The 57671-nt window shown below is 40.5% G+C and carries 53 protein-coding genes, 1 rRNA gene and 1 pseudogene (1 of these 55 running past the window's edge); 28 read left to right on the plus strand and 27 right to left on the minus strand.

All coding sequences use genetic code 11. The features are described 5' to 3' along the window. From rrf to trhA, 4 genes are all read left to right on the plus strand, one after another. A 5S ribosomal RNA gene (rrf, locus tag DX873_RS19235) occupies window positions 1-78 on the plus strand; the annotation flags it as partial. 136 nt (window positions 79-214) lie between these two features. Next, a complete protein-coding gene (locus DX873_RS14760; protein WP_181899521.1) occupies window positions 215-3343 on the plus strand; it encodes a TonB-dependent receptor in 3129 nt (1042 codons plus the stop codon). 70 nt (window positions 3344-3413) lie between these two features. Then, window positions 3414-4754 (plus strand): amidohydrolase family protein, encoded by a 1341-nt coding sequence (locus tag DX873_RS14765; protein ID WP_116185279.1) that lies wholly within the window; start codon window positions 3414-3416, stop codon window positions 4752-4754. A gap of 6 nt (window positions 4755-4760) precedes the next feature. Continuing rightward, window positions 4761-5399, plus strand: a complete 639-nt coding sequence (gene trhA / locus DX873_RS14770) for a PAQR family membrane homeostasis protein TrhA (protein WP_116185280.1) — start codon at window positions 4761-4763, stop codon at window positions 5397-5399. A gap of 63 nt (window positions 5400-5462) precedes the next feature. On the opposite strand, the gene DX873_RS14775 is transcribed toward trhA, so the two are convergent. Continuing rightward, the gene (locus DX873_RS14775; protein ID WP_116185281.1) at window positions 5463-6152 is read right to left on the minus strand and encodes a ZIP family metal transporter; all 690 of its coding nucleotides are present in this window, start codon (window positions 6150-6152) and stop codon (window positions 5463-5465) included. 56 nt (window positions 6153-6208) lie between these two features. Here DX873_RS14775 and DX873_RS14780 point away from each other — a divergent pair, with 56 nt between their 5' ends. Beyond that, complete coding sequence (locus tag DX873_RS14780; RefSeq protein WP_116185282.1) at window positions 6209-7375, plus strand: THUMP domain-containing class I SAM-dependent RNA methyltransferase; 1167 nt, start codon at window positions 6209-6211, stop codon at window positions 7373-7375. 156 nt (window positions 7376-7531) lie between these two features. Here DX873_RS14780 and DX873_RS14785 read toward each other — a convergent pair whose 3' ends face one another. The 4 genes from DX873_RS14785 to rlmD are packed head-to-tail and all read right to left on the minus strand — an operon-like array spanning window position 7532 to window position 10592. Continuing rightward, on the minus strand, window positions 7532-7873 hold the full coding sequence (locus DX873_RS14785; protein WP_116185283.1) for a VOC family protein: 342 nt from the start codon (window positions 7871-7873) through the stop codon (window positions 7532-7534). A 21-nt stretch (window positions 7874-7894) separates the two neighbouring features. Then, window positions 7895-8653 carry a DUF6048 family protein gene (locus DX873_RS14790; protein ID WP_116185284.1) on the minus strand — a complete coding sequence of 253 codons (759 nt, stop codon included), beginning with the start codon at window positions 8651-8653 and terminating at the stop codon, window positions 7895-7897. Further along, on the minus strand, window positions 8634-9152 hold the full coding sequence (locus DX873_RS14795; protein WP_116185285.1) for a DUF6452 family protein: 519 nt from the start codon (window positions 9150-9152) through the stop codon (window positions 8634-8636). The genes DX873_RS14790 and DX873_RS14795 overlap by 20 nt, the downstream gene beginning before the upstream one ends. A gap of 27 nt (window positions 9153-9179) precedes the next feature. Continuing rightward, the gene (gene rlmD, locus DX873_RS14800) at window positions 9180-10592 is read right to left on the minus strand and encodes a 23S rRNA (uracil(1939)-C(5))-methyltransferase RlmD (RefSeq protein WP_116185286.1); all 1413 of its coding nucleotides are present in this window, start codon (window positions 10590-10592) and stop codon (window positions 9180-9182) included. 234 nt (window positions 10593-10826) lie between these two features. Between rlmD and rocD the strand changes: the two genes are divergently transcribed. Further along, a complete protein-coding gene (gene rocD, locus DX873_RS14805) occupies window positions 10827-12071 on the plus strand; it encodes an ornithine--oxo-acid transaminase (protein ID WP_116185287.1) in 1245 nt (414 codons plus the stop codon). A 53-nt stretch (window positions 12072-12124) separates the two neighbouring features. On the opposite strand, the gene DX873_RS14810 is transcribed toward rocD, so the two are convergent. Together DX873_RS14810 and DX873_RS14815 are read right to left on the minus strand one after the other, a co-directional pair. Continuing rightward, window positions 12125-13456: a carboxypeptidase-like regulatory domain-containing protein gene (locus DX873_RS14810; protein ID WP_116185288.1), complete on the minus strand. Its 1332-nt coding sequence runs from the start codon at window positions 13454-13456 to the stop codon at window positions 12125-12127. 119 nt (window positions 13457-13575) lie between these two features. Beyond that, window positions 13576-16029, minus strand: a complete 2454-nt coding sequence (locus DX873_RS14815) for a M14 family metallopeptidase (RefSeq protein ID WP_116185289.1) — start codon at window positions 16027-16029, stop codon at window positions 13576-13578. Window positions 16030-16189: 160 nt separating this feature from the next. Between DX873_RS14815 and bshC the strand changes: the two genes are divergently transcribed. Continuing rightward, the gene (gene bshC, locus DX873_RS14820; RefSeq protein WP_116185290.1) at window positions 16190-17791 is read left to right on the plus strand and encodes a bacillithiol biosynthesis cysteine-adding enzyme BshC; all 1602 of its coding nucleotides are present in this window, start codon (window positions 16190-16192) and stop codon (window positions 17789-17791) included. A 190-nt stretch (window positions 17792-17981) separates the two neighbouring features. Here bshC and pgmB read toward each other — a convergent pair whose 3' ends face one another. Continuing rightward, window positions 17982-18644 carry a beta-phosphoglucomutase gene (gene pgmB, locus DX873_RS14825; protein WP_116185291.1) on the minus strand — a complete coding sequence of 221 codons (663 nt, stop codon included), beginning with the start codon at window positions 18642-18644 and terminating at the stop codon, window positions 17982-17984. 213 nt (window positions 18645-18857) lie between these two features. Here pgmB and guaA point away from each other — a divergent pair, with 213 nt between their 5' ends. Genes guaA through DX873_RS14845 form a run of 4 tightly spaced genes read left to right on the plus strand, consistent with a single transcriptional unit; the run spans window position 18858 to window position 23470 of the window. Then, the gene (gene guaA / locus DX873_RS14830; protein WP_116185292.1) at window positions 18858-20390 is read left to right on the plus strand and encodes a glutamine-hydrolyzing GMP synthase; all 1533 of its coding nucleotides are present in this window, start codon (window positions 18858-18860) and stop codon (window positions 20388-20390) included. Beyond that, window positions 20387-22564, plus strand: a complete 2178-nt coding sequence (locus tag DX873_RS14835; protein WP_116185471.1) for a LysM peptidoglycan-binding domain-containing protein — start codon at window positions 20387-20389, stop codon at window positions 22562-22564. Before guaA ends, DX873_RS14835 begins: the two co-directional genes overlap by 4 nt. Continuing rightward, window positions 22542-22946: an OsmC family protein gene (locus DX873_RS14840; RefSeq protein ID WP_116185293.1), complete on the plus strand. Its 405-nt coding sequence runs from the start codon at window positions 22542-22544 to the stop codon at window positions 22944-22946. Before DX873_RS14835 ends, DX873_RS14840 begins: the two co-directional genes overlap by 23 nt. After that, entirely contained in the window at window positions 22934-23470 is a 537-nt protein-coding gene (locus tag DX873_RS14845) for a DUF922 domain-containing protein (RefSeq protein ID WP_116185294.1), read from the plus strand. Before DX873_RS14840 ends, DX873_RS14845 begins: the two co-directional genes overlap by 13 nt. Window positions 23471-23483: 13 nt before the next feature. On the opposite strand, the gene DX873_RS14850 is transcribed toward DX873_RS14845, so the two are convergent. Together DX873_RS14850 and DX873_RS14855 are read right to left on the minus strand one after the other, a co-directional pair. After that, window positions 23484-23771 (minus strand): YdhR family protein, encoded by a 288-nt coding sequence (locus DX873_RS14850; protein WP_116185295.1) that lies wholly within the window; start codon window positions 23769-23771, stop codon window positions 23484-23486. A 15-nt stretch (window positions 23772-23786) separates the two neighbouring features. Next, a complete protein-coding gene (locus DX873_RS14855; protein WP_116185296.1) occupies window positions 23787-24650 on the minus strand; it encodes a hydroxypyruvate isomerase family protein in 864 nt (287 codons plus the stop codon). 45 nt (window positions 24651-24695) lie between these two features. Here DX873_RS14855 and DX873_RS14860 point away from each other — a divergent pair, with 45 nt between their 5' ends. From DX873_RS14860 to DX873_RS14880, 4 genes and pseudogenes are all read left to right on the plus strand, one after another. Next, window positions 24696-24932, plus strand: coding sequence for a DUF3820 family protein (locus DX873_RS14860; RefSeq protein WP_116185472.1), 237 nt, complete (start codon window positions 24696-24698; stop codon window positions 24930-24932). Between the two features lie 55 nt (window positions 24933-24987). After that, window positions 24988-26622 carry a CTP synthase gene (locus tag DX873_RS14865; RefSeq protein WP_116185297.1) on the plus strand — a complete coding sequence of 545 codons (1635 nt, stop codon included), beginning with the start codon at window positions 24988-24990 and terminating at the stop codon, window positions 26620-26622. A gap of 65 nt (window positions 26623-26687) precedes the next feature. Then, complete coding sequence (yidC, locus tag DX873_RS14870; RefSeq protein ID WP_116185298.1) at window positions 26688-28556, plus strand: membrane protein insertase YidC; 1869 nt, start codon at window positions 26688-26690, stop codon at window positions 28554-28556. Window positions 28557-28795: 239 nt separating this feature from the next. Beyond that, window positions 28796-29197, plus strand: a pseudogene (locus DX873_RS14880) (DUF6515 family protein); the annotation flags it as partial. A gap of 286 nt (window positions 29198-29483) precedes the next feature. Here DX873_RS14880 and DX873_RS14885 read toward each other — a convergent pair. Both DX873_RS14885 and DX873_RS14890 read right to left on the minus strand, forming a co-directional pair. Next, window positions 29484-32000: a fasciclin domain-containing protein gene (locus DX873_RS14885; protein WP_232520952.1), complete on the minus strand. Its 2517-nt coding sequence runs from the start codon at window positions 31998-32000 to the stop codon at window positions 29484-29486. A 68-nt stretch (window positions 32001-32068) separates the two neighbouring features. After that, window positions 32069-33955, minus strand: coding sequence for a fasciclin domain-containing protein (locus DX873_RS14890; protein WP_116185301.1), 1887 nt, complete (start codon window positions 33953-33955; stop codon window positions 32069-32071). A 449-nt stretch (window positions 33956-34404) separates the two neighbouring features. Between DX873_RS14890 and mnmA the strand changes: the two genes are divergently transcribed. Genes mnmA through DX873_RS14905 form a run of 3 tightly spaced genes read left to right on the plus strand, consistent with a single transcriptional unit; the run spans window position 34405 to window position 37059 of the window. Continuing rightward, window positions 34405-35595, plus strand: a complete 1191-nt coding sequence (gene mnmA / locus DX873_RS14895) for a tRNA 2-thiouridine(34) synthase MnmA (RefSeq protein WP_116185302.1) — start codon at window positions 34405-34407, stop codon at window positions 35593-35595. A gap of 1 nt (window position 35596) precedes the next feature. Continuing rightward, complete coding sequence (locus DX873_RS14900) at window positions 35597-36541, plus strand: NAD(P)H-dependent flavin oxidoreductase (RefSeq protein ID WP_116185303.1); 945 nt, start codon at window positions 35597-35599, stop codon at window positions 36539-36541. A gap of 47 nt (window positions 36542-36588) precedes the next feature. Further along, window positions 36589-37059, plus strand: coding sequence for a YfiM family lipoprotein (locus tag DX873_RS14905; protein WP_181899522.1), 471 nt, complete (start codon window positions 36589-36591; stop codon window positions 37057-37059). Between the two features lie 7 nt (window positions 37060-37066). On the opposite strand, the gene DX873_RS14910 is transcribed toward DX873_RS14905, so the two are convergent. From DX873_RS14910 to DX873_RS14935, 6 genes are read right to left on the minus strand one after another with little or no spacing between them, the layout of a single operon-like run. Further along, window positions 37067-38401: a DUF58 domain-containing protein gene (locus DX873_RS14910; RefSeq protein WP_232520953.1), complete on the minus strand. Its 1335-nt coding sequence runs from the start codon at window positions 38399-38401 to the stop codon at window positions 37067-37069. A 9-nt stretch (window positions 38402-38410) separates the two neighbouring features. Continuing rightward, window positions 38411-39409, minus strand: a complete 999-nt coding sequence (locus tag DX873_RS14915; protein ID WP_116185305.1) for an AAA family ATPase — start codon at window positions 39407-39409, stop codon at window positions 38411-38413. A 4-nt stretch (window positions 39410-39413) separates the two neighbouring features. Continuing rightward, entirely contained in the window at window positions 39414-40625 is a 1212-nt protein-coding gene (locus DX873_RS14920; RefSeq protein WP_116185306.1) for a DUF4350 domain-containing protein, read from the minus strand. A gap of 2 nt (window positions 40626-40627) precedes the next feature. Then, window positions 40628-41347: a DUF4129 domain-containing protein gene (locus tag DX873_RS14925; RefSeq protein WP_147296674.1), complete on the minus strand. Its 720-nt coding sequence runs from the start codon at window positions 41345-41347 to the stop codon at window positions 40628-40630. Further along, window positions 41344-42285, minus strand: coding sequence for a hypothetical protein (locus DX873_RS14930; protein WP_116185308.1), 942 nt, complete (start codon window positions 42283-42285; stop codon window positions 41344-41346). Before DX873_RS14930 ends, DX873_RS14925 begins: the two co-directional genes overlap by 4 nt. Then, the gene (locus tag DX873_RS14935) at window positions 42260-43234 is read right to left on the minus strand and encodes a stage II sporulation protein M (RefSeq protein ID WP_116185309.1); all 975 of its coding nucleotides are present in this window, start codon (window positions 43232-43234) and stop codon (window positions 42260-42262) included. Before DX873_RS14935 ends, DX873_RS14930 begins: the two co-directional genes overlap by 26 nt. Before the next feature lie 33 nt (window positions 43235-43267). On the opposite strand from DX873_RS14935, the gene DX873_RS14940 reads away from it, so the two are divergent. Then, window positions 43268-43993 (plus strand): RDD family protein, encoded by a 726-nt coding sequence (locus tag DX873_RS14940; RefSeq protein WP_116185310.1) that lies wholly within the window; start codon window positions 43268-43270, stop codon window positions 43991-43993. Between the two features lie 2 nt (window positions 43994-43995). Beyond that, window positions 43996-44607 carry a trimeric intracellular cation channel family protein gene (locus tag DX873_RS14945; RefSeq protein WP_116185311.1) on the plus strand — a complete coding sequence of 204 codons (612 nt, stop codon included), beginning with the start codon at window positions 43996-43998 and terminating at the stop codon, window positions 44605-44607. 18 nt (window positions 44608-44625) lie between these two features. On the opposite strand, the gene DX873_RS14950 is transcribed toward DX873_RS14945, so the two are convergent. Both DX873_RS14950 and DX873_RS14955 read right to left on the minus strand, forming a co-directional pair. Further along, complete coding sequence (locus tag DX873_RS14950) at window positions 44626-45318, minus strand: response regulator transcription factor (RefSeq protein WP_116185473.1); 693 nt, start codon at window positions 45316-45318, stop codon at window positions 44626-44628. Further along, window positions 45308-46588, minus strand: a complete 1281-nt coding sequence (locus DX873_RS14955; RefSeq protein WP_116185312.1) for a sensor histidine kinase — start codon at window positions 46586-46588, stop codon at window positions 45308-45310. Before DX873_RS14955 ends, DX873_RS14950 begins: the two co-directional genes overlap by 11 nt. A gap of 213 nt (window positions 46589-46801) precedes the next feature. Here DX873_RS14955 and DX873_RS14960 point away from each other — a divergent pair, with 213 nt between their 5' ends. Then, window positions 46802-47293: a DoxX family protein gene (locus DX873_RS14960; protein WP_181899524.1), complete on the plus strand. Its 492-nt coding sequence runs from the start codon at window positions 46802-46804 to the stop codon at window positions 47291-47293. Here DX873_RS14960 and DX873_RS14965 read toward each other — a convergent pair. Both DX873_RS14965 and DX873_RS14970 read right to left on the minus strand, forming a co-directional pair. Next, window positions 47262-47981 carry a dienelactone hydrolase family protein gene (locus tag DX873_RS14965; RefSeq protein WP_116185313.1) on the minus strand — a complete coding sequence of 240 codons (720 nt, stop codon included), beginning with the start codon at window positions 47979-47981 and terminating at the stop codon, window positions 47262-47264. The two genes, DX873_RS14960 and DX873_RS14965, sit on opposite strands and share 32 nt — an antisense overlap. Window positions 47982-47998: 17 nt before the next feature. After that, window positions 47999-48724 (minus strand): peptidylprolyl isomerase, encoded by a 726-nt coding sequence (locus DX873_RS14970; RefSeq protein ID WP_116185314.1) that lies wholly within the window; start codon window positions 48722-48724, stop codon window positions 47999-48001. Window positions 48725-48851: 127 nt separating this feature from the next. Between DX873_RS14970 and DX873_RS14975 the strand changes: the two genes are divergently transcribed. Beyond that, complete coding sequence (locus DX873_RS14975; RefSeq protein WP_313777749.1) at window positions 48852-49364, plus strand: NUDIX hydrolase; 513 nt, start codon at window positions 48852-48854, stop codon at window positions 49362-49364. Window positions 49365-49401: 37 nt separating this feature from the next. Next, window positions 49402-50214 carry a lysophospholipid acyltransferase family protein gene (locus DX873_RS14980; protein ID WP_116185316.1) on the plus strand — a complete coding sequence of 271 codons (813 nt, stop codon included), beginning with the start codon at window positions 49402-49404 and terminating at the stop codon, window positions 50212-50214. On the opposite strand, the gene DX873_RS14985 is transcribed toward DX873_RS14980, so the two are convergent. From DX873_RS14985 to DX873_RS14995, 3 genes are all read right to left on the minus strand, one after another. After that, entirely contained in the window at window positions 50211-50858 is a 648-nt protein-coding gene (locus DX873_RS14985) for a hypothetical protein (protein WP_116185317.1), read from the minus strand. The two genes, DX873_RS14980 and DX873_RS14985, sit on opposite strands and share 4 nt — an antisense overlap. Before the next feature lie 3 nt (window positions 50859-50861). Beyond that, entirely contained in the window at window positions 50862-51356 is a 495-nt protein-coding gene (locus tag DX873_RS14990) for an RNA polymerase sigma factor (protein ID WP_116185318.1), read from the minus strand. Between the two features lie 71 nt (window positions 51357-51427). Continuing rightward, entirely contained in the window at window positions 51428-52855 is a 1428-nt protein-coding gene (locus DX873_RS14995; protein WP_116185319.1) for an amidohydrolase, read from the minus strand. A gap of 101 nt (window positions 52856-52956) precedes the next feature. On the opposite strand from DX873_RS14995, the gene DX873_RS15000 reads away from it, so the two are divergent. After that, on the plus strand, window positions 52957-54258 hold the full coding sequence (locus DX873_RS15000) for an NAD(P)/FAD-dependent oxidoreductase (protein ID WP_116185320.1): 1302 nt from the start codon (window positions 52957-52959) through the stop codon (window positions 54256-54258). An 86-nt stretch (window positions 54259-54344) separates the two neighbouring features. Continuing rightward, window positions 54345-54863 carry a hypothetical protein gene (locus DX873_RS15005; protein WP_116185321.1) on the plus strand — a complete coding sequence of 173 codons (519 nt, stop codon included), beginning with the start codon at window positions 54345-54347 and terminating at the stop codon, window positions 54861-54863. Window positions 54864-54866: 3 nt separating this feature from the next. Here DX873_RS15005 and xerD read toward each other — a convergent pair whose 3' ends face one another. Beyond that, window positions 54867-55763 (minus strand): site-specific tyrosine recombinase XerD, encoded by an 897-nt coding sequence (gene xerD, locus DX873_RS15010; RefSeq protein WP_116185322.1) that lies wholly within the window; start codon window positions 55761-55763, stop codon window positions 54867-54869. 196 nt (window positions 55764-55959) lie between these two features. Here xerD and DX873_RS15015 point away from each other — a divergent pair, with 196 nt between their 5' ends. The 3 genes from DX873_RS15015 to aroQ all read left to right on the plus strand — a co-directional run bounded on the left by DX873_RS15015 (window position 55960) and on the right by aroQ (window position 57532). Further along, complete coding sequence (locus DX873_RS15015; RefSeq protein WP_116185323.1) at window positions 55960-56478, plus strand: hypothetical protein; 519 nt, start codon at window positions 55960-55962, stop codon at window positions 56476-56478. Between the two features lie 106 nt (window positions 56479-56584). Then, window positions 56585-57046 carry a hypothetical protein gene (locus DX873_RS15020; protein WP_116185324.1) on the plus strand — a complete coding sequence of 154 codons (462 nt, stop codon included), beginning with the start codon at window positions 56585-56587 and terminating at the stop codon, window positions 57044-57046. A 69-nt stretch (window positions 57047-57115) separates the two neighbouring features. Further along, window positions 57116-57532, plus strand: coding sequence for a type II 3-dehydroquinate dehydratase (aroQ, locus tag DX873_RS15025; RefSeq protein WP_116185325.1), 417 nt, complete (start codon window positions 57116-57118; stop codon window positions 57530-57532). On the opposite strand, the gene DX873_RS15030 is transcribed toward aroQ, so the two are convergent. Continuing rightward, window positions 57506-57671: the 3' portion of a DUF3817 domain-containing protein gene (locus DX873_RS15030; protein ID WP_116185326.1), read on the minus strand. It continues 134 nt past the right edge of the window; only the last 166 of its 300 coding nucleotides appear in the window; its start codon lies off the right edge, out of view; the stop codon is at window positions 57506-57508. The genes aroQ and DX873_RS15030 overlap by 27 nt on opposite strands.

The raw sequence follows: 57671 nt of genomic DNA on the forward strand, positions 1-57671 counted from the left end.
CATTCCGAACAGGGAAGTTAAGCCCGTTTGCGCCGATGGTACTGCCACACCAGGTGGGAGAGTAGGTCGCCGCCTTCTTTGAAGGCCCCTCATTTGAGGGGCCTTTTTTTATGCCATAAATTCTACGGAGAAAAAATCCAATTATTTACCTTTTTCTGTAAGACATCTTTATAAATACCGTCATAGATACTTTATGTTTACCGCAAAATCAACTATGAGGTTTTTCTTAGCACTATTTTGTTTTTTCTTCCATATCTATATTGGCAATGCTCAAATTACCACAGGTACCATTCAGGGAAAAGTAATGGATGATGCAATGCAGCCTATACCCTTTGCTACGGTTGTAATAAAAGATGTTGAGACAAATTATACCTATGGAACAACTACTCAGGAGAACGGGTTTTATGTTATTACTAATCTAGCGCCATCATCAACGTATAGAATTGAAGTATCATTCTTGGGTTTTCATACAGAAATCATTGAGAATATCTCGATAAAACTGGGTAGCACCACTAAGATGGACTTCGACTTAAAAGAGGAAAACCTTCAACTTGATGAAGTTGTAGTTACCTCAAATGGCAATGGAGTCAAGCGTGGGAATGAAGCTTTGTTGAACCAAGCTCAAATAGAGAGGACTCCAACAATTAACAGAAGTATTCAGGACCTTACCAAAAACCTGTCCGAAAACAACTTGAATTCCTTTGCAGGAGCAAGTAATAGATTCAATAATCTCAACATTGATGGAATTGCCAACAACGATGTTATCGGTTTTCAAGAACCAGCAAGTGGAGCATCCGGATCCTCTGCAAATGGAACCCCGGGAAGTTTATCCAGATCACAACCTATCGGTTTGGGAGCCATCAAACAGCTATCGGTAAAACTTGCCCCTTTTGATGTAAGCATAGGCAATTTTAATGGCGCGAACCTAAATATTGTAACTAAAAATGGTACAAATTCGTTCCAAGGAGAAGCATATGCGTATGGAAACAATCAAGCTTTGATTGGAAAATATGCCCAAGGCCAAGAGCAAAATAGATCAAGTTTTTATGACATTCAATTTGGTTTTGGACTGGGAGATGCATTGATAAAGGATAAACTGTTTTACTATGTAAACTTTGAGCAAGCACTTTCTAATAGCCCGGTTTTGAATGCACCTGGCAGTGAAACTTCAAACATTCCTCTGGATGATATTGTAAGGATTAGCGAGCATTTAATTCAGAATTACGATTACGACCCGGGTACTTTTACCAACGCTGATTTGGAAACATCCAGTACTAAATTATTTACTAGGTTGGATTTTAATATTTCCGATAAGCACAAACTTACAGTTCGCAATAACTACGTCAACAGTTTTGCGGACAACCTAGAATGGAACGCCAGTATTTTTAATTTTGGCAATCAAGGGTACCGCCATAACAGTATTGCAAATAGCTTGGCTTTAGAATTAAAATCAAACTTTAAGGACAACCTTGCCAATAACTTAACCTTGGGGTATAACACTGTTAAGGAAGATCGGGATTTTGACGGACGTGTATTTCCCCATATTCAAATTGCCTCAAATTCTACCAATCGCATCTTTGCAGGTTCTTATCGTGAAGCATCCGTGTACAGCACCGACTTCTCTACCCTACAGATTGCAGATAAGTTAACTTATGTAACTCCGAACCATGTATTTTCTTTTGGAGGTCTAGCGCAATTACACAACGTAGACTACGGGTTTTTATCAGCTTGGAATGGAAGGTGGGAATATAGATCTGTGGATGATTTCTTAAATGATAGACCACGAAGAGTCAGGGGTGTTTACAATATCAATAATAATGACTTTGATTTTGTTAGGAATAGACCTTCGGCCACGATTGGCGTTTTGGAGGCGGCCTTATACGTACAGGACAAATTTCGCCTAAACGATAATTTGTCAATTACCCTTGGTCTTCGTTTGGATGGACAATATCTAACCGAAGAATTGCCTATTTCGCAACAGGTGTCGGAAACACCTGAATTTGCAAGATTTGATAATACTATTACCAAAAAGCCACAACTTAATCCAAGAATTGGTTTTGATTACAACTTGAACAGCAACATAAGCTTAAGTGGTGGCACAGGATTGTTTTCTGGGAGATTGCCCTATTTATGGTTTGCGTACACTGAATACATTTCAGGTACTGAATACTTTAACATTGACCTAAGGCCGGAAGATGGTTTGGAATTGACCGAAAATTTAGTGGATCTTCGGGGACAACAACCCAATTTAACAGAAATAAATCTTATTGATATGGATTTTACCTTTCCTAGAGATTGGAAAACCAATATCGCGTTGGATGTACGTTTAGCCGATGATTTTCAAATTCATTTGGAAGGCACCTACACAGATGTGGTCAAAGGAATATTTTTTCAATCCATTAATAGAAGGGATGAACTGGGAAGATTTGATGGTCCGGACAACAGAAGGTATTATCTTCAAACAGGAGATGCGATCAAAGTAAACCCAAACTTTACCAATGTTTTTTTATTGACAAACACCAACAAAGGGTATCGCTATAATGCCTCACTGGGAGTTAGCAAGCGTTTTAAGAACCTGAGTTCGTATGTGGGATATACTTATGGCAAAAGCAAGGATGTTTCAAGTACGGTAAGAAGTTCTCCTGCGGCAAATTTTGAATGGAATCAGGCTATCTTTGGGAATGAACCGGGACTTTCCTTTTCCAATTTTGACTTAAGACATAAAATTGTAGCAACTCAGACCTACAACCTTAATTTTAGTGAAAATGACAATTTGCAAGTTTCATTTCTCTACAATGGACGATCAGGGAGCCCTTTTTCATTTATTTATCAAGGTGATTTGAATCGTGATGGCTCCTCAAGGAATGATCTTATTTATGTGCCAAGAAATCAAGATGAGATTTCTTTGGTAGATATTACAGATGGCAACGGAAATGTTGTGGTATCCGCTGATACGCAATGGCAACAATTAAACTCTTTTATTCAACGCAATGACTACCTCAATAGCAGACGAGGGAATTACGTGGAGCGCAATGGTGCCAAAACACCTTGGAACCACGAATTGGATGCAAAATTTGAATATAGCAAGCGGTTGGGCGATCAAAAAAGAATTACAATTTCACTGGATATGCTTAATGTTCTGAATTTTGTGAACAAGGATTGGGGCAGATTGGTCTTTGTGCCCAATGTGGTAAACTCCAGTTTTAGCATATTGAATTTTGTGGGTGTTGAAAATAACGTTCCGCAGTTTCAGTATAACATATCGGACGATGAGACTCCTTGGGTCGTGGACTTTCAAAATTCCAGATGGCGTGCACAAGTAGGACTTAAATTTAGTTTTTAGCACAAAATTAAATTCCGCTTCGGATGGAACCTTCTTTTCCATTCATGATATGTTTAGTACATTTAAGACTATGAAAAAGTCAACACTCTTGTGGATTGTGCTGCTAGCATTTTCCCATACTATTCTGGCCCAAGAAAATTCAGTAAAAGCACTCGTTGGAGGAACCTTGATCGATGGTTTCGGTTCTGACCCTATTAAAAATAGTGTCATTATAATTGAAGGAGAACGAATAAAGGCGGTAGGAACCGTGGAAACCCTTGAAGTTCCTGCAAATGCTGAAATCATTTCCACCGAGGGGATGAGTGTGCTCCCAGGTTTATGGGATATGCATGTTCATACCATGATCAACGGACATGCGAATTATAGCTATTGGGACAAAACATATCCTCCTCTATTTGAAGATGTGATCATGCCTTCGTCCGCTCATCAACTATTAATGGCGGGGGTTACCAGCGCAAGAGATCTTGGCGCTCCGTTAAAGGAAAGTATTTCTGTACGGGATAGAATCAATAATGGGGAGATTCCAGGGGCGACACTCTATGTTTCTGGGCCTTTTATACAACATAAACCTTATCCTGGAACCGAAGATTTTAGATGGGGTGTTACAAGTCCGGAGGACGGGAGAAAAAAGATTAGAAAACTGGCCAATGCTGGTGTGGATGTCATCAAACTGATTGACCATGATCAAATGACCATGGATGAATTGACCGTGGTTGTTGATGAGGCACATAAACATAACCTTAAGGTAGTGGCCCATGGACACAGACCGGAGGAAATACGAAGAGGATTAAAAGTAGGGGTAGATTGTTTTGAACATACCGGGCTGTCCTCTGCACCGCAATATCCTGATGACGTTATGGAAATGATAAAGGAACGCACTGCCCAGATGAACAAGGGCCCTTTATTTTGGTGCCCTACAGTAGAAGGACTTTATAATTATGAATATACTAGGGACAATCCTGAAAAATTGGATAGCGATTCATGGCATTTAGGTTTACCAGATAGCATAATAACCGATATAAAAAATAGCTTTAAACATCCGGATAGGTTACCATATTTTCAATTGACCCCTTCTCGGAAACCCACCTTACAGACTAAAATTCAGCAATTATTGGATGCTGGCGTAGTTTTGTTGATTGGCACAGATAGTGGAATTCCTATGAAATTTCATAGCCAGTCTACCTGGAACGAGCTGGATGTATGGGTCAATGAATTTGGGATAGACCCTATGTATGCCATTCGCTCGGCAACGTATTGGCCGGCTTTATGGACTGGCGTTGCAGATGAAGTGGGTACCATTACCCCTGGGAAATATGCTGATATTATTGCTGTGGATGGAGATGTTTTACGATATATCAGTTTGCTTCAGGATGTGGACATGGTCATAAAACATGGTAAACGCTACAAATAGGTTGACTTGACATTCAAATCTGAATCCATCTTATCGGAAGAAAAGTGGAATGCCTACTCCCATGCATTGGGGATAGTTTTGGCAGTTGCAGGTAGTGTTTTCTTTATAATCAACATATCTTCAGATATTCCTTTTTTATGGGGAAGTGTCTTGGTCTATTGCTTGTCACTGATACTGTTGTTTTCGGCTTCAACCATTTATCATTTTGTTGAAAACCCAAAGCTGAAGAAGAAGCTCCGTATTTTAGATCATATTAGTATTTACTACTTGATAGCAGGTACGTATACCCCCGTTTGTCTTACGGTTCTTATTGGTTCAAAAGGATGGTTGCTCTTTTACCTGGTTTGGGGCATAGCTCTATTTGGAACGATACTCAAACTTTTTTTTACTGGAAAATTTGAGGTGTTCTCCTTGGTACTTTATGGAGTAATGGGCTGGATTATCGTAATCGATTTGCCTTACTTACTTGAGAATATGTCATCCAAAGGACTGTTTTATCTTTCTTTAGGAGGTGCTTTTTATACCATCGGGATTCTATTTTATGCCATAAAACGCATACCCTACAACCATTTAATATGGCATTTTTTTGTTCTGGGTGGGGCCATTAGTCATTGGTTTTTGGTTTTCCGGGTAGTGTCCAATTAAACCTTGAACAAAAAAGAGCGGTGTATCTCGTGATACCTGCTTGATAATCGTTTGGGTGGAATTCTATATAAAATAGGCAACTCCTACACCAAGAAGAATTACAATAAGCTTTCTAAAATTAAAAGAATGTCCTTGGGAACTTTCAAACAAAATTATGGTGGAAATATGAAGAAACACTCCTATTGCAAGGGCATTTAAATAGTTTCCATACTCCGAAACCCAGGATGAATATGTAGCAACGTAGGTTCCTAGAGGAGTCATCAAAGAAAAAATAGATATAAAGAGTAGAATGGAAGCCATTCGCATTTTTGAATTCAACAAAAAGATACTAAGGATAATAGCCACGGGAACCTTATGAACAATGATTCCGTATAAAATAGGGCTGTTGCCCTCAATGGGAACTCCCTCTACCAATGCGTGGATTGACAGACTCAGGAACAAAAGGATGGGAAATTCATTCTTTTCCCCATCAATATGCATATGACCGTGTTCAGCCCCTTTTGAGAAGAACTCAAGAAAAATCTGGAGCAATATTCCCGCCAGAATAAACAGGGCCATGGTTTTTGGATTTTCACCTTCGTATACTTCAGGGAGAAGCTCAAAAAAGGTAAGAGCCAACAAAAAAGCGCCGCTAAAGGCCAGCAAGAGCCTAATGTTCTTGTTGAACTTTGGTTTTACGGCCCAAGCAAAGCCAAAACTGGCCCAAACTGCTAACACGGGAATAATAAAAACAACAGCGAACGGAATATTCATAAGTTGGGTTGAAGGGGCAAAAATAGCCTATTTTTGCCGAAACGGATTACGAAAAAATGGCAGGAAACTTTAGAATGCTGGCTAAGACTTTATATGGTTTTGAACCTATTTTGGCCAAAGAACTTAGAAACCTTGGAGCGGGGAATGTGGAAGAGGGTATCCGAAATGTCACTTTTGATGGTGACTTGGGTTTTTTATACAAAGCCAATCTATGTTTGAGAACCGCTTTAAAGGTATTGCGACCTATCGGAAAGTTCAAGGTTTTTGACCAGACGGATCTATACAAAAGGGTTTATGCGATTGATTGGCCCAGTTATTTTGATGTGGACAAGACTTTTGCCATTGATACCACGATTAATTCGGAGGTGTTCAATAATTCCATGTTTGTATCCCAAAAAGCGAAGGATGCTTTGGTGGACAAGTTCAGGGCAGCCTTGCGTAAGCGCCCCAACGTTAACTCTCAGAATCCCGATGTTCGAATCAACATCCACCTGCAGGGAAATACATGTACAATTTCTTTGGATAGTTCTGGAAATTCCTTGCACCAGAGAGGGTATCGTATAGCGACAAATATTGCCCCAATCAATGAAGTTTTGGCGGCCGGACTGCTTGTTATGAGTGGTTGGGATGGACAGCAGGATTTCTTGGACCCTATGTGTGGTAGCGGTACGTTCCTTATTGAAGCCGGTATGATTGCCTGCAATGTTCCGGCCAATATAAACCGGACGTCGTTTACATTTATGAACTGGAAAGATTATGATGAAGAATTACATGGAAAGATTGTTGAGGCCAGTTTGAACAAGACAAGGGAATTTCACCATAAGATTATAGGGTACGATAAGGCCCCTTCAGCAGTAAGAAAGGCTCAGGAAAATGTGGAAAACGCTAATCTTTCCGAATACATCACAATAGAGAGAAAAGACTTTTTTAGAACCGAGAAGCCTGTAGATGCTCCATTACATATGGTATTCAACCCACCATACGGGGAACGGTTACCGATTGCGGCAGAGGAATTTTATGGAAAGATCGGGGATACTTTAAAGCAAGGCTATCCAGACACCCAGGCCTGGATGATTACTTCAAATTTAGAGGCCCTTAAAAGTGTAGGTTTAAGACCATCACGAAAAATCAAGACCTTCAATGGAAGGCTTGAATCTAGATTGGTCCATTATGAAATGTATTCGGGGAGCAAAAAAGCTAAAAATAAGGAGGTAAGAAATTGATCTATAATTTTACGTTAAATTAAAATTTAGTTAACTTTACCGTAAGATTAAGTGTTGGCTTGTACTTGTTATAAGCTAATAATAGCTCAAAAGCAGCTTGGACTACTCAACTAACTCAACTTTTTAACGAAAAGGGCCTTTTTTTAAAGGCCTTTTTTATTTATCGGACCATACGGCCAGCTCATTTCCAGAGGGGTCTGTAAAGTGAAATCTTCGTCCACCAGGAAAGGAAAATATCTCTTTGGAAATTGTACCTCCTGCTTGAAGGATTTGTTCTTGCAAAACAGGCAAATCTTCATGGTAAAGTACAATCAGGGCGCCGTTGACAATAATCTCTTCACTTAGCTCAAATCCACCTTCCAGACCACTCTTGGAAAAAGCAGTATAAGTTGGGCCGTAATCCTTAAATTCCCAACCAAAAAGACTTGAATAAAAGTCTTTGATTTTATCTAGGTTGCTTGCCTTGAACTCCACATAGTTGATCAATGTATTTCCCATGAGTTTGATTTTTTGGTCCGATTACTCTGATTGCTCAGGTTTTTTCTTGTTTGATTTTTTATAGAAGGGAATCAAATACGAAATGGTGTAGTTGTAGCTCACCCCAAAATTGCTTCCATCGGTTACCTTATTGAATCCAGGTATCCATAGATTGGGAAAACGTTCATCCTCCTTGTTGGTTATCAGAAAGCCCAAACGGGCGCTCATACCAATATAAATATTGGCAAAAAGTTCTGCTTTAATTCCAACAACCATCTCAAGCCAAGAAGCATTAAGTCCGCTAAACTCCTCTCCAGTTTGTGCTCCAGCTAAGAACTCATCAGGATTAAAAAAACGATCACCGTTGTAAATGTTGTAGTTGTTCAGGGTCTGGCTAAAACTGGCAATGGCATATCTTCCTCCAAGCGTAATGGCATTGTTCATACCAAACCAGTTTTCGTACGTGTTCAAGTCCACTCCTGCTTTGATATAGCTTCCCGATGTTTTAAAATTGTACAGCAGGGTGCCACCAAGGTCTTCGGTCTGAGTTTTTTCTTCGTTTCCAATTTCCGCCGCCAAATACAATTTCTGGGTCAACCTATAGTCACCAACAAGTTCTAGACCGGTATAATCCTCATCAATAAAGGAAAATACCAAACGACTAATATCTGCACCGACCCTAAGCCCGTACTCTTGTTTATACTCCACCGTATCCTTAGGTTGAAGGTCGATGGGCTCACTTTGCGCACATACCAAAATGGGAAAGAGAGCGATAATGAGGCTAGTGAAATATCTTGACATGGATGTTATCGGTGTTTTCAATGGTTTGTTGAACAATTCTAATATCTTGAATCCAATTTTCACTGTTGTCGGGTAACGTCAAATTGAGGTTGTCATAGTTAATTACAAAACCGCAAGCTCTGGAGATAAACTCCTCTCTGGTTTCATAGGAAATGGTCAATACGTCTAAATTTCCCGTTTCATCACCAGTGGTTTCGTCGTCTGCAGAATCAGAAATAAACTCATAGGTGGTACTGTTGCCATCTATCCGCAAGGGAATGAGAAGAGAATCTGGTGAATTGGACCTATCGGCAAAAGAGGTACTGGAAAAAATACTGTCAATATCTACAGCTCTTATTCTGAGAGATGATACGGACTTAAATTCCGTGGTATCTTCTACATCGTAGAAACCAATTATTAATTGTGGAGTATCACCATCTACACAGATATCGTCTTTTTCGCATGAAGAGGCATAAATTAGTAGTAATAGGATGAGAAAGATAGGGAGCGTTTTCTTCATTTTGGTTTAAGCAAATTTCATCAAGAATTATACCCGTTTTTCCAAAAGTACAACATTTTCAACGTGATGGGTCTGGGGAAACATATCCACCGGCTGTACTTTAATAACTTGATAATCGTCTTTCATTAATGCAAGGTCTCTGGCCTGCGTGGCACTATTGCAACTTACATACACAATCCTTTTTGGAGCCACCTGTAAAAGTTGTTCCACAACCATTTTATGCATGCCATCCCGAGGGGGATCTGTAATAATCACATCTGGGTGTCCGTGTTCTTCTATGAAAGAATCATTGAACACGTTTTTCATATCCCCAACAAAAAATTCAGTATTCGATATGTTGTTCAGAAGCGCATTTGCCTTGGCGTCTTCAATTGCCTCCGGTACTGATTCCACACCGATGACTTTTTTTGCTTTTTTTGAAACAAATTGGGCAATGGTTCCGGTTCCGGTATAAAGGTCATAGACCAATTCATTCCCGGTAAGACCTGCAAATTCTCTGGTTACTTTGTAAAGTTCGTAAGCTTGTTCGGAGTTGGTCTGATAAAACGATTTAGCGTTGATCTTGAACCGAAGTCCCTCCATTTCCTCAAAAATATGATCCTGACCGGAGTGGCAAATGATTTCTTGATCGTAAATGGTGTCGTTTTGTTTTTGATTGATTACATAAAGTAGAGAAGTGATTTCAGGGAATTGTTCTTGAATATGGTTCAACAAAGGTTCTCTTTGCGGCTCATTGTCCTCAAAAAATTGAAACAGCACCATAATCTCACCTGTGGAAGCTGTTCTGATCATCAGAGTACGTAAAAGGCCCTCTTGTTTTCTGGGATTAAAAAAAGGAAGTCCATTTTCTGTAGCAAACTTTTTCACCTCTAGCCGAATCGCGTTGGACGGATTCTCTTGAAGATGACATTTTTCAATGTCCAATATCTTGTCCCACATGCCAGGAATATGAAATCCTAGCGCATTTCTGTCCTCAATCTCCGTGTCTGAATCAATTTCTTCTTGCGTTAACCACCTACTATCGGAAAAGGAGAACTCCATTTTGTTTCGGTAGAAATACTGCTTAGCAGAACCTTTGATAGGGCTGATTTCAGGTAATTCCAAATTACCGATGCGCCTAAGGTTGTTTTCTACTTCCTTTTGTTTAAAATAGAGTTGATGCTCGTACCCCATATGCTGCCATTTGCAGCCTCCACATACACCAAAATGGGAGCATTCTGGTGATGTCCTTTTGTCCGAAAGAACATGAAAATCGGTGGCAATGCCTTCAAAATACGCCCTTCTCTTTTTGGTGGTCAGCACATCAACTACATCTCCGGGTACGGCATTGGATAGAAAAATTACACGCCCGTCCGGGGCTTTTCCAATCGATTTTCCCTTGGCTCCGGCATCGGTTACCTCAACCTGTTCAAACTTTTGGCGCCTGTTCTTTTTACGCATGGGGCAAAAGTAACCTCTTTTTGGAATTTGCTATGACCTGTAATCATAAATTGCCGCCAAACTTTTAAAGAGTTGGAAATCTCTCCTAAAAAAAATGATTTGCTTTTCTTTAGTAATAATTTGTAATTTGCGCCCTCTACTAGGGATGATTTCTCTCCCACGCTGCTTTTTCGAGTCCTCGAAAGAATAAAGGTACAGAAGGAATGGTTATTTTATAATTTAAACACTTTTAAAATGGCTGTTTTAGAACATTTGACTTCGCATCAAGCGATAGATTTAGAAAAGAAACACGGAGCACACAATTATCACCCACTTCCTGTAGTATTGAGCAGGGGTGAAGGCGTATATGTGTGGGACGTGGAAGGTAAAAGATACTACGATTTTTTATCGGCGTATTCTGCGGTAAACCAAGGACATTGTCACCCAAAAATTGTTGGGGCAATGACCGATCAGGCAAAAACCCTGACACTGACTTCCCGAGCATTTTACAATGACATGCTAGGGAGGTTTGAGGAATATGTTACCTCTACTTTTGGGTTTGATAAGCTTCTTCCCATGAACACGGGAGCTGAAGCTGTGGAAACTGCAGTTAAGATTTGCAGGAGATGGGCGTATCAGAAAAAGGGAATTCCAGAAAATCAGGCTCAAATTATTGTATGTGAGAACAATTTTCATGGTAGAACCACTACAATTGTTTCTTTTTCCAATGACCCAGTGGCCCGAAAGGACTATGGACCCTATACAACAGGGTTTATTCAAATAGCATATGATAACCTTGCTGCTCTTGAGGAGGCTCTGGAAAATAATCCGAACGTTGCTGGATTTTTGGTCGAACCCATTCAGGGAGAAGCGGGGGTATATGTTCCCTCTGAAGGCTATCTGAAAGCGGCAAAAACCCTTTGTGAAAAGCACAATGTACTGTTTATTGCTGATGAGGTGCAAACTGGAATCGCAAGAACAGGAAAACTATTGGCGGTGGACCATGAAAATGTAACACCGGATATTTTAGTTTTAGGAAAGGCACTGTCAGGAGGGGTATACCCGGTTTCTGGTGTTTTGGCCAATGATGGTATCATGGATGTGATTACTCCTGGAAGCCATGGCAGTACTTTTGGAGGAAACCCCATAGCAGCTGCTGTAGGTATTGCTGCTTTGGAAGTGGTAAAAGAAGAACAACTTGCCCAAAATGCCGAAGAACTGGGTCAGATTTTTAGGGAGGAGCTTAATAAGTTCATACCTACCTGTGACTTGGTTGTAAAGGTTAGGGGAAAGGGACTTCTGAATGCTATTGTGATCAACGATTCTGAAGGTAGCTCCACGGCTTGGGATATTTGTATGGCCTTTAAGGAAAATGGCCTATTAGCCAAACCAACACATGGCAACATTATCCGTTTTGCACCACCTTTGGTGATGAGCAAAGAACAGTTGATGGACTGTATTTCCATTATCATCAAGACCTTACAGGAATTTGAAAAATAGAAAAAGCCCCTTATAAAGGGGCTTTTTTAATGGTTATAATTTTGCGAGAGCTTTTAAGGTGCAGCAGAACCGCCCTTGGACCTTGCTCTACGTAATTGCCGCTGTATTTTCTTAATAGCGGACTCAATTGACTTTTCAGGTTCTATGATATTGTATTCTCCCCAAAAGTCAGGGTCGGAGAAACCTATGGCCTCATCACTTAGAATAATTGATTTTTTCAATCGCTCCCTATTTTTTGGAAGTTGACCTGTAACATTCTTCTCCCAGTCGGTAACGGCCATTTCGGCGGTCATGCTGTAAACCGAGTTGAATAATTTATCTTCCCAATCTACCTTGAATTCAAGCAACACGTTGCTGTAGCCATAAAACCATTTTCCATTTTTTTCCCTATAGTCCACTCTGTATGCCACTTCTGTGGGCCATACATCAACCTTAGCTGGTTTTTTGCGGACAAAAAGTCTGGCCGCCTTTACTTTATCGGTAATGTTAAGCGTATAAATGGCACTGGTAAGAGTTTTGTTTTCTACATCAATGAAGAGCTCTCCAGCATACATAGGCTCAGAAACCGTTTCCAATTGGTCAAATCTGATTACATATATGAGCTTATCATTAATTCTGGTTGAGCGGTCGAAAGTAAACTTATAATCCGCGAGGCTTCCTTCAGTAAAAATATACTCGGGATACTTCATGATATCTACATAAAGTGTATTGAAAGGGCCTCCTTGAAGTTTCAATGCAACCGTATCCAACTTACTATAGTCTGTACTTTTTCGAGCTTTATAGAGCTCCACGGCATCTTTACGGAAAGATCCGTAGGGTGATTTGTAGATATTGACGACAGCTTCGGACAAGGAAACGTTCTTTCTTCTCTTTTTTATGGTTTCCCTATAGAAGGCGGTCATTAAGGTCGGGTCATCAAAATAATTGTCACCCTTTCTTGCCAAAGTTTCCCGCACCAAGGCAGTGGCATCTTTTGGCGCATTGATATCGACCTCGGACAGTTGTGTAACCGAGACCACAAGGGATATTTTGTTTTTGTCAGGTTTTAGCTGAGATAACGCAATAGTTTTACTCTTGTATCCTAAAAACGAAACAAGCACGGTTCCATCTGAAATATTTTGGGGAACCTTAAGAAGAAAATCACCTTCGGTGTTGGTAATGGTACTTATGTTGGTACCTTCAACAGAAAGTGTAGCAAATACCAAGGGCTTTTTTGATGATTCATCAATAACCTCACCCCTGTATTGTTTAAAATCGGTTTCCGTTTCCTGATTTTGCTGGAAAGCCAACGCAGGTGTCGAACACAACAACGAAACGGCCATAAGGAGAACAAATGCCGGAATGGCATCCATCTTTTTCAAAAAAGTAGCTAGAAATCGTTTCATATCTTGAGATGTTTATACCAAGTAATAAGACTATTAAAGGTACAAAATTTTAGGCAGATAAAACCGCTTCCTCGAAGAGGAAAAACCGCTAAATGATTTATAACCAATTAAGAAGAAAACTAGTCTACCATGAAAAGCGCATTGGCCATAAATAATTTGCCGTTTTCCCAAAAGCCTCTAAATAGTGGGTTGTCCACCATGTAGATTACCTGTCCGCTTCCGTGCTCTTCTACTCCAAACACCAACGAGTTTGAAACTTTCTTTTGAGCTTTGCTTCCGGCAAAACCTGAAATGGGTTCAATGTTGTTCTCCAAATACACGGCATTCCCATTTTTAAGATACTTGTAGCTGTCACTTCCCAATTTTAATGAGAAGTACTCATTTCCATATCCATAGGCCAAAGGATGGGTGTTGTCCACCTTGGTTCTAAAAATGGCCCCGGTAATGGCACTTTTTATTTGCTCCCGTTGGGTACCTTGGTATGGTTGTGGTTTGTTGATGGAATCCTTGGGCGATTCCTTCTTTTTGATACCAAATCCTTTCTCACCGTCTATAGCACCTATGGCACCACCCATTGCAATGATTTTACCTCCGCTTTTTACCCAATCTTGGAGTTTTTTTAGTTGCTTTTCGTTGAAGTAGTTGCCATATCGTCCACCAGGAAGAATCAGTATTTGATAATCCTTAAGGTCAACTCTGTCTGCATATTCGCTGTCAATTACCGTTACAGGATAGTGCAATTGTTGTTCAAAGAAATGCCAAACTTCACCAAAACGTAGGGTAGAGGTTGGGTTTCCGGAAAACAAAGCAATTTTAGGCTTGGTTATCATTTGCACATAGGCCGAACCAAAGTCTTTTCCCGAGTCTACAAAACCTGTGGTAGAGCCTGTAATTTCTTTTTGATATTTACTTGAAACTCTTTGCAAGGTTTCAATAAAATTATCCTTGTTCTGATTATCTGCTTTGGTGATGATCAAACTTCCTCTTTTAAAGGATTTTCCATTGATGGAAAACGGATGATGAGAGGTACGTACCCGTATGCCCTCCTTTAGCAATTCGGCCAAGAAACGGGCATCTTTCATGCTGTTCCAGTCCGTAATGTGGGCATAGTTGTTGGCATTGATTCCTCCTGTAGAAGACATTCCAGATTTTTCGTCTGTAGAAGTTCCTGAAATGAGCGATGTGGAAGCAATGGCATCTAATCCGTAGGCATAAGGAAGAGACCATGCAGTGATATCATAAGTTAGGGAGTCGCTTAATTTGGCATTGGGCTCAAATAATACTTTCACCAATGTTCCCTTGGTCTGATTTGTTGAAACCACCAAACTATTCTGGGACATGGACATATTGCCGTTTGCTCCAGTTTTATAGTTGAATCCCTTGACGGAACCATTGGATGGGGTTCCATATTCAATTTCATGTTTGTTGAGAAGCGTTTTTAGTGCATCTATTTTATCTTTATCCCCATTCAGGACGTAGCTTTTGTATTTAAAATTTTTGTTCTTATAGAATTTCTTGAATTCTGCATTTAACTTATCAGCATTTTGCGAAGAAACTTCTATAGTAGAAAGTCCTGTAGTGTAGTGATGGGCCAAACGGTCGTTTAGGGTAAGGGTATCTCCAATTCTTGTAATGACACCAAGTCCTGCACGTCCGCTTCCGCCTTGTTCGTAGGTCATTCCTATAGCCCCATTATAGGTCGGATAGGTATCCCCGTAGCTTGGATAGAAAAGATCAAAAATCTCTTTGGTAAAATAAAACCATCCGTTGGCATCAAAATATTTAGCATGGTTTTTACCCAGGGTAACCTGAAAGTCTCTTTGAAAATCGGTTATTACCTCATGGTATGGTTCTGCTGCGGGTGCAAAATAGTAGGGATTGTCCACACCTTGTTCGTGAAAATCTACGTGGACATGGGGTAACCATTTGTTATAAACCTTGATTCGCTGCTGACTTTCGACCTGCGTAAGCCAAGCCCAATCCCTGTTGAGGTCGAACATATAGTGGTTGCTTCTTCCACTCCACCAACCTTCATGATGTTCTTTACTGTTAGGATCTACCTGAAACGGAGAGTTTTTATATTGATTGTACCAATTGCTATACCGGTCCCTTCCATCTGGATTGATACAGGGGTCCATGATGACCACCGTGTTTTCCAAATACGTACTTTTTGAAGTGAGCAGGGAATAAATAGTTTTCATGGAAGCCTCTGTGCTTACACTTTCATTCCCGTGCACATTATAGCTCAACCATACTATGGCCTTAGAGGTTTCCCCAGTACCGTTTGTATCTTTTAAATGTTCCTGTCTTATGGTCTCCAAGTTGTTCATATTGTCCGAAGAGGAAACAAAGGCCAACAACAAGGGTCTACGCTCATTGGTTTGTCCATATTCCATGAGTTTAACCCTGTCAGGAGCTTCTTTTGCTAAATATTCATAATAATCCACCACTTCGTGATGACGGGTAAATTCGGTTCCAAGTTCATAACCAAGAAACTCTGAAGGCGATTTTAATTGTTGGGCTGATAGGATAAAAGAAAAAAATGCAACGGGGAAAAATAAAAATCTTGTCATGTAGTAATCAATTAGTCTAAACCAAATCTAACAATAAATTAGGGCAGAATCACAATTATGTTCCGATGAAAAAGGCAAAAGAGGGAAAATAGTAATTAACGAATTTTTAGGAAGAGAAAAAAAGAAGAGGAGTATCTTTAGCACTTCATTACCGTTTTTAATGGAAGTAGATTGTATACCGTTCAAGGAAACAGGTTATTTTTCTCAACTTATTTGTGATTATTTGGACCGCAGTGAGAACCTGAGACCTTTTTATAACAGATTTCCTGAGATTGGGAATTTCAAAGACCAAATAGAAGAAAAGAAAGCGACTTATCCTGTTTCTAGAAGACAGGTTTTGGTAAGCTCACTCAAAACACAATATGTTGGTCATTCTGTTTCCAAATCAACCCAAAAAAATATTGATTTGTTACTCAGTGAGAATACCTTCACTATTGTAACCGGTCATCAGCTAAACCTTTTTACTGGGCCGCTGTATTTTTTGTACAAGATTGTATCTACTATCAATCTTACGAAAAAACTAAAGAAGGAATATCCCGAAAACAACTTTGTGCCCATTTATTGGATGGCCACCGAAGACCATGACTTTGATGAAATCAATTACTTCAACTATGGAGGGAAAAAAATTCAATGGGACAGAAAGGCTAGTGGAGCAGTTGGCGAATTGGATACCCAGGGATTGGATGAGGTTTTTCAAGAGTTTTCCGAAGAATTGAAATCTACGTCCAACGGAAAGGAACTAAAACAGATCTTCGAAAAAGCGTACTTGGAGCATACAAATTTGGCGGATGCTACGCGATATTTGGCCAATGAGCTTTTCGGGGAATACGGCTTGGTAATTGTTGACGGAAATGACCCGGAACTTAAGAAACTTCTGGTTCCATATGCCAAACTTGATATTTTTGAACACTTGGCCCACAAAAGGGTGACCGAGACCATCAACACATTGATTGAAGGTTCAAGTAGTTACAATATCCAAGTTAATCCGCGAGAGATCAATTACTTTTATTTGACCGAGGGATTGCGGGAGCGTTTGGAGGTCAGGAATGGCAAATACCACGTGGTGAATACCAAAACTGACTTTTCCTCCTCAAAATTGGAAGAAGAGTTGAACAGTCATCCAGAGCGATTTTCCCCAAATGTAATTGCCCGCCCGCTCTACCAAGAAGTTGTTTTGCCCAACTTATGTTATATTGGAGGAGGAGGTGAGTTGGCCTATTGGATGGAGTTGAAGTCGTACTTTGAGGCCATGGAAGTTACTTTCCCCATGCTTCTTTTGCGAAACTCAGTTTTGTTTTTAAAGGAAAAACAGGCCAAAAAAGCTGAAAAACTGGGACTATCACTTGCAGACCTTTTTATGGGTCAGGATGACGTCATCAATAAAAAAATCAAGGAAATTTCTGAAATCAAAATAGATTTTACGCCTCAAAAGGAACTTCTCGAGGAACAATTTCGGGAAATGTACCAACTGGCCCAGGATACGGACAAAAGCTTTTTGGGAGCTGTGAAAGCCCAAGAGGTCAAGCAAAAAAAGGGATTGGATGCCTTGGAAAAAAGGCTGTTAAAGGCTCAAAAAAGAAAGTTGAATGATCATGTGACCCGTATCACACAGCTTCAAAATGAAATTTTCCCAAACCACTCATTGCAGGAGAGACAGTTGAATTTCTCTGAACTTTATATGGAAATGGGAAGTTCCTTGATACCTCTTCTCATGGATAGTCTAGAACCTCTAAATCACAACTTCTTGATTTTGAGGTATTAAACCCCATTTTTGAATTTTTCTTCAAAAAAACCAAAAACCAGGTAGGGTTTTTTCTACGCAGGTTGTTTTATAGTTGAAAATTGCTATGAAATTTTTAACAGATTGAGTTGGTTAACTCATATGTTTAGGTTGGTTTTGATTTTATTAAAAGCCTCGGAGTGGTTCCCGGGGCTTTTGTTTTTGAGGACATTTAACTAAAAAGTTCCTTAAAGTGTGCCTTTACTTCAAACAAGGTGGCATCCGCCATGCTGTCAAACCTTAGGTCTGCATGTCCTACTCTTTCTTCCGGTCCTATCCCAATGCTATGGAAACCACCAGCTTTGGCTGCATCAATTCCCTTTTCAGCATCTTCAAAAACAATACATTCGTCAGGTTGTAGTCCCATTTTCTCCGCACCATAAATGAAGATATCCGGTGCAGGTTTACTTTTGGCCACGCTATTGCCATCACCAATAACATCAAAATACATGTTCGCATTCAGTTGCTCCAGCACTTTTATGGCATTTTTACTTGCACTTCCCAATGCAACATTAAAACCTTCCGTTCTTAGGTGTGTCAAAAGCTCTTTAACCCCTGGAAGGTAGTCTTCTTGGGTCATGGAATCCAAGCTGTCCACATAGATGTTGTTTTTATTTGTGGCCAGTTCCAGAATTTTTTCTTCTTCAAGAGTGGCATTGTTATGGTCCATGATCACTTTGATGGAATCCATGCGGGAGATCCCTCGGAGCTTTTCATTGAGTTCACGATCAAAGGTCCAATCCATTTCCTCAGCGAGTTTTTTCCATGCTTCGTAATGCAATTCCGCAGTATCGGTTATAACTCCGTCTAAATCAAATATAAATCCCTTAATCATGGTGCAACACATTTTAAAAGCGCAAAGAAATGATGAAAAATGTTAAGAAAAAAACTACAGAACGTTATTTTCAAGTCCAATCGATGTAATTCGGTTTATGTTTTCTTTGATTTTCAGCCTTTGGATTTAGGAAAAGATTACCTGTTTAAAAACCGTATATAAATATACCTGCGAAGATACTTTTTCAACTCTGGCAAATTACTATTTTTGCCCATGCAGAACAACGTACTTATCTTGGATTTTGGTTCCCAGTATACTCAGTTGATCGCAAGACGCGTTCGGGAACTCAACATTTACTCTGAAATAAAACCCTATAACAAACCTCCAAAAGACTTGTCTAGTTATGGAGCGGTGATTCTTTCAGGCTCGCCACTTTCCGTACGGGGCGAAGATGCTCCGCATCCCGATTTGTCCGAAATAAAGGGCAAAAAGCCATTGTTGGCCATTTGCTATGGAGCACAATATCTTGCCCATTTTAATGGGGGCAATGTATCGCCATCCAATACTAGGGAATACGGTCGTGCCAATCTATCTTTCATAAAGGAGAATGAACCGTTCTTTCATATTATCAATGAAGGTAGCCAAGTCTGGATGAGCCATAGTGATACCATAAAGGAATTACCTGAAAATGCCGTTAAGCTGGCCAGTACCCATGATGTTGAGAATGCCGCTTTTAGGATTGAAGGAGAGGATACCTACGCTATTCAATTTCATCCAGAGGTATACCATACCACGGATGGAAAACAATTGCTAAAGAACTTTTTGGTGGATATAGCCGGTATGGAACAAGACTGGACCCCGGATGCTTTTGTGGAGACCACAGTGGCGGAGCTGAAGGAAAAATTGAATGATGACAAAGTCATTCTGGGACTTTCTGGTGGAGTTGATTCCAGTGTGGCCGCACTTTTACTGCACAAAGCAATTGGAAAGAACCTGCATTGCATATTTGTGAACAATGGTCTTCTAAGAAAAAATGAATTCCATGATGTTCTTGAACAATATGAGGGTATGGGGCTGAATGTTAAGGGGGTGGATGCTTCGGCACGTTTTTTGAACGCTTTGGCAGGAGAAAGTGATCCTGAAAAGAAAAGAAAGATCATTGGACGTGTGTTCATTGAAGTTTTTGATGACGAGGCCCACAAAGTGGAAAATGCAAAATGGCTGGCGCAAGGAACCATTTATCCGGATGTTATTGAATCCGTATCGGTAACTGGCGGTCCCTCAGCAACCATAAAGAGCCATCATAACGTTGGAGGTCTTCCAGATTATATGAAGTTAAAAGTGGTTGAACCATTAAAACTGTTGTTCAAAGATGAGGTTCGACGAGTTGGGGCAAGTATGCACATGGACCCAAATATTTTAGGAAGGCATCCTTTCCCAGGACCAGGATTGGGAATACGGATTTTGGGGGATATCAATGAAGAAAAAGTCAAAATGCTTCAAGAGGTGGATCACATATTTATTAAAGGACTAAAAGATTGGGGACTTTATGATAAGGTCTGGCAGGCCGGAGCCATGCTTTTGCCCGTAAATAGTGTAGGGGTTATGGGAGATGAAAGGACTTATGAAAAATGTGTTGCCCTTAGAGCAGTGGAAAGTACGGATGGTATGACGGCCGATTGGGTGAATTTACCTTACGAATTCCTGCAAAAAACCTCCAATGATATAATAAATAAGGTCAAAGGCGTTAATAGAGTAGTGTACGACATTAGTTCTAAGCCACCTGCAACTATAGAATGGGAATGAAAAAATTTATTGTTAAGCTATGTGCCGCGGTCATATTGTTGACTTCTGGTCTACTTTCGGCACAGCAAAAATATACCACACACGCTGTAAAGGAGGGGGAGACCCTACAGAGTATCTCTCAACAATATAGGGTTACGCCCTATACTATTCTCCAGTCCAATAAAGAGATAAAAACAGCAGCGGATGTAAAACCAAACACTATTTTGATCATTCCGTTGGATGGCTCCGTGATTCAACTGGAGAATGACAAGACCAAGGATGAGGAAGTACAGGAAGAACAACAGCCCTTAGGATTTTCCAGACATAGGGTTAGAAAAAGGGAAACACTGTTTGGACTTACCCAACGATATGAAATTACCGAAGAACAGTTAAAAAGATACAATCGACAATTGTACTCTGAACCTCTTAAAAAAGGAATGGTGCTTCGGATACCAAAATTCCCTGAGCCTGACCCAGAAGATGAACGTGAACTTGATTTTGAGACCTATACCGTACAGCCCAAGGAAACAAGATGGAGTATTGCCCATAAATATGGGATTACGGTGGATAGTTTGATATCCCTTAATCCAGATTTGAGTAAAAGTTCTGATTACTTGGCCGCCGGTCAAGAGTTAAAGTTGCCCAGGCCAAAAGGAGATAGTCTTGAAGATCAACAAGTAGACCTGTTTACCTCGTACACGGTTCCCGCTAAAATGACCTTGTACAGTTTAGGAAAAGAATATGAAATTCCTTCTGATTCCATCGTAAAACTAAACCCTGAGATCATGAAGGAGGGTGGATTAAAGGAAGGTATGATTATCCGCTTGCCCAAAAAACGCGATAAGACGGGCATAGTAAATACGGACAATTTCATTTTTTATGAAGTAAAGCCCAAACAAAACCTGTTCAGGCTTACGCAAAACCTTAAAATTACCAGGGATGAACTCTACAGGTTGAACCCCGATTTGGAAAATGGACTTAAAGCAGGAATGGTTTTAAAACTTCCAAAGGAAAAAGCCGTAGATCTTGATGTTAAAAATGCCCTCATTCTAGATAAAATCAATCTGCTGGACAGCATGGACCTTGGAAATAGGCCCAAAGTGGTTTTCATGCTTCCATTTAGATTAGACCGCATTAACTTCAATGATTCCAAGAAAACCCGAAGTCAGATTGAGACCCGTAGGGACTTGGCACTAAGCCTTGGATTTTACTCAGGGGCCATGGTGGCATTGGATTCCATAAAGAAGTTAGGTCTTTCCGTAGATGTGAAGACATTTGATACCGAATTGAACCAAAACAAGGTGAAGGAAATCCTGTTCAGGGAAAATTTATCGGACGCAAACGCTATCATTGGTCCAATAGCTTCGGGAGCTTTGAACGAGGTGGCCATTCAAGCTGCATCCAATAATATTCCAGTGATTTCTCCTACCGCTTCAGATAGTGAGTTCAGTCATGGTAACGTGTTCTTCTCGGTGCCTAAGGACGATATCCTAAGACAGAAAATGCTCTCACATCTGGCCAAAATCCATAAGGATGAAAATGTGATCATTATTGCAGATAGTACGCATCAAGTGGCTCATGATACTATATTAGGTAGATTTCCTACCGCTCAAATTGCCAAGATTATTGATAACAAGTCGCTACACTTGGATGAGTTTCTAATTCAATTATCAGAAGAAAAAGAAAACTGGGTATTTTTGGAAACCGACCAGGCGAATATGGTTTCAAGTGTTAGTTCCATATTGAATTCGGCCAATACCCCCAACCTGACTACGGATAACGAGAGCCAAATTAAGGTTCGTATGTTCACAACAAGCTATAACAGTGCTTTTGAAGATGATGCCATTTCCAGTACCCATCTTTCCAATTTACGATTTACCTACCCTTCGTTTTATAGAGTGGCTAACGATGATTCATTTACCAAGGCCTACCAAAAACGTTTTAAAGGGCTAAAACCTGATAGATACGCAGTTAGAGGATTTGATGTGACATTTGATGTTCTATTGAAACTGGCGCATAAGAACAATCTTTTTGAAACTTCAAAAATTATTGGGCTTACTGAATATACCGGAAACAGCTTCAATTACTTTAATGATTGGACATCGGGCTACTATAACAGGGCCTGCTATTTAATGGAATACGATAGTTTGCGAATCAAGGAAATAAAATTGGATGACCTCAAGAGTAACTTATAATGGCAATCTGCGCACTACTTGTGTGCACATTAGATCAGGAAACGAATTCATAACAGATGCTCCCATTGACAACAATGGAAAAGGAGAGGCTTTTTCTCCTACGGATACCGTGGCCACAGGTTTGGCCAATTGTATGATAACCATGATGGGTATAAAAGCTCGGGATATGGATGTGGACTTAACAGGTTCCACCGCAGAGGTGACCAAACATATGACCGCCAACCCAAGGCGTATTTCCAAAATTGAGGTAAAAATGGAACTTCCATCCAATGTCTCCGAGAAAAACAGGAAAATTTTGGTCCACACGGCAAATACCTGTCCAGTGCACCATAGTCTGCATCCAGACATTGAACGTGTAATTGAATTCAATTGGGTAAAATAATCTCCATAATAGGTGCATTGTTCCTGGGTTTTTTGGGTTTTGGACAAGAAATTGAGGAAGGTGTTCTTTGGAGTGCGGAGAAACGATTGACTTGGGCTGATTTCAAAGGAAGAATTCCTCCTGCAGCGGTTCCTGCAGCGACAACAGCGAGTGGAATCAGTTATTCTTACACGGCCAATTTAATTCACCACGAAGTAGCGCTGGATTTTGAGGTCAATGCCTACTTCTATCCCAATGAGTCATGGTACAAACCTGATATTTGTGATGATTTGACCTTGAGCCATGAACAGCTCCATTTTGATATTGCCGAACTCTTCGCCCGTAAAATGCGGAATAAACTGAAGCGTACCTCATTTTCAGATAATGTGAAGGCTGAAATACGAAGGATTTACAAAGAGATTTTGGCCGAATTGCAGGATTTTCAAGAATTATATGACTGGGAAACCGACTTTTCCCGAAATCGTGGGAAACAGCTGGAATGGAATCAGAAAATTGCTGAGGCTTTGCTGACTGGAGAGGAATGATCCTTATTTAAAATCAATCCCACAGCTGAAACATAATATCCATCACCTCCATTTCAGGGGGTTCTACCATTTCATAGGCAGCGGGAATACTTTTGGCCAAATCTGACTCCTTGTAAGCTTGTAGGGACTCCATGGAATCCCATACATATACGCCACCGTATAGTCCTGGTTCTCGTAATTTCACATAATATTTTTGAAGAAGCCCGGGAAAGGCCTTGAAATCAGGTTCACGTTCTTTTGCACGTCGTCTTAATTCTTCTTCGGGCAAAGGGGATTTTACTTTAACTACCAGTAGTATCATTGAGTCATTTTTTTGTTACACATCACACCTTAAAAAAGAATCCTTCAAAGCTCCAATTTTATCTTCCCAGGTAACAATGAACTCCTGGGCAACATGACCTGTGAAGCCAGTATCCAAGATTGCCTTCATAATTGCTGGATAATACAGTTCCTGGGTCTCATCGATTTCATGCCGACCAGGAACTCCTGCCGTATGATAATGTCCAAAATATTGATGGTAGGTTTGTATAGTACGTATAATATCTCCCTCCTGAATCTGCATGTGGTAAATATCGTAGAGCAGTTTAAAATTATCACCGCCAAGACGCTTGCAAAGTTCTACGCCCCAGAGGCTATTATCACACATATAATCTGGATGGTCTATTTGATTAAAAAGCTCCATCTGAATGACAACACCATGTTTTTCGGCCAATGGCATAATCTTGGAAAGCCCATCCACGCAATTTTGCAACCCTACATAATCATTCATTCCCCTTCGATTACCACTAAAGCAGATGAGGTTGGTGTAACCAGCTTCGGCTACTTTTGGAATGATCTCGGTGTAGTTTTTAATAAGCTCTTCATGGTATTTTGGGTCGTTCCACCCTTCGGTCAAACTAATTTCTGCACCATTGCACATAGAACAATGAATGTCGTATTTTTTCAATAAGGGCCAATCCTTGGGGCCAATTAAGTCTATGGCCTTAACCCCTAATTGGTTCAATATTTTAAGGAAATCCTCTAGGGGCATATAATTAAAGCACCATTGGCAAACACTGTGGTTTACGTTGTGCTTCAATTTAAAATCTTGAAAGGAATTTAGGTCTTTGGCCATTGAGGATGTTGTGGCCAAACCGGCAGAGCCCAAAGCTGCTGCAGAAATAAAATTACGTCTTTTCATTGTTTGGATGATTGTTCCAAGAAAGATAGTACTTTGGCTTCACAAATGGAAACACTGCCCAACAACAAACAATTGATTGAGCTGGCGCATTACAAAATGCCTTACGGTAAATACAAGGGCAGGTATTTGGTCGACCTTCCTCTACCTTATTTGGTGTGGTTCAGGCAGAAGGGTTTTCCGGAGGGAAAATTGGGAAATTACTTGAACACAATGCTCACGATCAAGGATAATGGTTTGGAACCCATTATTCGCAAACTACAAAAAGAATTTCCTCTGAAATGACCCTGTTTTCTGCGCGGCAATTTGTACCTTTACGCCCCGTAATAGAAAATCCAATATGTCACAGACCAAGTACATTTTCGTTACGGGAGGCGTTTCCTCATCTTTGGGAAAAGGAATCATTGCCGCATCCTTGGCCAAATTACTGCAAGCCAGGGGTTACCGAACAACCATACAAAAACTTGACCCCTATATTAACGTAGATCCCGGAACGTTAAATCCTTACGAACATGGTGAATGCTATGTAACGCATGATGGCGCTGAAACCGACTTGGACCTTGGACATTATGAACGTTTTTTAAACGTAAAGACTTCGCAGGCAAATAATGTTACCACTGGTAGAATTTACCAAAGTGTAATTGAAAAAGAGCGTAGGGGAGAATTCTTGGGAAAGACTGTACAGGTAGTTCCACATATTACGAATGAAATTAAGGAGCGTATCCAGATTTTAGGGAACAGTGGCGATTATGATATTGTCATCACTGAGATTGGTGGAACCGTAGGGGATATTGAGTCCCTGCCATACATTGAAGCTGTCCGACAATTATTGTGGGAGCTTGGAGAAAACAACGGGATTGTTGTGCATCTAACACTGATTCCATTCTTGTCCGCCGCTGGGGAGTTAAAGACCAAACCAACCCAGCACTCTGTTAAAACTTTGATGGAGAGCGGAATCAAGGCAGATATATTGGTATGTAGAACGGAGCATGAGATTTCGGATGATATCAAAAGAAAATTGGCCCTGTTCTGCAATGTGAAGAAAGAAGCTGTTATCCAGTCTATAGACGCCTCTACCATTTATGATGTTCCCATTTTAATGCAGGAGGAAGGTTTGGATACCGTGGCATTGGAAAAATTGGCATTGTCGAAGGATGTAGAGCCCAATCTGGACCAGTGGAAAGAATTTTTGAATCGACATAAGAACCCAAAAAACAAAGTTACCATCGGCTTGATCGGTAAATATGTGGAGCTTCAGGACTCCTATAAATCTATTTTGGAATCCTTTATTCATGCCGGCGCTGCCAATGAGGTCAAGGTTGAGGTTAGATCCATCCATTCAGAACACATATCGGCCGACAACATAGATAAAAAACTTATGGGCTTGGATGGCATTTTGGTAGCTCCAGGTTTTGGTGAACGTGGAATAGAAGGAAAGATCAGTGCAGTGCGGTATGCCCGGGAAAATGATGTGCCATTTTTGGGGATTTGTTTAGGCATGCAAATGGCCGTTATTGAATTTGCCAGAAACGTGTTGGGAATGGAAAAGGCCAACTCTACGGAAATGGATGAGACAACGTCTTACCCGGTAATTAGTTTGATGGAAGAGCAAAAATCCGTTACCGATATGGGTGGTACCATGAGATTGGGAGCTTGGGACTGTCATTTAACGGAAGGAAGTCTGGTCCATAAAGTTTATGGAGCTACAGATATTGCAGAAAGGCACAGACACCGATTTGAGTTCAATAATGATTACAAGGACCAAATGACAGAGGCTGGTCTGGAGGCTACTGGCTTTAATCCCAAAACCGGTTTGGTCGAGGTCATCGAGATTCCCTCGCATCCATGGTTCATTGGAGTGCAATATCACCCGGAATATAGAAGTACCGTAGCCAGTCCGCATCCGTTGTTTGTTGGGTTTGTAAAAGCGGTACTAGCACAAAAACAGCAACAAAAGAATGCCAGTTTGGCATAAACTGCGGTTTTGGACATATATTTGCCACCGGAAATACCGATAAAGATTTCTATTAAATAATTTTCATGGAAGAGAAGAAGCTGGATATCAATTCCATAATTGGATTTGTACTGATTTTTGGGATACTCATTTTTATGTTTTACCAAAATCAGCCAACTCCGGAGGAATTGGAGGCCCAAAAGGCAAAGCAGGAGCAAGTTGAGGCTGAAGCAAAGAAAGTAGAAGAAGTTGAGGAAACCCCAATAAAAGAGACGCAACAGACAGTCAATCTAAGTGATTCTACCGCAGTGGCCGACTACAAAAGCTCTGTGGGAGCCTTTGGTTTTACCCAAGCTTCAGAGGGAACCACAAAACTGGAAAATGAGGTACTTTATTTAAAGGTAGCCAACAAAGGGGGACAGATTGTTGAGGCCAGAATGAAAAACTTTGTCACCTATGATTCTGTTCCGGTATACCTTGTTAAGGATGGGAATGCCAATTTTGCACTTAATTTTTCAACTTCCGATAATAGAACCCTTAGTACGGCTGACCTATATTTTGAACCTGCAGTAACCAAAAGTGGAGAAAATCAAGTGCTTTCAATGAAAGCCAAGATTTCCAACAATCAATTTTTGGAATACCGTTACGAAATGAAGCCCAACGAGTATCTTGTAGATTTCATTGTGAGGTCTCAAGGACTTAATGGCGTCATCAATGGTTCAAGACCTGTGACTTTGGATTGGGGTCTTAAGGGAATTCGACATAACAAAAGTGTTCAGTACGAGAACAGATATACCCGTTTGACCTATAATCATGAAGACGATAAGATCAGCAAGCTTTCCGAAAGTAGTGATCTAGACGAAGAAACTGAGCAGGATGTGAAATGGCTTTCGTACCGTCAACATTTCTTCAGTTCCATTTTGGCCACGGACAATCGCTTTAAGACCGTAGAAATCAGTTCCAAGAATTTGGTTGAAGAGGAAAGTAAGGAAGAACTCTTCACCAAAGAATATAGCACAAGAGCTCCGTTGGACCTCCAAGGTGGGGAACTTTCCCAAAACATGCATTGGTATTATGGACCGACGGATGTTAAGATACTTGATGATTACAAAGATTTAGGTTTTGCAGATTCCATTCCATTCGGATGGGGAATCTTTGGATGGATCAACCGATATGTATTTACTCCATTTTACGGATTCCTAAGTTCTTTCCTTCCTTTTGGGATTGCCATTATTGTAATGACCATTCTGGTAAGGTTGGCCTTGTCCCCGGTAACCTACAAATCTTATCTCTCCCAGGCCAAGATGAAGGTTTTGAAGCCTGAGATTACGGAAATCAATGAGAAGTATAAGGACAACGCCATGAAGAAGCAGCAAGAGACCATGAAGTTGTACAATAAAGCAGGGGTGAGTCCCATGAGTGGATGCGTTCCTGCATTGATGCAGCTTCCAATTTTTTATGCACTCTTTATGTTTTTCCCTACTTCATTTGAATTAAGGCAAAAATCATTCTTATGGGCGGAGGACCTTTCTTCTTATGATACTATTTTCAATTTGCCCTTTACTATTCCATTTTATGGAGACCACGTGAGTCTTTTCCCCATATTGGCATCGGTAGCAATCTTTTTCTACATGATGATGACCACGGGACAGAGCATGCAGATGCAACAGCAACCAGGGATGCCCAACATGAAGTTTATCATGTATCTATCTCCGTTGATGATGTTGTTCTTCTTCAACAATTATGCAAGTGGTCTGAGTTTGTATTACTTCATCTCCAATCTCATCACCATTTTTATAATGTTGGCGATCAAGAACTACATTTTGGATGAAGATAAAATCCATGCTCAAATTCAGGAGAACAAAAAGAAGCCTAAAAAAGAGAACAAGTTCCAGCGTAAGATGCGTGAAATGATGGAACAGGCTGAAGAACAAAAGAAGACAGGAAGACGCTAGGAAGTTCCAAGCTTGAAATTTATGGCCCTGCGGATTAAACCTTTAGGTTTAATTCAGGTCCTAGAAGGGTCTAACCATAATTTCAATGCTATGAAGCACATTCACCTGTTTGTATTCTTTTTCGCTTTTTTGTCCCTGGGTTCTATAGAATATGTTGAGGCTCAGATTGTCCGAACTCCGCAAGAAAGACGTGTTATAAGACGAAAGGTCGTAGACATAATCGCAGGGTTGTTAGAAGAACTTTGATGCGACTGCCCGTTAGAACTCGTCCTGTAATTTATAGAAGGGTTGCCTACTATCCAGTGGGAGGTATGTACTATACAAAACGAAGAGGGTTCTACGTAAGGGCATTTCCTCCAAGAGGTTTTAGATTAAGAGCATTACCGATCACTGCGGTTGCGCTTACAGTAAGAGGTGTTAACTATAACTATGCCGATGGGGTCTTTTACCGCACTGTAGAGGGAGAGTATGAAATAGCAACTCCACCTGTTGGCGCGGTTGTCAATGAACTTCCCAAAGATGCCGAAGAGATAGATTTTGATGGAATTTCTGCCTATGAGCTCAATGAAGCTATTTACAAAGTTGTAGAAGACGGCTATGAAATTATCGAAGTCCTAGAGGATGAAAACAAACAAGATTGATTTTTGAAAAGCTAATTAAAAGGACAAAAAAAAACTCCCTCAAGGCTTTGGGGGAGTTTTCCATTTGTAGGTGTAGTTTGGAAAGATTTGGGACTACAAAGATGAATCATATTACTGATGGAAAAAATTAATAGTTGTCAAACAGAGCTTTTTTGTATGGTAAAAATACCCTTGTTGATGTGTCATCGATGAACGGTAAAAAATAGGGATGAAAAAACCCTCTTAGCCTTTGTAGCAAGAGGGTTTATTGGTAATATAATACTTACTTTTTTTGTACTACTTGTAATTAATGTAGGATGTCTAGGACTTCTTGTGGCAGCAACACTTTGTCAATGACATGGACAATGCCGTTGCTGGCCTCATTGTCCGCTCCAATTACTTTGGCATCTACATGGGTCTTATCTCTGATAAAAACTCCATGATTGATAATAGCGAACAGTGATTCTCCTTGAACAGTACCCAGTTCTTGATGGTTGTAAAGATCAGTTGAAGCTACAGCTGCTCCAGATACTACATGATAGGTGAGTATTTTGGCCAATAACTCTTTTTCGTTGTCGGTATCAAAATCCTCTAGACTATTATATTGCGGTCCCAAGGCATGGAGCAAATCAGTAAAGGCCTCGTTGGTTGGGGCAAAAACTGTAAAAGGTCCGTCCCCACTCAAAACATCCACTAATCCGGCATCCGCCTGAATTAAAGCATCTACCAAAAGACTTAAGTCGTCAACGGATTGTGCCAACTGCACAATATTCGGGGTAGGAGGGAACAAAATATCCAATACGGCCTGCGGAAGTAATACTTTGTTGATTACATGAACCACACCATTGCTTGCTTCTACATCAGGCAGTACAACCTTCGCACTGTCATCGGTAGCATCTTCTATGTATACTTTTCCATCATCGAGGTCAATACCAATACTTTCACCTTGGAAGGTAGTTATATGTTGTCCATCTGATAGATCAGTAGAGAAAGCAGCTGTACCAGCAACTACATGATAAGTCAAAACAGAGACCAATAGGTCTAGCTCCTCTGGAGTATCAAAATCGGACAGACTATGGTAATCATCTCCTAAAAGTTCAAGTAAATCCACAAATGCTTCATTGGTAGGAGCGAATACTGTAAAGGGACCCTCGCCGCTCAAGGTTTCTACAAGACCGGCATTAGCAGTTTGTAGTGCTTGGACCAAAAGGCTTAAATCATCAGTTTCAACGGCAATTTCAACAATGGTCTTTAGTTGTAGCTTTGCTACAAAATCCAAAGCCACTTGTGGAAGAAGGACTTTATTGATTACATGCACCACTCCATTACTGGCTTCAACGTTTGGAATAACAACCGTAGCATTTTGATCGGTAGCATCAATAACATGCACGGTTCCATCTTTTAAGCTGATGCCTAATTCATCTCCAAATACTGTTGGAATCATTTGACCATCTGAAAGGTCGGTCGAAAAGGCAGCCGTGCCAGCGACTACATGATAGGTCAAAATATCTATCAACAAATCAATTTCTTCTTGAGTATCAAAATCTGCCAAACTGTTGTAATCATCTCCCAATACACCCAACAGGTTAACGAACGCTTCATTTGTGGGGGCAAATACTGTAAAAGGACCTTCACCGCTTAGAGTTTCAACCAGTCCAGCGTTAACGGCGATCAATGCATCTACCAGTAGACTAAGGTCGTCTGTCTCCACAGCGATTTCTACAATAGTTTTTAACTGTAATTGAGCGACAAAATCCAAAGCCGCTTGTGGCAACAGAACTTTATCTATGGTATGGGCCACCCCATTTGACGCCAAAATATCTGTACCGGTGATATTGGCATTAACATCGGATGCATCTCCAACAACAAAAGTGTCGTCGTTTTCAATAATTGAAATCTTGTTCCCTGAAAAAGCCGTTTCTACCTCTGCGGCTTCTAAATCCTCTTCCAAAACTTGGGCAGGCACAACATGGTATAACAAGATGTTTCGTAGAAGGTCAATTTCCTCCTCAGTATCAAAATCGTCCAAAGAAGTGTAGTCATCTCCCAATACTTCCAATAGAGCTACGAAAGCATCATCTGTTGGGGCAAATACGGTAAACGGCCCGTCGCCATTTAGTGTTTCAACAAGTTCAGCTTTGATCACTGCAGCTTCCAATAGTGAAAGTGCCTCGGTGTCAACAACAATTTCTACCAAGGTTTTTGATTCCTCTTCCTCTTCTTCGGAACCGTTGAGGGCGTCCAAAATCTGTTGCGGTAAAAGTACTTTGTTGATTACGTGTACAATTCCATTTGAAGCACTTACATCAGGTAGGATAACCTCGGCATCCGTGTCGGTTGCATCAGAAATAAATACACCTTCGTCCAGGTTTACTTCAACATCTTCTCCTTGAACAGTTGTAATCATTTGACCGTCGCTCAGGTCGGTTGAAGCTGCAGCTATTCCCGCTACAACATGGTATTGAAGAATGGTGGCCAATAGGGCTCTTTCTTCTTCTAAGTCAAAGTCTTCTAAAGAGTCAAAACCGTCCAAGTTCTGTAACAACTCTGTAAATGCATCGTTAGTGGGAGCGAAAACAGTAAAGGGCCCATCACCACTCAAAGTTCCGACTAGATCGGAATCATCATTTTCATCGGCTTTGATCAATGCGGCAACCAAGGAGCTCAGGGCCTCAGTGTTTTGGGCCGTCACAACGATGTTGCTCTCCAATTCTCCTCCCTGTGCCAGGGCTTCGGTATCGTCTTCCTGATCACAGGAAGAAAGGATAAATACTGCACTTAATAGCAGCAATAAATACGTTTTAATTTGTAGTGCTTTTTTCATTTCATACGTGTTTTTGGTTAAAAAAGTGAGGTGAAAAGGTGGGTCGGGGGATACCCACCTTTTAATTCTTAATTGTTGGTGTCTGGCAATAAAACGGCGTCCAGTACATGAATAACACCATTGGCAGCCTGTAAATCCACCACGTCTATACCAATGCCAGTATTGCCTGCCCCATCGGTAACATCAGCAATATTGCCATCTGTACCGGGTAGGGTAATAGTGAAGGTGTCTCCTTCCAAAGTAGCCGGAGTAACTGTATTGCCATCTGGAGTTAAATCACCAGATCTAATGTTGGCTCCAGAGATTACATGATGCTGCAAAACGCTAGTGAGTAGTGCAGAATCTATGTCACTTGGAGAATTCCACATGCTATTGCTATCCAACAATGCTTGGAAAGCATCGTTAGTGGGAGCAAATATTGTAAAAGGACCACCTGTCAATAAGGTTAATATAAAATCGGGTTGACCATCAGTTGTGAGAGAAGCTTCAAGAGAATCAAATGTAGGATCAGCTGCTACAAAATCGACCACGTTAGGTAGGTCAATTACTGTTTCTACGGCATGGATCACACCATTTGTTGCAACAATATCTGCGATAACTACATCGCTTATCCCATTTAAGGTAACCCCATCATCAGTATTGATGTAGAGGCTGTAGTTTGCACCAGGCTCAAATTCTGCGGCAGTGTTCACATAGGAGTTGCTTAGACCAGATGAAAAAGCCGATGTCCCAACAACCACATGGTTAGAAAGTACTGTATTGATGTCATTGGAGTTAGGGTTTGTAAATGCATCAAATGCAGTATTGACCGGAGCAAAGACTGTAAAATCTTCTTCTTCATTTGAAAGAAGGTCGGTAAAAGTAGTATTGCCGCCATCTGTTAAGGCTGCTACTAGTGAGGAAAGGTTTGGATTGGCAACGGCATGATCGACAATGTTCGGTAAATCGATTACGGCATTCACTATGTGAATTACCCCATTCAACGCTTTTACATCCGGAGTTGATACTGTAGAAACTCCATTGAAAGTAACCCCATCAGAAGTATCGAAGAAAATACTCAGGTTTTCGTCTCCAGCTCCAGTAGCGAGCGTACTTTCGTAACCAGAACCTAAGTTTGTAAGGTCAGCAGCCATAAATGAACCGCTCAAAACATGATTTAATAATACGTTGGTAAGAACATCAACGGGAATATCTTCTAAGGCAGCTCCGTCCAAGAAGTTTTCAAAGGCTTCATCCGTTGGAGCAAGAACAGTAAACGGTCCATCTCCCCGAAGTACGGTAGGAAGATCACCATCGGCTGCAACTAGGGCAGCTACCAAATTTTCCAGGTTTTCGTTTCCTATGGCCACATCCGTAATGGGTACCAAAATAATATCTGCCAACTGGTCTAAAATTGTTTGAGGCAACAAGACCTTATTTATAATATGAACCACTCCATTGGAGGTTTGTATGTCGGCTGTAGTCACATTGGCCGCTGAGTCGGTTGCGTCACCTATAGAAACACCTCCCTCGGTAGAGACTTCCAAAGTGGCCCCTTGTAGAGTGGTCAAGGTTTGTCCATTTGATAAATCCGAGCTTTGTGCTGCAGTTCCCACTATAACATGATAAGTTAAGATAGTGGCCAAAAGGTTCTGTAGCTCTTGGGAGTTGAAATCATCTAAGGAATCAAAACCATCCAATTGGGCCAATAGGTCAGAAAAAGCAGCATTGGTAGGCGCAAAAACCGTAAAAGGGCCATCTCCGCTTAAAGCACTAATCAAATCATTGTCGGCGCTTTCATCAGCTTTTTGAAGTGCACTTACCAAGCTGCTGAGGTCTGCTGTTGCTTGCGCAGTTTCAACTATAGTACTGTCATTTTCAGGTGTTGGTGATTCATTGTCGTCATCCGAACAGGATGTTAGGGTCAGTGTAAAGAGAAGTAGTGTTAATCCAGTGAAATTAATTAGTGCTTTCATGAGATTGTTTTAAGATTTATTATTGTTTAACTTGTTAAAGATATAGTTAAACAAAAATGGTTGCGTTTTGTTTGATATTTTTTATAAAAAGTTTAACAAAACTTAATTATGTACTAATGTTGTGTTAGAATTACAGAAAGTATGGTTTGATCAATTTTTGACTTATCAAACTCAAAATATTGTTTATGAGGTGATTAAAAGCTGAGTGCTAACTTTGAATACCCTATTATAGGGTAAGGACCATCTTAACTACATTAACGTTTATCATTTTTGACAACATTTTATCTGATATGATTTTGTTTATTTTTTATATATAAAAATTAATCGAAATGTAATTTTAGTGAAATTCAATGTAACGGATATTGATTGTCTTTGAGCGGCTTGGAGAGTAAACCATTTTGCCATCAATGATTACCAATTTTGTACTTTTGCAGCTTTAAGAGGAAGAGATGAAAAAGGTAGTTGTAGGACTTTCTGGAGGAGTAGATTCCAGTGTAACGGCACACCTGCTCAAAGAACAGGGTTACGAGGTCATAGGGCTGTTTATGAAGAATTGGCATGATGACACGGTAATCATTTCTGAAGAATGTCCATGGCTTGAGGATAGTAATGATGCCTTGATTGTGGCTGAAAAATTGGGAATCCCTTTTCAAACGGTTGATTTGAGCGCCGAATATAAGGAGCGCATTGTGGATTATATGTTCAGTGAATATGAGAAGGGAAGAACTCCAAACCCGGATGTTTTGTGCAATCGGGAAATAAAGTTTGATGTTTTCCTGAAAATTGCACTACAACTCGGCGCAGATTATGTGGCCACCGGGCATTATTGCAGAAAAGGTATCATCAAAAATGATGATGGCACTGAAACCTATCAACTTTTGGCCGGGAAGGATAACAATAAAGATCAATCCTATTTCCTATGTCAATTATCACAGGAGCAATTGGCAAAAACGTTGTTCCCAATTGGTGAGCTTACCAAACCAGAGGTTAGGAAAATAGCTGCGGAAAACGATTTGATCACAGCAGATAAAAAAGATTCACAAGGGCTGTGCTTTGTGGGCAAAGTACATCTACCTGAGTTTCTACAACAAAAATTAAAGCCCAAAAAAGGAATTATTGTTGAAGTCCCAAGTGATGCCTCCCAATTTTCAGTTCAAGCTCCAGAGTTTTCTAACAAGCGAGAAGAACTTAAGTTTTTGGCGGAGAAACGCGCCTATGCTCAAAATGATGGAAAAGTGGTCGGAGAGCACCAGGGAGCACACTATTTTACTATTGGGCAACGAAAGGGGCTTAATGTTGGCGGTACCAAAGAACCATTGTTTGTGATTGATACAGATGTGGACAACAATATTATATACACTGGTCAAGGTAAGATGCATCCGGGGCTGTACAGGCATACACTTTTTGTAAAAGAAGACGAACTGCACTGGGTTCGACCTGATTTGGCCTTGGAGGTAGATGAAAGCATGAAGGTGATGGCCCGGATAAGATATAGACAACCTCTTCAAAAAGCCACTTTGTACAAAATTGAAAATGGACTCTATGTCGATTTCGATGAAAAACAATCAGCAATAACAGAGGGGCAGTTTGTAGCTTGGTACCTGGATGATGAACTCGTTGGCTCTGGGGTAATATCTTAATATGGCAGAAAACAAGATTACGCAGCTTTTCGGTATCCAATTTCCTATTGTACAAGGAGGCATGATTTGGGCAAGTGGTTGGAGGTTGGCCTCCGCCGTGTCCAATGCCGGAGGATTGGGGTTATTGGGAGCAGGAAGCATGTATCCCGATGTGCTCAAAGAACATATTCAAAAATGCCAAAAAGCTACCGACAAACCTTTCGGGGTAAATGTGCCCATGCTGTATCCTCAAATTGATGAGTTGATGCAGATTATTGTGGATTCGGGAGTAAAAATAGTTTTCACCTCTGCAGGAAACCCAAAGACCTGGACGAGCTTTTTAAAAGAACATGGGGTTACCGTTGTACATGTGGTCAGTAGCATCAAATTTGCCCTTAAAGCCCAAGAAGCTGGGGTAGATGCCATAGTCGCAGAAGGTTTTGAAGCTGGAGGTCATAATGGAAGGGACGAAACCACAACGATGGTACTTATTCCCTCGGTCAAAGAGAAAATTCAGATTCCGTTGATAGCCGCAGGAGGTATTGCTACTGGAAAAGCCATGTTGGCCGCGATGGTACTAGGAGCAGACGGAGTGCAGGTAGGAAGCAGGTTTGTTGCTAGTGAGGAAGCATCATCCCATATGCTTTTCAAGGAAATGGTGGTAAAAGCCCAGGAAGGGGACACCCTGTTGACCTTAAAGGAACTTGCTCCAGTAAGAATGCTAAAAAATAAGTTTTTTATGGATGTGCAAGAAGCTTATGCCAATGGAGCATCCGTTGAAGAATTAAAAGAGTTGCTTGGAAGAGCAAGGGCAAAAAAAGGTATGTTTGAAGGTGATTTGAATGAAGGTGAACTTGAAATAGGGCAGGTATCGGGCTTGATCAACGACATTAAACCTGCAGGTCAAATAGTTGAGGATTTGATGGCGGAATTTAAAAGAGCAAAAACGGAAGTGCAAGACTTTTAGGGAATTAAGCCCATAAATCACTAACTTTTTATACATTTACCCCGCGCATGAGAACACTAATCCCCACATTGGTCCTTTTTATGCTTGCTTCATATTGCCATGGTCAGGTGGAGCGAGATAAAGCACTTCATTTTCTAGGCGGAAACTTATTTGGTCTTGCCGGAGCAGGAATTGCAAAGCAAATGTCCGATGGAAATCGGTTATGGACCTTTGTAGGTTCAGTTGCCGGAAGCACCCTTATTGGTGTTGCAAAGGAAGCCGTGGATTCCGGACAAAGAGATAATGGCTGGGATAATGATGATTTAGCAGCCACGGTATTGGGAGGTGTGACTGTAGGCGTTACTATCGAACTTTTTTCCAAAAAGAACAATAAAAAAAGACTCAGAGGAAGCTATACAAAAAGGCAGACAAAGCGTAACAAAATTGACCAGTACGAAGAATACACTGTGCTGAAGCTAAATGGTGACCAACCCCCGTCATTGATTTCTCTGGGACTTTCCCCACAAATTTTTCAATAACTGTTTTTTAGATTAGCCCTCGGGCCTTGATTTCCAAATACTTGTTTATGGTATTGATGGTCAGGTTTTCAGGTTTGGTCAAAATGGTTTGTATGCCATGCTTGCGCAGTTCATTGACAATGAGTTTTTTCTCATAAATGAATTTTTCCGCGATGGTCTGCTCAAAAATCTCCCGTACCGTTCCCGACTTTTTATCTGCAAACTTGAGAAGTTCTGTATTCTCAAAAAATATGACCACCAATAAATGTTGTTTGGCCATCGCTACCAAATAAGGGAGTTGCCTGTGCAAGGCATCCATGGTCTCAAAATTGGTATAGAGAAGAAGGAGGCTGCGCTGGTTCAAACTACGTTTTACATCAATATAAAGTCTGCTAAAATCACTCTCAACAAAGTTGGTTTCCATGTTGTAAAGTGTTTCCAGTATCAGATTCATCTGTGAACTACGACGTTCGGCAACCACTCTGTTTTCAATCTTATCGCTAAAAGAAAACATCCCGGCCTTATCCTGTTTTTTCAGGGCGATGTTGCTGATGACCAATGTGGCGTTGATGGCATAATCCAATAAACTAAGCTCGTTGAAAGGCATTTTCATGACCCTTCCCTTGTCGATTACTGAATAAATAGGTTGTGATTTTTCATCCTGGAACTGGTTCACCATCAATTGCCCCCGTTTTGCCGTGGCTTTCCAATTAATGTTTCTAATATCATCACCAAGAACGTAGTCTTTGATCTGTTCAAACTCCATGGTATGGCCTATTCGCCTTATTTTTTTTAGGCCGTATTCGTGTAGTCTGCTGGTAAAAGCGATAAGGTCGTATTTCTGAAGCTGTAAAAAAGAAGGATAAACCGGGACTTCCTGAGCTTCATCAAAAGTGTATTTTCTAGAGAGAAAACCTATAGGTGAACTGGCAAATAGGTTTAAGCTTCCAAAGGAATACACTCCACGTTCGGTAGGCCTTAGCTGGTATCCATATTTTTTGGCACCACCACTGGCTATTTTGCTGGTCATACCAAAATCCCTTTTTTGAAATTGAAAAGGAATCTCATCGATGACCTTAACGGTGGCCGTAAAAAGATATGTGTTTGAGATCTGTAACTGAATAGGATTTTCATCCCCGTTGGATAGCTTATCGGGCAATGTTCGTTTTCCTTGGATTTGCCCTTTGGAGGCAAATAACAACAAAACATCAACGATTAAAATCAGTAGAAAAACAAAAAACAAAACCTTAAAAGCTCCATAAAGGCTTGGAATCATATAGGAAAGCAAAAATCCTACAATGATTACTGTCAGAGCTATAAAAAGCCGCTTCTGAAGGTATATGGGCCTAAAAAGTTTCTTCACAAGTTGTGTCTATCTTGGTATTTCAATGCTGTCCACGATCTGTTTCACCACTTGATGGGCCGTTAGCCCTTCCATCTCACGTTCAGGAGTCAACATGATACGGTGTCCCAAAACCGGAATTGCCACCTTTTTAATATCGTCGGGGATAATAAAATCTCGCCCGTTAATAGCAGCCAACGCCTTCGACGCATCCATAATAGCAATGGAAGCCCTTGGAGAGGCCCCTAGGTAAAGATTGGCATTGGTTCTGGTATTGTCCACAATGGAAGCAATATATTTGAGTAGATTTTTCTCTACTATAATTTCCTTGATGGTTCTTTGGTACTCCGCAATCTGTTTGGCTGTAAGAAGGGTGTTCACCAAATCTTCCTCTATTTGGTCTTTTTGTTCGTGCTTGCTTTCCAATATTTTGATTTCTTCCTCAAGGGATGGATATTCCACATTGATCTTAAAAAGAAAACGGTCCAATTGGGCCTCGGGCAATCTATAGGTTCCCTCTTGTTCAATAGGGTTTTGGGTGGCAAATACCAAAAAAGGAGGTTCCATGGGATATTCTGTGCCATCCATAGTGATTTGCCTTTCGGCCATGGCCTCAAAAAGGGCGGCCTGTGTTTTTGCCGGAGCCCGGTTGATTTCATCAATTAGAATGATATTGGAGAAAAGCGGCCCTTTTTTAAATTCAAACTCGGAAGTTTTTACATTAAAAATCGACGTGCCTAAAATATCGCTGGGCATCAGGTCCGGGGTAAATTGAATACGGCTGAAATCTACATTCATGGTCTTTGCCAGTAACTTAGCGGTAACCGTTTTGGCAACTCCGGGAACTCCTTCAATTAGGGAATGTCCGTTGGCCAAAATTGAAATGATCAACAGTTCGATCATATCATGTTGACCAATAATCACTCTTCCCAATTCGGATTTAATTTTGGAAACGGCTTCTTGTAACTGGGTAAGATCCACTCTGGAGCTAAATTGTAGTGAATCGTCTTGTAGTTCTTGTTCTTCCATGTATTTATTGCTTAAAAGCGGTTATCTTTTTATTAAGTTCAATACTGTCCTGTTCGGAATGTATCTTTTTGTTCTTCAATCCTAGGATTAATTCTATAAGTTCCTTGGTTTCTTTTATGCTCTTACCGGCCTTTGAGGCCAATAGTTGAACGGTTTTTTCATTAAGGCTTGAGGTATCTATATAGTATCGATTCCTTAAATATGCCATAAAATAGTTCAATTTTTTGTTTACCAAATCCGTATAGTCCTTGTTCTGGTGATATAGTGAGCCTACGGCCTGTGCAAATTCCACTGACGAATTTTTCAGAGGTTCTATTATCGGGATTATCCGTTGTTCTCTTTTGCCACGGAAAAAGACAAATAACAAAATACCAATCACAGTAAGGTAATAGGCCCACTTTAATGAAACTTGGGTAAGTACAAAGCGCATGGGCGAATCTATGATTACCCTCCCAGCCTTTTTATAATCGTCCCAATAAAGAAGATCTTCATCTGGTAAATAAGAAAACGAATGCGAAACATAATCTTGATTGCCCGTTAGCATGTAATAATTGGAATAGGCCTGGGGCGTGGTGTTGATGATGAACGAGCCTTTTCCAAATTTGGTCTTAATCATATTGGGCCTACTGACCCGTTCATTGGGTTGGCCTTCCAGGTAATTTTCCTTGGTGTAGGTAATGTGCCCCAGAATTGTAGTGTTGGTAGAATCAACACTGGTAAAATGGGAGTTAAAAATCCCCCTGGACAGCTTAAACTCTTCTTGCTTAAATTTTTTATGGGTCAAACTAAGTACTGCGGTACCCTCCATGAGATTATAATCAGAGGCTATGTTGATGTTCAAGGTATCCATTAGCTCCCAGCCAAAGCCGGTTGCCGATATAAAAACAGTGTTCCCTCTATCTACATAATCCAAAAGTTGATTAGTTTCTTGTTTGTCCAAATCCACAAATTCGTTGACGAATAGATAATTTGAGGACAACGTAGTATCTGTTTCCACAAGTACATCATACACACTTTTATCAATGGTTTTGATAGTATCATTGACAAAAAGAGAAGGAAGTTCATTGTAGAGCACATAACACCCAAATGGAATTTTGTCCGTGGAGGTATATGATGGGCGCCAATTGAGGGGCTTTGGACGTACAATCTCGGTGATGATTATTCCTAAGACCGCTAGGACAAATATGCCGATTACGATTTTTGACCTTCTATCCATAGCTACTGCGGAATTATGCTGTTTAAATGGATAAAATGTGAGCTCGTCCTGGCATAACCCTTTTCATCTATGGGCTGCTCCCCGTACCAGATGTTCTCATAGAGATAGGAAGCTCTTTTAAATTCTTTTTGCAAGTCAACCTGTCCTATTTCACGTTGATAGTCCATATTGGTCTTGTCAAAATGCCATTCAATGATTCCTTGTTGAGAGAGCGACTTCAGAATTTTCAGGAATTGATATCGTACGGCCAATCTATAATTTTTGGTGTTCAGCGCCTCTGACATCAAGGCATCCAAATCAACATTTTCAATATGCTGTTCTGCTAGGTCTATATCTACAATAGATTTAGCCTTTTTGGAAAATATAGCGTTGAACTTTTCATTGATGAACACCCTCACCAGCAAATAGATGACCAAGAGCCCCATCAATGCATAGATGATGTATTCCAGAATCAATAAGGTCTGCGGAGAAATATCAAAACCAAAGGTTTCCCCAATACTGTTCAACAGCCATCTAAGAAAACGGGCCAGCAAATTTTGGGATTCCCCAGTTTTGATTTCATAGTTGAAATCACTGCCAGTGTACTTTTTATTCAATTCTTCATTGAAGTCCCGCTCGGTCAATATGGATTCTTGATCGGTGGGAATGACAATAGAATCATTTTGGGCCAATGAAAAGGATGCCCAAAACACAAGAAGTATGGTGAATATTCTTTGGATCACTGATCGTTCTGTCCTATTTGTTCTATTTTACTTCGGGTATTGATGTTGTATGTTTTTTCATGAAGGGCGTAGAAGAGGATTCCATTAATAAATTGCGATAGGCACTGGGCATAAACCATTAAAATAAGCAATAAACATAGTCCAATGGTATAGACAATGGTTGAAACAATGGAGGCTCCAACATCAATGTTGTTTTCCACCACATGAAAAGTATAGATTCCTACTAGAATTCCGGGAATGATCAGAATAATAAAAAACAGTAGTCCGTTCAGTAGTCCCAGGATAAAGTTGACGCCAATGGATTTCCAAAAGTTTTTGGTTACCAGGTTCCAGCCCTCACCAAAGGCATCGGTTACTCCCTTTTTTTCTGATAGCATGCTGAAAAATGAGACCCCTATCCATGCAGTGAGAAGAAACTGGAGGATATACTGTGCAAACATTCCCAAAAGGGGAATAAATGCAAAAATTACCGAAGCAATCATAAACAGTAGATATATTGGAACCAACAAAAGAATAAATACGACCGTGTTGCCAAAGTTAACTTTGGTTAGGTTCCAAACATCCAACTTAGTGAAATTTTGACCCTTGTGTTTTTCGTATTTGATGAGGTAAGAGGAACTGAGACTAAAATTTAATCCAGCAACCATGAGGAAGATTACAAAGAACAGAATACCCCCCGCAATGATATAGATCCAGTAGGTTTCCTCGTTGCTTTGACCGGTGTCCACCCCATACCAGCCAGAACTTTCCGAAATCATCCCCACAAATCCTGATACCAATAGGTAACTGGTGATTAAAAGGCCTACAAGAAAGATTCCGTTGTAGCTCAAAAAAACATTGGTGAATTTTTTGATGTTCTGTTTTAAATAATCAAAGTAGGTGGTAAGGATATCCCCAAAATCGCGGTTGATCCTAAGCTCTATGTATTTGTCTTTCATGTAATCTGTTCAATTGAATTGGGTAAATAATGTAATAGAAGATAATCAGGAACAAAGAACCTCCGATGATCAAAAATGCCAACCAGTCCGGCATATTGGCATATCTGGTTATGAATCCTTCAATAAACCCAGCGATGATAAAAAATGGAATGGTGCTGACCACCACTTTTAATCCATCTTTGGCACCTTTCATAAAAGAAACCCGTCTGGAAAATGTTTTGGGGAACAAAATACTGTTGCCCATGATAAGGCCCGCACATCCGGCAATAATAATTACGGAGATTTCTATGGTTCCATGCAACCATATCTGCCTATTTGCTTCAAAAAATACACCTTTGGTGTAAAAGAAGGTTACAAAAGCTCCCAACATAACCCCATTGCTAAAAAGGATATAAATGGTGCCAATGCTGGTGATAACACCGAAGGCGAATGCCAAAAAGGCCACTCTAATATTGTTGATGGTAATTCCTAAAAAAGTACCTATTTCACTTCCACTCTTATAAATTGCGGTCGGCTCACCTTTGGCAATGTTGTTCAAGGTCTCATTTACATAGGCATCTCCCAGTATAAGGCGCACAAAGGAGGAATCGTTGAGAGCAGAAATACTACCGATTGCCGTAGCTGTCAAGAATACAAGGAAAGTTACCAGCAAAGTATTGTGATATTGTTTAAAAAAGAGTGGAAATTCCTGTTTCCAGAACTCAATAATACGGTTGCCCGATTCTTTTTTGTTCTTGTAAATCTTTTGGTGGGCTTGTGAAGCTAATGAGTTCAGATACAATAATGTCTTACTTTCAGCGTAATAGGTTTGCGCGTAGGCCAAGTCATTTGTAAGCTGGATATATCCATCAACAAGGGCATCTGGGTCGGTGTTGGAACCTAATGAAATCGCTTTTTCAAAAGCGATCCATTTTTCCTTATTTTGCTTCACAAAGGCTGCTTCGCGCATATTAGAAATTCCTAAAGCTAAAATTACGGTTATATGGGTAACCTCCAAATCAATACAACGCAAAATGTCAACTTAGATTATAAGATAGTAAGTATTGGAGAGCGAATTGTTGCTTTTTTAATTGATGGGTTCATCCTGTACATGTATGCCTATCTGGTAAGTTTGATCAGCAACGCCATTGGGTTTATATATGAGGACACCTGGACCCAACGTGGATTGGCGGCACTTATTTTCTTGCCGGCCATGTTCTATTCGCTTTTGATGCACAGTATTTTCAACGGACAGACCGTTGGAAAAATGTTGATGAAGATGCGAGTGGTAAGGTTGGATGGATCTCCCGTGCATTGGAGCAATTTGTTGGTAAGATGGATGTTGCGTTTGGTGGATATCTGGATTTTCTTAGGCTCAATCGGTATTTTGAGTATACTTTTTACGGAAAGAAGGCAACGGGTAGGTGATGCAGCCGCTGGAACCGTAGTAATCAGTACCAAGAGAAAAACCAAGGTCTCCCATACCATTCTTGAAGAAATCAATGATGAATATACCCCGCAGTTTACCAATGTTACCTTACTATCGGACAAAGATGTCCGCCTTATAAAGGAGACATTTCTTATTGCCAAAAAGAGTGGGGACTTCAAGACCTTGACCGCGCTTCGGGTAAAGGTTGAGAGTATCCTACAAACTAACTCCAATCTCTATGATGTGCCCTTTTTGGACACTGTTCTGAAGGATTATAACTATTACACCCAAAAAATGTAGTCATGCTTTATCAAACCATTGATATTTTGGGTACCGTGGCCTTTGCCATTTCTGGGGTGTTGGTAGCCATGGAAAAGCGATTGGACCTATTTGGAGTATTGATCATTGCTTTTGTAACAGCCATTGGGGGTGGAACCTTAAGGGATTTATTGATTGGAAATACACCTGTGGTATGGATGCGGGACTTGACCTACGTGACCACAATTTTCATTGCTGTAGTTTTTGCCATAATTTTTGCAAGCCAGCTAAAATATTTAAGGAAATCCCTTTTTTTGTTCGATACCATAGGCATTGGTCTTTATACTATGGTCGGGATTGAAAAAGGGCTTCAAGCCAATCTCTCACCGATAATGTGTGTTGCCTTAGGCACTATGACCGCTTGTTTTGGAGGTGTGACCAGGGATATCCTTTGCAATGAAATCCCTGTTATTTTTAGAAAGGAAATTTATGCTACTGCCTGTATATTGGGTGGAGCCAGCTATTTTCTTTTATTGTTGCTGCCCATTCCAGCAAGTTATGCTTACTTGACAGCTATTTTTGTGGTCATTGTTCTTAGGCTTTTAGCGGTAAAATTTGGCATTAGTCTACCCAATATCTACAAGAAAACCTCATAGTTTTCTAGTGGAAAGTATCTATTCTTCTACTTTAAGAATAAAACCTCTACCATGAATGTTTTCAATTTTTATGGCTGGGTCATGCTCAAAATGTTTGCGCAAATGGGTAATGAAAACGTTTAGGCTTTTGCGGTTGAAATAATCGTTATTTCCCCAAATTCGAACCAAAATATCTTTGTGGGAGGATAGATTGTTTTTGTTCTGTACAAGAAATTTGAGCAGTTCATTCTCGCGAGCCGTCAAGCGTATTTCCTTACCATTGATAAGCAGTTTGTGATTTCTACTGTCAAACTCGTAGTTCCCGATCTGTATAATTTCTTTTTGGGTGGATGCCAGTCCGGTTTTTTCCAGTCGAGATAGATGCGCCATGATTCGTGTAACCAACTCTTCTTCGTCTATTGGTTTTTTGAGGTAATCCATGGCACCCAAAGAAAAACCTTTGAGCACATCTATTTTCATGGATTTGGCTGTTAGAAAAATGAATGGCATATCCGGATGCCTCTTCTTAATGTATGTGGCCAAAGTGAATCCGTCCATTTGGGGCATCATCACATCCAGAACGATTAAATCAAAGAGATCATGTTCTATAATCTCAAGGGCCTTTTTTCCATTTTTTGCCCAAACAACGTCCAATGATTTCATTTTTAGGTATTCGGAAAGTAAATACCCCAATGATTCATCATCTTCTACCAATAATATCTTATGCATCATTTCCATTTTTTCTCAACGGTAGCTCTATAGTTATTCTAGTTCCTTTGTCCGGTTCGCTTTCAAGGACTATTTTTCCCTTGAACCTATCAATGACCCGTTTTACATAATTGAGTCCCAGGCCATAACCTTTTACATCGTGTACATTGCCATTGCCCACGCGATAATATTTCTTGAATATTTTTTGATGGTCTTCAGGGTGTATGCCCTTGCCATTATCTACTACCTCAACAATCAATTTACTTCCTTTTTTAAAGGAATTCAATAAGATTTTTGGGCTTTCCGAATATTTCTTGGCATTGTCCAGAAGGTTGTTGACTGCATTTTCAAGATGGAATCTTTCAGCATTTATCCAATATGGGCCATCTTCAAGCTTGTATTCAAAATCAATCCCTTCAATAGAGGATAAGGTACCAAACTCTTCACAAAGTTTTGATAGATAAGGCTCAAAATCCAACTCCTCCATAGTAATTACACTTTTCTTGTGTTCTAGGTTTCCCAGCTCCAATACCTTATCAATATGTCCTGAAAGTCGTTCGGTTTGCTGTCTGATAAGGGACACCACATGTTGTTGTTTTGGGTCTGCATTTTCCTCCAATAGTTTTGTGGCTAGGCTTATTGAGAAGACGGGAGTCTTGAGCTCGTGGGTAAGGTTATTGATAAACTCGTTGGTGGTTGTGATTACGTTTTGCTGCCAATAATAGGTTCTAAGTGCCCAAACAATGGCTATGATTATCCCTAGAATAAAAAGGAGACTGGGGAAGGTGAGGCCATTGAGCTGGCTTAAAAAGTAATTGTTTAGGTTTTCAAATTGAAGTTCCAAGACCAATCGTTGATCCAATAATTCCGGTAGATATCCGTGCAATTGAATAGGGTAGGTGGCCAGATTTTCCTTCTTTTTGAAAACTGACGGAGACTTTAGGTAGTAAAGGCTGTCCTTGGAAAATAAATCGTACGAAAATTTGGTTTCCACACCGTGGCTTACCAGTTTTTCCGTAATAAAATCGTTTAGAAAGTGACTGGATGCATCTTGGATGCTGTCCACACTTAGTTTAAAATAGCTATCGTCCTTTTGCAGAGCCTTGCCCACCAAGAAGGTAAGTTGATTTGTGGAGCTAAGGTCATTTTCGATTTCTACGACGGCATCCTGGACTTTTCTATTGAACTGCACCTTGGCGAGACTTAGCCCTATTTGGAGATATTTATACTGAATCAGGGCCAAACCTAGAATGGATACCGCAAAAATGATGATATAAATGCCCCGTCTTTTCAAAACTCACACTAAATAAACCAAATATATCCATTCTTTAAGTTTGATTAATCTTTCATTAATACAATTAACCGTCGCTTAATTTTTTTTAGGGTTTTATTAGCCGATAGGCTGTTTTCATAATGGTATTTTGGACTCGGTTTGATAAAACCTAACAGCCTGCAAGAAAGGCTGGCTTAAAAAAGACCTAGATTCAACAATCAAACAAAGTACACAATGAGATTGAAAACCAAGAACAGCCTTTTAGCCATTTCAGTAGGATTGGTTTATCTATGGTTCGGGACATTGAAGTTTTTCCCAGACCTTAGTCCAGCAGAGGGACTTGCAAAAAATACTATTCATGAACTGACTTTTGGATTGATTCCTGGTGATATTTCAATAATACTTTTGGCCGTTTGGGAGGTTGGAATAGGATTGTTCCTGATTTTGAGCCTTTGGAGGAGGGCCACAGTGTTTTTGGCACTGGTACATATGGTCTTTACCTTTGCGCCATTACTATTTTTTCCAAATGAGACCTTCAACGATGGTCCGTTGCACTTGACGCTTTTAGGGCAGTACATCATCAAAAACCTAATTATTATTGCCGCACTTTTAATGCTATGGGAGCCACAGCGAAAAAGAATCTATAGCGCTTCAAGAGAGTACAGGTTATCGGGTCAGTCTCCTAGATTCAGGTTCAACTGGCAAAAACTTCTTCAAAAAACGTAACCATACGTTTCCATGCGCGAGCATTTGCCAGTGAGTTGTATTGCATGCCTTGTTCGGGAGCGTTTGCATTTGGGTTGGTGAACGCATGACCGGTATGGCCAAAAATATCCATTTCCCAAACGGCATTCCGTTCGGTAAGTTCTTTTCCGAGCATTTCAATATCCTTGGGCAAGGCCAATGGGTCTTCCCATCCATGTAGGACCAAAACCTTGGCTTTTATGTCTCCTTCATGGTCAATTCCGGGAGGATCAAAAATTCCATGAAAACTTACCACGCCCTTGATGTCCACTCCTGAGCGGGCAAGGTCCAGCGCACATTTACCTCCAAAGCAGAAACCAATAGCTCCAATTTTTTCAACATCGGCCAACTCATGCTGTTTTAAGGAATCCATGGCCAGCAAAAGTCTGTTTAGCAGTTCTTGTCGGTCTGCCAACATTTCATTCATGTAGGCTTCGGCTTCCGATGGATTGTTTGCTCTTTTGTCTTTTCCGTAGACATCAATGGCAAATGCCAAATACCCCAACTTCGCAAGCTCAACGGCTTTGTTGGTTTCAAAATCTGATTGCCCTACCCAAGTATGGGATACAAGAACTAGGGGTCTTTTACCTTCAAAAGCGTCATCAAATGCTATAACTCCCTGGTAGGTTTCCTTGCCATCCGAATAGGTATGTTCTTTAGTCTGTACCATGCTTTTTGTTTTTCGGTTTATAGTACTTCGGCCTTAAGAATGTAGATACTTTGCCAGGGCCAGTCCCCATCTCCAACGGGAACATTGTTTATGGCATCCACTACATCCATTCCTTCAACAACACGTCCAAAAGGGGTGTAGGAACCGTCTAAATGATATGATCCTGGTTTTGTGACCACAATAAAAAATTCATAGGGCGAGGCCAATTTATGGGGATTATCCCGCTCACTGCTGGGCATAGAAATGGTGCCCCTATGGTGCTTATAGCCCTTTTTAGCATCCGGAGGTAAAAGATAACGTCCTATCTCTCTCCGTTTTTTAGAGGTTCTTTTATCATCTGAGTTTCCACCCTGAATTATAAAATCCTTGACCACACGGTGGAATTGTGTGCTATCAAAATACTGCTTGCGGGCCAGGTAGATAAAATTGGCTTTGTGATAGGGCACATTGTCGTAGAGTTCCACCGTAAAACTGCCCATGGTAGTGGTTAATTTTACCTTATTGGCCTTGAGTTCTTTTGCATAATTGAAGAAAAAATCGATTACATTCTCTTCATCGAGTACAAAAGCTTCTTCTTGTTCTTCATTTTTCTTTGGTTCAACTTCATTTTCTTCGGATAAAACCAGGGTATCATTTTTTTTGATGGTATTTTCGTTAGTGGAATTCTCCTTTTTGGGAGTTTCCCCGCAGGAGCTGAAAAAGAATACTAAACTTAGAGAGAAAGCCAATTGTCTTAACAACATGGATTTTAAGGATTTTTGTCAACTGGCACTAAAAATAAAAAATCTACCACTTCCCGGGACTGATTCACATCACAAAATGTCCCCCGAGTTGCGTATTCAATGGCTAAAATCCAACAGGGTTGAACAAATGAACCCCAAGAGAGCCGGAGTGATGGCTCTTTTTTATCCAGATTTTCAAGAGGAAACCAGGTTACTGCTCATTTTACGAAAGGCATACGAAGGGGTGCATTCCAATCAAATTGGCTTTCCCGGTGGAAAAGTTGAAGAATTTGATAAGGATTTAAAGGATACCGCTTTGAGGGAGACGCATGAGGAAGTGGGGGTGCATCCAAATGAAATTGAGGTCATCAAAGAGTTGAGTGAGATTTACATTCCACCGAGCAACTTTATGGTGCAGCCTTATTTGGGCATTTATCACAGACCAAAGCCTTTTTTAATTCAAGAAAGTGAAGTTGAGGCATTGGTAGAAGTGTATCTACGTGATTTTTTGGATGACTCTAACCATATTGAGGAAACTCTCAGTACGTCATACGCCAAGAACATCCACGTACCTGCCTACAAATTAAATGGTTATACGGTTTGGGGTGCCACTGCCATGATGATGAGCGAAATCAAGGAGCTTCTAAAACAAGTGCTTTAAAGGCTATTTTGTAAATTTGCCTCTTAACCGTTACCCTATGGGATTATTCAAAACGAACCCTTTTGGTCACATTTTGTTTTTGAAACGTTGGCTGATCCGTATTGCAGGTATGATTACCCACCAGCGTTATAAGGGGTTCAATACATTGGAAATAGAAGGCTCTCAGGTTATTCGAGACCTCCCTGAAACCAATGTTCTTTTTGTAAGCAATCACCAGACCTACTTTGCAGATGTTGTAGCTATGTTCCATGTGTTCAATGCCAGTTTAAAAGGCAGGGACGACAGTATCAAAAATCTTGGCTACCTCTGGAATCCTAAACTCAATATCTATTATGTAGCTGCTAAAGAGACGATGAAAAAGAGTCTGCTGACCAAGATTTTGGCCTATGCCGGCTCTATTAGTATTGAGCGTACTTGGCGTGCAGGTGGGCAGGATGTGAACAGGCAGGTTAAGATGAGTGATATCAGTAACATAGCCAAAGCATTGAATGATGGTTGGGTAATTACGTTTCCCCAAGGTACTACTACGCCTTGGAAACCATTGCGGAAAGGTACGGCACATATCATAAAAAGATATAAACCTATTGTGGTGCCTGTTGTTATTGATGGGTTTAGGCGTTCCTTTGATAAAAAAGGACTTCGGGTCAAGAAGAAAGGGATATTACAGTCCATGCAGGTAAAGGCTCCTCTAGAGATAGATTATGAAAATGAATCTATAGATTCCATCATAGAAAAACTGGAGTATGCCATAGAACAACACCCATCGTTCTTAAAAGTGATTTCGCAAGATGAACTTGCCGCTTATGAAGAGGAGCATCAAAAAAGGAGATACAGTTACCGGGGAGATTAAACCTCCAATTTTTGCAATTCTCTGAAGTTTCTTCTCAATTTTCTCGTCAGTAGTCCATAAAGGAGAAAATAAATACCACCCAAAGCCAAGGTGAACAAGACTCCAAATATGGCAAAACTGGCCATGATGATAAATTTCGCCTTTTCAATTGGTACAGAGTCCATTTTTCCAGCTAGACCAAGGGTCTCCAATACATTATCACTAAAATAAATGCCGATAATGAGCATTAAAAAAGTGAGAAGCACCATGGAAAGGGAAAAGATTACATAATGCTTGACCGTTTTTCTCGTCCGTAGAATATTGGAAGTAAGTTGTTTTGCGCTATCCAAGACTGATATTTCCTGATATCTTTTATAGAACTGGTAGATGAAATAGAAAATCACCACATATTGAAGAATGCTGATGACTAAAAACACGTTGGTCAAACCCAGATTTGAATAGATATCGAGGTTGTTTCTCATGGATGGAACCAGATAGAGCAAATGTGGAAGTATAAACTCAATTATGCTGATGTAAAAAATCCATTTTACTATTGAGGATGATTTCTTCCAAATCATTTTGTAAATCTGATCATAGGACAATTTAGGAAGGTGTTCTTCCTTTTTTTGCCAATCCTTTTTTAAGAGTTCCAGTTCATCCAACATAGTTTACGGATTTAGTATGGTTCTTAATTTATTTTTTACCCGGTTCATCTTCACGCGGGCATTTACTTCTGTTATACCAAGGGTTTCGGATATTTCCGAATAGTCCTTGTCCTCTAGGTACAAAAAGACCAATGCCTTGTCAATATCACCCAGTTGTTTAACCGCATCGTACATTAATTTCAATTGTCTTTCCTGGGTATCATCATATTCGTCGGCTTTTATCTTAAAGATCAACGAATCATAGTCTTTTGTCTTAATTCTTTTCTTGGACTTTCTATAGAGGGTTATCGCGGTGTTCAGGGCCACACGGTACATCCACGTACTGAATTTGGAATCTCCCCTGAATTTTGGATAGGCCTTCCATAGCTGGATTGTTATTTCCTGGAATAAATCGTTATGCGAATCCCTGTCATTTGTATACAGGCTACATACTTTGTGAACAATATTCTGATTGTTCTCAAGCTCCGTCACAAAACGATGTTCCAGTTCCTTGTCCACTAATTGGTTGGTAGTTTACCCTATAAGTACCCAAATCATGAGTTTTGTTACACTCTTTGGATAAAATGGGATTATTTGCGATAATCCAAGGCCGGAGGTCGGTCTCCTAATAATGGTATGTATTTAAAATCCTTACCACGTCTTTCTTCAAGTTCGGCTTTTGCTTTGGAAACAATCTCTGGCTTTTCAAAAAGGTCTATTGCAGTAAGTGTGATGGTTTTGGCTGCTACCATCATTCCTTTGGGGCCAATGGAAGTTCCCCCTGCTGCTACGGCCTGCCAACTATGGGCAGGAGTCCCAGGGACCCAAGTTGCAGCTGACATCCCTACGGTTGGCACTGTAAAGCTGACATCGCCAACATCTGTAGAACCATAAGCTCTGGCAATTTCTTTATATGGTTGAACACCTTTGGCTCTTTCCATATCCAAAGTTTCATATCCCATACTCTTGGATATTTTCTCGGCAAATGCCTTTTCTTCATCGCTATAGGTGATTCCTCCAACTTTGGTCAAGTTATCATGCATAATTTTTTGAAGGGTAAGATTGGCCAAGAGCTCATGTGTGCCGCCAATCATCTCATAGTCCATTTTGGTCCCTGTACCCAAAGCGGCTCCTTCAGCTGCTTTTACGATCCTATCAAAAATATCAATGACAACATCTCTGTTGTTGTGGCGGGAATAATAGTACACTTCTGCGAAGTTAGGAACCACATTTGGTGCTTTTCCGCCATCGGTGATGACATAATGTATTCTAGCTTCTTGAGGAATATGTTCACGCATCATGTTGACCATCATGTTCATAGCTTCAACCCCATCTAATGCAGAGCGACCTCTTTCAGGGGCTCCGGCAGCATGGGCCGAGGTGCCATAAAACCTAAATTTAGCCGATTTGTTTGCCAAAGCTGCTCCAGCGCTTGCCGCATTTTGAGAGCCTGGATGCCAATGCAGGGCAACATCTACATCATTGAACACCCCTTCACGTACCATATAAACTTTTCCCGATCCCCCTTCTTCGGCCGGGCAACCATAAAATCGTATGGTTCCCTGCACTTTGTTGGACTTTAGCCAATCTTTCACCGCAATGGCGGCGGCAGTAGAGGCTGTACCAAAAAGATGGTGTCCACAGGCATGTCCCGCAGCTTTGTTGGCCGACTTTTTCTCAGGGACCGCTTGTTGCGATAAGCCTGGTAAGGCATCATACTCTCCAAGGATAGCAATTACTGGAGAACCAGATCCATATTCCGCAACAAAGGCAGTTGGAATTCCTGCTATTCCTTTCTTAATTGAAAACCCTTGGTCCGAAAGCGTTTTTTGCAATAAAGCAGAGCTTTTTTCTTCCAAGTATCCCATCTCGGCCAATTCCCAGATTTCATGTGCAATACTGCCGTAATCCTGTGTTTTGGCATTTAGTCCTTTAAGAACGGTCTCTCTATTTTCTTGGGAAAGAATATGGGTTGTGGACAATAGGGCAACAATACTGAAAAGGAAAAATTTCTTCATTTTTTGGAGTGTATTTGAGTTAGCTCCTAAAGATACTAAAAAACACGGGCAGGGATGGTTTTGTCGATGCTGGAATGCGTAAATTTGCGCTCATGTCAGCTATGAATATTCCGCAATCCAGTTTTCCTCGGGTCATTATTATTGGTGGTGGCTTTGGGGGCATTTCTTTAGCAAAGAAGTTAAGTAAAAAAGAAATGCAGGTAGTCCTTTTAGATAGGCATAACTATCATACATTTCAACCACTTTTGTACCAGGTCTCAACTGGAGGGTTGGAGCCTGATTCCATTGCTTACCCCATTCGTAAAGTATTGCAGGGATACCCTAATTTTTATTTTCGATTGGCTGAGGTGAACAAAATTGACACTGGAGCGCAAAAGATAGAGACAAATATTGGAGCTATTGGGTATGACTATTTGGTGGTTGCCACAGGCTCTGAAACCAATTTTTTTGGAAACCAGAATATAGAGGCCAAAAGCATGGCCATGAAGACTATTCCCCAGTCATTGAATCTCCGCAGCCTAATTCTTGAAAATTTTGAGCAGGCCCTGTTGACCGATGACCTTCATGAACGAGATGCACTTATGAATTTCGTAATTGTTGGTGGAGGACCTACTGGAGTGGAATTGGCCGGTGCCTTGGCAGAAATCAAAAAAGGGATTCTACCCAAGGATTATCCAGATTTGGACACACGTAGGGCACAAATCAATCTTGTACAGGGAAGTGATAGAATTCTTCCCGCTATGAGTGAAGTGGCCTCTCGTAAAGCAGAACGTTTCTTGGAAGGTTTAGGCGTTAATGTCTGGAAAGATGTACGAGTTTTGGACTATGATGGAAAGCAGGTCTCCACTGATAGCAACACCTCCTTTGAAACTGCTACTTTGATTTGGGCGGCAGGAGTGCAGGCTGTAACCATAAAAGGGTTGGATGCCAAGGAATTGCTTTGCAGGGGAAACAGATTAAAAGTCAATCGTTTTCATCAAGTTGAGGGATTTAAAGAGATTTTTGCCATTGGCGATGTTGCACAAATGGAAACAGAGTCATTTCCCCACGGACACCCCATGATGGCGCAGCCAGCTATGCAACAAGGGCGAAATCTTGGCGAAAATTTAGTGAGATTGGTAGACGGAAAACCTATGAAACCCTTCGTGTACAAGGACAAAGGAAGTATGGCAACGGTTGGGCGCAACAAGGCTGTTGTGGATTTAGAAAAGTTTAAGTTTCAAGGGGTATTTGCCTGGTTTGTATGGATGTTTGTCCATCTATATTTTTTGATTGGATTTAGAAACCGATTGGTGGTGTTCATCAATTGGGTGTACAATTATATCAGGTTTGACCGTGAGGCGCGATTGATCATTCGTCCCTTTAAAAACGAATATAAAACCTCCAAGTCCAGACGTATTTAGACCGCTTAGGGCCAAAAACTTCCGTAAAGGTTAAACTTTAGCCAATCTTCAATCCATTTTTTGGTGAATGAGGTAACTTCATTGAGATGATCAACCTCTCAAAATCTGCTGGTAGAATAACTGTGCTATTGTTGGTAGTACAATTTGGATATGTACAATATGCCTATGGCCAGGCCTCAACAAACGAAACTCCTATTTATATTGAAGGTTTTAACTACCCAGAATTTGACTCTGCTTCCTATTATGCTTGGTTCAGGGTTAATGCGCCAATAAGAGAGGGCGCCGAGGTCAGCGTTGGAGGTGAACACTTTAGAAGCTATTTTGCGGATCGTTTCAATATTCCCGTTCAACTAAAGCAATATATTGGGGAGAAAGCTTATTTGATTGGAGGTTATCAATGGGAGTTTGATTTGCTGAATAAAGGAAGGGGATATCCAAACCCTAAACCACTGCAAGAAGCTTTTTTTGGAGTTGGGCACGAGGTAAATCCCAATATGCTCATAGAAGCAAAAATAATTCAACCTATTGGCAAACCTGATTTTAACAAGCTTGGCTATGGAAAAGGAAAAACTCGTTTCGAATTGGGAACTAAATTGAAATTCTAAAATCTATTTTCTAGGATGGAATTCTTTAAGAACCTTGGCCAGCTGAGATCGGTTGACATGCATGTAGATTTCAGTTGTGGTAATGCTTTCATGGCCCAACATTTGTTGAATGGCCCTCAAATCTGCTCCGTTTTCCAATAGATGCGTAGCAAACGAATGTCTAAATGTATGGGGACTAATGGTTTTATGGAGCCCAATTTTCTCGGCCAACTGTTTCACAATAGTAAAAATCATTGCTCGAGTGAGTTGCTTTCCTCTTCTGTTCAGGAATAAATAGTCCTCATGCTCTTTTTGTATGTTCTGATGTACCCGCACCTCATTTTTATAAATGAAAATATATTTTTGGTTGACATCACTTATTGGCACAAATCGCTGTTTGTTTCCTTTTCCGGTGACCTTGATGAAATCCTCATCAAAATACAGGTCTGATAGTTTAAGGTTGATCAGTTCAGATACGCGTAACCCACAACCATACAGAGTTTCCAAAATGGCCCTGTTCCGTTCCCCTTCGGATTTTGATAGGTCAATGGCCTTAATTAATTCGTTGATTTCATCGACAGAAAGTGTATCAGGCAGTTTTCGACCTATTTTTGGGGTCTCGATCAAATCCATAGGGTTATCCTCCCTATAATCTTCAAAAACCAAATAGTTGAAAAAGCCTTTTAATCCAGAAATAATCCGTGCTTGAGATCTAGGATTGACGTTTTTTGCAATTTCATAAATGAATTGCTGAACAGCTTCTTGGTCAATAGCAATAGGAGAAACCTCAATCTTGTGTTCAGTGAGATAATCTGAAAGCTTTTGGACATCCAGGGCATAATTGGATATTGAGTTTTCCGAAAGCCCTCTCTCTATCTTAAGATAGTTTTTATAATCCAACAATGCCTGGGTCCATTTCATGATCAAATATAGCGACATATATTTTTGGGGTCATCTTTTATCCATTGATCAATTGATATGGCGTCTTGGTCAATTGAAACAGATAATCGTTTCGTTATTTGAATACTTTCGGCGCATCGATAAACCCCACAATTTGAAATTGACCATACTATATTTACTATAGGTCCGTTTAAGCCTTTAGTAAATTTAATCAACCATGAAAAAAACTTTATTAACTATCATTACTCTATTTATTATTGGTTCCACTGTTCATGCACAAGTTGACAGAAGCAACATTAAAGCAGGTCTTATTGCCGGTATACCAGTTGGGGATGCTGCAGATATTTCCAGTTTTAGTATAGGATTTGATTTTGCTTATCATGTAGGGGTTTCAGAATTATTGGACCTTGGCGCTGCAACTGGCTTTATCAACTCTTTTGGTGAGACCAGAACAATTTCTGGAGGCGGAATTACTGTGGAAACCGAATTTGAGGACTTTCAATTTATTCCTTTGGCAGCTTCACTAAGAATTTATCCTACTTATCAATTTAAGTTGGGTGCTGATGCCGGTTATGCTGTGGGTGTAAATGAGGGAAATGATGGAGGATTTTACCTGAGACCGTTGATAGGCTATAATATCACCGGAAATACAGAACTGAACGTTTCTTATGTGAACATAAGTAATGATGGAGGTGATTTTTCCATTGCCATGGCAGGAATTCTGTTTTTGTTCTGATTTGTAGAATGAAGGCGCGGCAATTTTCAGGAAACAAGAATATTCATAACCCCAAAATCGATATAGAAATTTAAAACCATGAATATTAACTTTTAAATGCTTAGAAATGAAAAAAATTCTATTTGTTTTTGCTGCAACCTCATTATTTGTTTTAACCACACAGGCCCAAACTAGTTATAAGGCCGCTTTAGGTCTTGGAATTGATCTATATGACGATGCCACTTTTTTTGGAGCCAGTGGAAAATACTTTTTTTCCGACCATCATGTTGGCCAGGCCGATGTAGGGTTTGAAGATAATGCCACTATATTGACTTTTTTGTACTCCTATCATAAGCAATTTGTTCGAGCTAGGGGGTTAAGATGGTATGCTGGTATAGGTCCAAGTATTATCCTTGTGGATGATTTTGACAATATTTTTGCCCTCAGACCACACTTGGGACTCGATTTTAAAATCGATGGCGTTCCCTTTGTGCTCAATTTTGATTGGCGTCCTTCTGTTGTTCTCAGTGATGTGGGCGATAATGAAGTAGGCGCTTTTGGTTTTGGGCTTCAATTTGCAATCAATTAGATTACTCAATAATCAGGATACAAAGGGCGGGATATCCCGCCCTTTGCTTTTTATTGTATTTTTGATCCCATGAAGCTAATGATTATCAACGGCCCCAATTTAAACCTCTTGGGCAAACGAGAGCCAGAGGTTTATGGCAGTACTACTTTTGAGGATTATTTTAAAGAGCTACAACAGAAATTCCCTAAAGTGGAGTTGGAGTACTTTCAATCCAATATTGAAGGTGAACTCATTGATAAAATACAGGAAACAGGCTTCAGTTATGATGGAATTGTGCTAAATGCAGCCTCATATACACATACTTCCGTAGGTATTGGCGATGCCGTAAAAGCTGTAAGCGCTCCAGTGGTTGAGGTACATATTTCCAATACCCATAAACGTGAGGACTTCAGGCATGTTTCCTACATCTCTTCAGGAGCAAAAGGGGTAATCCTTGGTTTTGGGCTTCAGAGCTACGATTTAGCTATTCAGAGCTTCTTGATTTAGAGGTTTCAAATACTTAGTATCTGCGTAAAACGTCCCGAAGGGCAGCAAAGAAGCGATAAAGAGCATTGTGAATCTTTTAAGGTTCCACTTACGCTCCCAACAAAAAACCGCCGCAATGGCGACATAAAGAATAAACAAT

The sequence above is a fragment of the Flagellimonas nanhaiensis genome, from assembly GCF_003382275.1.
Taxonomy (GTDB): domain Bacteria; phylum Bacteroidota; class Bacteroidia; order Flavobacteriales; family Flavobacteriaceae; genus Flagellimonas; species Flagellimonas nanhaiensis.

Excerpts from the sequence above, each read along its gene's own strand:
- DX873_RS14795 (WP_116185285.1), bottom strand. The coding sequence starts at position 9,152 with ATGAAGAAAACGCTCCCTATCTTTCTCATCCTATTACTACTAATTTAT.
- DX873_RS14890 (WP_116185301.1), bottom strand. The coding sequence starts at position 33,955 with ATGAAAGCACTAATTAATTTCACTGGATTAACACTACTTCTCTTTACA.
- DX873_RS14930 (WP_116185308.1), bottom strand. The coding sequence starts at position 42,285 with ATGAAAGACAAATACATAGAGCTTAGGATCAACCGCGATTTTGGGGAT.
- DX873_RS14975 (WP_313777749.1), top strand. The coding sequence starts at position 48,852 with ATGAACCCCAAGAGAGCCGGAGTGATGGCTCTTTTTTATCCAGATTTT.
- DX873_RS14835 (WP_116185471.1), top strand. The coding sequence starts at position 20,387 with ATGAAAAAATTTATTGTTAAGCTATGTGCCGCGGTCATATTGTTGACT.
- DX873_RS14885 (WP_232520952.1), bottom strand. The coding sequence starts at position 32,000 with ATGAAAAAAGCACTACAAATTAAAACGTATTTATTGCTGCTATTAAGT.
- xerD (WP_116185322.1), bottom strand. The coding sequence starts at position 55,763 with ATGAAATGGACCCAGGCATTGTTGGATTATAAAAACTATCTTAAGATA.
- DX873_RS14900 (WP_116185303.1), top strand. The coding sequence starts at position 35,597 with ATGGCAGAAAACAAGATTACGCAGCTTTTCGGTATCCAATTTCCTATT.
- aroQ (WP_116185325.1), top strand. The coding sequence starts at position 57,116 with ATGAAGCTAATGATTATCAACGGCCCCAATTTAAACCTCTTGGGCAAA.
- DX873_RS14960 (WP_181899524.1), top strand. The coding sequence starts at position 46,802 with ATGAGATTGAAAACCAAGAACAGCCTTTTAGCCATTTCAGTAGGATTG.
- DX873_RS14995 (WP_116185319.1), bottom strand. The coding sequence starts at position 52,855 with ATGAAGAAATTTTTCCTTTTCAGTATTGTTGCCCTATTGTCCACAACC.
- DX873_RS14935 (WP_116185309.1), bottom strand. The coding sequence starts at position 43,234 with ATGCGCGAAGCAGCCTTTGTGAAGCAAAATAAGGAAAAATGGATCGCT.
- DX873_RS15020 (WP_116185324.1), top strand. The coding sequence starts at position 56,585 with ATGAAAAAAATTCTATTTGTTTTTGCTGCAACCTCATTATTTGTTTTA.
- DX873_RS14985 (WP_116185317.1), bottom strand. The coding sequence starts at position 50,858 with ATGTTGGATGAACTGGAACTCTTAAAAAAGGATTGGCAAAAAAAGGAA.
- bshC (WP_116185290.1), top strand. The coding sequence starts at position 16,190 with ATGGAAGTAGATTGTATACCGTTCAAGGAAACAGGTTATTTTTCTCAA.
- DX873_RS14860 (WP_116185472.1), top strand. The coding sequence starts at position 24,696 with ATGGAAACACTGCCCAACAACAAACAATTGATTGAGCTGGCGCATTAC.
- DX873_RS14790 (WP_116185284.1), bottom strand. The coding sequence starts at position 8,653 with ATGTCAAGATATTTCACTAGCCTCATTATCGCTCTCTTTCCCATTTTG.
- DX873_RS14780 (WP_116185282.1), top strand. The coding sequence starts at position 6,209 with ATGGCAGGAAACTTTAGAATGCTGGCTAAGACTTTATATGGTTTTGAA.
- DX873_RS14850 (WP_116185295.1), bottom strand. The coding sequence starts at position 23,771 with ATGATACTACTGGTAGTTAAAGTAAAATCCCCTTTGCCCGAAGAAGAA.
- pgmB (WP_116185291.1), bottom strand. The coding sequence starts at position 18,644 with ATGATTAAGGGATTTATATTTGATTTAGACGGAGTTATAACCGATACT.
- rocD (WP_116185287.1), top strand. The coding sequence starts at position 10,827 with ATGGCTGTTTTAGAACATTTGACTTCGCATCAAGCGATAGATTTAGAA.
- DX873_RS14855 (WP_116185296.1), bottom strand. The coding sequence starts at position 24,650 with ATGAAAAGACGTAATTTTATTTCTGCAGCAGCTTTGGGCTCTGCCGGT.
- DX873_RS14760 (WP_181899521.1), top strand. The coding sequence starts at position 215 with ATGAGGTTTTTCTTAGCACTATTTTGTTTTTTCTTCCATATCTATATT.
- DX873_RS14980 (WP_116185316.1), top strand. The coding sequence starts at position 49,402 with ATGGGATTATTCAAAACGAACCCTTTTGGTCACATTTTGTTTTTGAAA.
- DX873_RS14865 (WP_116185297.1), top strand. The coding sequence starts at position 24,988 with ATGTCACAGACCAAGTACATTTTCGTTACGGGAGGCGTTTCCTCATCT.
- DX873_RS14905 (WP_181899522.1), top strand. The coding sequence starts at position 36,589 with ATGAGAACACTAATCCCCACATTGGTCCTTTTTATGCTTGCTTCATAT.
- DX873_RS15000 (WP_116185320.1), top strand. The coding sequence starts at position 52,957 with ATGAATATTCCGCAATCCAGTTTTCCTCGGGTCATTATTATTGGTGGT.
- rlmD (WP_116185286.1), bottom strand. The coding sequence starts at position 10,592 with ATGCGTAAAAAGAACAGGCGCCAAAAGTTTGAACAGGTTGAGGTAACC.
- DX873_RS14775 (WP_116185281.1), bottom strand. The coding sequence starts at position 6,152 with ATGAATATTCCGTTCGCTGTTGTTTTTATTATTCCCGTGTTAGCAGTT.
- yidC (WP_116185298.1), top strand. The coding sequence starts at position 26,688 with ATGGAAGAGAAGAAGCTGGATATCAATTCCATAATTGGATTTGTACTG.
- guaA (WP_116185292.1), top strand. The coding sequence starts at position 18,858 with ATGCAGAACAACGTACTTATCTTGGATTTTGGTTCCCAGTATACTCAG.
- DX873_RS14840 (WP_116185293.1), top strand. The coding sequence starts at position 22,542 with ATGACCTCAAGAGTAACTTATAATGGCAATCTGCGCACTACTTGTGTG.
- DX873_RS14950 (WP_116185473.1), bottom strand. The coding sequence starts at position 45,318 with ATGATGCATAAGATATTATTGGTAGAAGATGATGAATCATTGGGGTAT.
- DX873_RS14920 (WP_116185306.1), bottom strand. The coding sequence starts at position 40,625 with ATGGATAGAAGGTCAAAAATCGTAATCGGCATATTTGTCCTAGCGGTC.
- DX873_RS14940 (WP_116185310.1), top strand. The coding sequence starts at position 43,268 with ATGGGTAACCTCCAAATCAATACAACGCAAAATGTCAACTTAGATTAT.
- mnmA (WP_116185302.1), top strand. The coding sequence starts at position 34,405 with ATGAAAAAGGTAGTTGTAGGACTTTCTGGAGGAGTAGATTCCAGTGTA.
- DX873_RS15015 (WP_116185323.1), top strand. The coding sequence starts at position 55,960 with ATGAAAAAAACTTTATTAACTATCATTACTCTATTTATTATTGGTTCC.
- DX873_RS14765 (WP_116185279.1), top strand. The coding sequence starts at position 3,414 with ATGAAAAAGTCAACACTCTTGTGGATTGTGCTGCTAGCATTTTCCCAT.
- DX873_RS14945 (WP_116185311.1), top strand. The coding sequence starts at position 43,996 with ATGCTTTATCAAACCATTGATATTTTGGGTACCGTGGCCTTTGCCATT.
- DX873_RS14970 (WP_116185314.1), bottom strand. The coding sequence starts at position 48,724 with ATGTTGTTAAGACAATTGGCTTTCTCTCTAAGTTTAGTATTCTTTTTC.
- DX873_RS15005 (WP_116185321.1), top strand. The coding sequence starts at position 54,345 with ATGATCAACCTCTCAAAATCTGCTGGTAGAATAACTGTGCTATTGTTG.
- DX873_RS14810 (WP_116185288.1), bottom strand. The coding sequence starts at position 13,456 with ATGAAACGATTTCTAGCTACTTTTTTGAAAAAGATGGATGCCATTCCG.
- DX873_RS14965 (WP_116185313.1), bottom strand. The coding sequence starts at position 47,981 with ATGGTACAGACTAAAGAACATACCTATTCGGATGGCAAGGAAACCTAC.
- DX873_RS14785 (WP_116185283.1), bottom strand. The coding sequence starts at position 7,873 with ATGGGAAATACATTGATCAACTATGTGGAGTTCAAGGCAAGCAACCTA.
- DX873_RS14915 (WP_116185305.1), bottom strand. The coding sequence starts at position 39,409 with ATGGAAGAACAAGAACTACAAGACGATTCACTACAATTTAGCTCCAGA.
- DX873_RS14815 (WP_116185289.1), bottom strand. The coding sequence starts at position 16,029 with ATGACAAGATTTTTATTTTTCCCCGTTGCATTTTTTTCTTTTATCCTA.